Annotated in this window: 35 protein-coding genes, 1 tRNA gene and 3 pseudogenes (2 of these 39 running past the window's edge); 13 read left to right on the top strand and 26 right to left on the bottom strand. The window is 70.1% G+C overall.

Annotated elements, in window-relative coordinates:
- From ABZ818_RS02995 to ABZ818_RS02980, 4 genes are all read left to right on the top strand, one after another.
- A protein-coding gene (locus ABZ818_RS02995) for an AAA family ATPase (RefSeq protein WP_361409848.1) crosses the window boundary here: on the top strand, nucleotides 1-1,054 show its 3' portion. The gene continues 182 nt to the left of window position 1, outside the view; the window shows 1,054 of its 1,236 coding nt (coding positions 183-1,236); its start codon lies beyond the left edge, outside the window; its stop codon occupies nucleotides 1,052-1,054.
- A gap of 59 nt (nucleotides 1,055-1,113) precedes the next feature.
- Nucleotides 1,114-1,722 (top strand): hypothetical protein, encoded by a 609-nt coding sequence (locus tag ABZ818_RS02990; RefSeq protein WP_361409845.1) that lies wholly within the window; start codon nucleotides 1,114-1,116, stop codon nucleotides 1,720-1,722.
- 243 nt (nucleotides 1,723-1,965) lie between these two features.
- Complete coding sequence (locus ABZ818_RS02985; protein WP_361409842.1) at nucleotides 1,966-8,880, top strand: DEAD/DEAH box helicase; 6,915 nt, start codon at nucleotides 1,966-1,968, stop codon at nucleotides 8,878-8,880.
- Nucleotides 8,877-11,135, top strand: a complete 2,259-nt coding sequence (locus tag ABZ818_RS02980; protein WP_361409839.1) for a UvrD-helicase domain-containing protein — start codon at nucleotides 8,877-8,879, stop codon at nucleotides 11,133-11,135. The genes ABZ818_RS02985 and ABZ818_RS02980 overlap by 4 nt, the downstream gene beginning before the upstream one ends.
- A gap of 34 nt (nucleotides 11,136-11,169) precedes the next feature.
- On the opposite strand, the gene ABZ818_RS02975 is transcribed toward ABZ818_RS02980, so the two are convergent.
- Nucleotides 11,170-12,114, bottom strand: a complete 945-nt coding sequence (locus tag ABZ818_RS02975; protein WP_361409836.1) for a serine/threonine-protein kinase — start codon at nucleotides 12,112-12,114, stop codon at nucleotides 11,170-11,172.
- A gap of 710 nt (nucleotides 12,115-12,824) precedes the next feature.
- On the opposite strand from ABZ818_RS02975, the gene ABZ818_RS02970 reads away from it, so the two are divergent.
- Nucleotides 12,825-14,711 carry an AAA family ATPase gene (locus tag ABZ818_RS02970; protein WP_361409833.1) on the top strand — a complete coding sequence of 629 codons (1,887 nt, stop codon included), beginning with the start codon at nucleotides 12,825-12,827 and terminating at the stop codon, nucleotides 14,709-14,711.
- Between the two features lie 590 nt (nucleotides 14,712-15,301).
- Here the strand turns inward: ABZ818_RS02970 and ABZ818_RS02965 are convergent.
- The 5 genes from ABZ818_RS02965 to ABZ818_RS02945 all read right to left on the bottom strand — a co-directional run bounded on the left by ABZ818_RS02965 (nucleotide 15,302) and on the right by ABZ818_RS02945 (nucleotide 21,912).
- Nucleotides 15,302-16,222 carry an ROK family protein gene (locus ABZ818_RS02965; RefSeq protein WP_361410477.1) on the bottom strand — a complete coding sequence of 307 codons (921 nt, stop codon included), beginning with the start codon at nucleotides 16,220-16,222 and terminating at the stop codon, nucleotides 15,302-15,304.
- 62 nt (nucleotides 16,223-16,284) lie between these two features.
- Nucleotides 16,285-18,063, bottom strand: a complete 1,779-nt coding sequence (locus ABZ818_RS02960) for an ABC transporter ATP-binding protein (RefSeq protein WP_361409830.1) — start codon at nucleotides 18,061-18,063, stop codon at nucleotides 16,285-16,287.
- Entirely contained in the window at nucleotides 18,060-18,959 is a 900-nt protein-coding gene (locus ABZ818_RS02955) for an ABC transporter permease (RefSeq protein WP_361409827.1), read from the bottom strand. The genes ABZ818_RS02960 and ABZ818_RS02955 overlap by 4 nt, the downstream gene beginning before the upstream one ends.
- A complete protein-coding gene (locus ABZ818_RS02950; RefSeq protein ID WP_361409824.1) occupies nucleotides 18,956-19,915 on the bottom strand; it encodes an ABC transporter permease in 960 nt (319 codons plus the stop codon). The genes ABZ818_RS02955 and ABZ818_RS02950 overlap by 4 nt, the downstream gene beginning before the upstream one ends.
- Nucleotides 19,916-20,094: 179 nt before the next feature.
- On the bottom strand, nucleotides 20,095-21,912 hold the full coding sequence (locus ABZ818_RS02945; RefSeq protein WP_361409821.1) for a peptide ABC transporter substrate-binding protein: 1,818 nt from the start codon (nucleotides 21,910-21,912) through the stop codon (nucleotides 20,095-20,097).
- A 311-nt stretch (nucleotides 21,913-22,223) separates the two neighbouring features.
- Here ABZ818_RS02945 and ABZ818_RS02940 point away from each other — a divergent pair, with 311 nt between their 5' ends.
- The 4 genes and pseudogenes from ABZ818_RS02940 to ABZ818_RS02925 all read left to right on the top strand — a co-directional run.
- Nucleotides 22,224-23,474, top strand: coding sequence for an ROK family transcriptional regulator (locus tag ABZ818_RS02940; protein ID WP_361409818.1), 1,251 nt, complete (start codon nucleotides 22,224-22,226; stop codon nucleotides 23,472-23,474).
- A 250-nt stretch (nucleotides 23,475-23,724) separates the two neighbouring features.
- Nucleotides 23,725-25,248 carry a M81 family metallopeptidase gene (locus ABZ818_RS02935; RefSeq protein ID WP_361409815.1) on the top strand — a complete coding sequence of 508 codons (1,524 nt, stop codon included), beginning with the start codon at nucleotides 23,725-23,727 and terminating at the stop codon, nucleotides 25,246-25,248.
- Nucleotides 25,245-26,123, top strand: a complete 879-nt coding sequence (locus tag ABZ818_RS02930) for a copper homeostasis protein CutC (RefSeq protein WP_361409812.1) — start codon at nucleotides 25,245-25,247, stop codon at nucleotides 26,121-26,123. Before ABZ818_RS02935 ends, ABZ818_RS02930 begins: the two co-directional genes overlap by 4 nt.
- A 139-nt stretch (nucleotides 26,124-26,262) precedes the next feature.
- Nucleotides 26,263-26,507 (top strand): annotated as a pseudogene (locus ABZ818_RS02925) (integrase); the annotation flags it as partial.
- Between the two features lie 357 nt (nucleotides 26,508-26,864).
- Here ABZ818_RS02925 and ABZ818_RS02920 read toward each other — a convergent pair.
- Nucleotides 26,865-27,542 carry a DUF429 domain-containing protein gene (locus ABZ818_RS02920; RefSeq protein ID WP_361409809.1) on the bottom strand — a complete coding sequence of 226 codons (678 nt, stop codon included), beginning with the start codon at nucleotides 27,540-27,542 and terminating at the stop codon, nucleotides 26,865-26,867.
- A 183-nt stretch (nucleotides 27,543-27,725) separates the two neighbouring features.
- On the opposite strand from ABZ818_RS02920, the pseudogene ABZ818_RS02915 reads away from it, so the two are divergent.
- A pseudogene (locus ABZ818_RS02915) lies at nucleotides 27,726-27,887 on the top strand (alpha-amylase family glycosyl hydrolase); the annotation flags it as partial.
- A gap of 222 nt (nucleotides 27,888-28,109) precedes the next feature.
- On the opposite strand, the gene ABZ818_RS02910 reads toward ABZ818_RS02915, so the two are convergent.
- The 4 genes and pseudogenes from ABZ818_RS02910 to ABZ818_RS02895 all read right to left on the bottom strand — a co-directional run.
- Nucleotides 28,110-31,499, bottom strand: a complete 3,390-nt coding sequence (locus ABZ818_RS02910; RefSeq protein ID WP_361409807.1) for a S8 family serine peptidase — start codon at nucleotides 31,497-31,499, stop codon at nucleotides 28,110-28,112.
- A 349-nt stretch (nucleotides 31,500-31,848) separates the two neighbouring features.
- Nucleotides 31,849-32,868 (bottom strand): helix-turn-helix domain-containing protein, encoded by a 1,020-nt coding sequence (locus ABZ818_RS02905; RefSeq protein ID WP_361409804.1) that lies wholly within the window; start codon nucleotides 32,866-32,868, stop codon nucleotides 31,849-31,851.
- A gap of 207 nt (nucleotides 32,869-33,075) precedes the next feature.
- A complete protein-coding gene (locus ABZ818_RS02900) occupies nucleotides 33,076-33,447 on the bottom strand; it encodes a transposase domain-containing protein (protein ID WP_361409801.1) in 372 nt (123 codons plus the stop codon).
- 172 nt (nucleotides 33,448-33,619) lie between these two features.
- Nucleotides 33,620-34,023: pseudogene (locus ABZ818_RS02895) on the bottom strand (IS1634 family transposase); the annotation flags it as partial.
- 555 nt (nucleotides 34,024-34,578) lie between these two features.
- On the opposite strand from ABZ818_RS02895, the gene ABZ818_RS02890 reads away from it, so the two are divergent.
- Together ABZ818_RS02890 and ABZ818_RS02885 are read left to right on the top strand one after the other, a co-directional pair.
- The gene (locus ABZ818_RS02890) at nucleotides 34,579-34,797 is read left to right on the top strand and encodes a MauE/DoxX family redox-associated membrane protein (RefSeq protein WP_361409798.1); all 219 of its coding nucleotides are present in this window, start codon (nucleotides 34,579-34,581) and stop codon (nucleotides 34,795-34,797) included.
- Between the two features lie 70 nt (nucleotides 34,798-34,867).
- Nucleotides 34,868-37,393 (top strand): S8 family serine peptidase, encoded by a 2,526-nt coding sequence (locus tag ABZ818_RS02885; RefSeq protein WP_361409795.1) that lies wholly within the window; start codon nucleotides 34,868-34,870, stop codon nucleotides 37,391-37,393.
- Nucleotides 37,394-37,481: 88 nt separating this feature from the next.
- Here the strand turns inward: ABZ818_RS02885 and ABZ818_RS02880 are convergent, their stop codons facing one another.
- From ABZ818_RS02880 to sucC, 3 genes are all read right to left on the bottom strand, one after another.
- The gene (locus tag ABZ818_RS02880) at nucleotides 37,482-38,084 is read right to left on the bottom strand and encodes a transposase (protein WP_361409792.1); all 603 of its coding nucleotides are present in this window, start codon (nucleotides 38,082-38,084) and stop codon (nucleotides 37,482-37,484) included.
- Between the two features lie 313 nt (nucleotides 38,085-38,397).
- Nucleotides 38,398-38,482 (bottom strand) — tRNA-Leu (locus tag ABZ818_RS02875).
- A gap of 144 nt (nucleotides 38,483-38,626) precedes the next feature.
- Nucleotides 38,627-39,757: an ADP-forming succinate--CoA ligase subunit beta gene (gene sucC / locus ABZ818_RS02870; RefSeq protein ID WP_361409789.1), complete on the bottom strand. Its 1,131-nt coding sequence runs from the start codon at nucleotides 39,755-39,757 to the stop codon at nucleotides 38,627-38,629.
- Nucleotides 39,758-40,067: 310 nt separating this feature from the next.
- Between sucC and ABZ818_RS02865 the strand changes: the two genes are divergently transcribed.
- Nucleotides 40,068-41,489, top strand: a complete 1,422-nt coding sequence (locus ABZ818_RS02865) for an OFA family MFS transporter (RefSeq protein ID WP_361409786.1) — start codon at nucleotides 40,068-40,070, stop codon at nucleotides 41,487-41,489.
- A 64-nt stretch (nucleotides 41,490-41,553) separates the two neighbouring features.
- Here ABZ818_RS02865 and ABZ818_RS02860 read toward each other — a convergent pair whose 3' ends face one another.
- The 12 genes from ABZ818_RS02860 to ABZ818_RS02805 all read right to left on the bottom strand — a co-directional run.
- On the bottom strand, nucleotides 41,554-42,705 hold the full coding sequence (locus tag ABZ818_RS02860; protein ID WP_361410474.1) for a sugar phosphate isomerase/epimerase family protein: 1,152 nt from the start codon (nucleotides 42,703-42,705) through the stop codon (nucleotides 41,554-41,556).
- 5 nt (nucleotides 42,706-42,710) lie between these two features.
- Nucleotides 42,711-44,132, bottom strand: coding sequence for a nucleotide pyrophosphatase/phosphodiesterase family protein (locus ABZ818_RS02855; protein WP_361409783.1), 1,422 nt, complete (start codon nucleotides 44,130-44,132; stop codon nucleotides 42,711-42,713).
- Complete coding sequence (eboE, locus tag ABZ818_RS02850; RefSeq protein WP_361409780.1) at nucleotides 44,129-45,298, bottom strand: metabolite traffic protein EboE; 1,170 nt, start codon at nucleotides 45,296-45,298, stop codon at nucleotides 44,129-44,131. The genes ABZ818_RS02855 and eboE overlap by 4 nt, the downstream gene beginning before the upstream one ends.
- 3 nt (nucleotides 45,299-45,301) lie before the next feature.
- Entirely contained in the window at nucleotides 45,302-46,150 is an 849-nt protein-coding gene (locus tag ABZ818_RS02845; RefSeq protein WP_361409777.1) for a TatD family hydrolase, read from the bottom strand.
- A complete protein-coding gene (locus ABZ818_RS02840) occupies nucleotides 46,150-46,854 on the bottom strand; it encodes an EboA domain-containing protein (RefSeq protein ID WP_361409774.1) in 705 nt (234 codons plus the stop codon). Before ABZ818_RS02840 ends, ABZ818_RS02845 begins: the two co-directional genes overlap by 1 nt.
- Nucleotides 46,851-47,813 carry a sugar phosphate isomerase/epimerase family protein gene (locus ABZ818_RS02835; RefSeq protein WP_361409772.1) on the bottom strand — a complete coding sequence of 321 codons (963 nt, stop codon included), beginning with the start codon at nucleotides 47,811-47,813 and terminating at the stop codon, nucleotides 46,851-46,853. The genes ABZ818_RS02840 and ABZ818_RS02835 overlap by 4 nt, the downstream gene beginning before the upstream one ends.
- A complete protein-coding gene (locus ABZ818_RS02830) occupies nucleotides 47,810-49,027 on the bottom strand; it encodes an SCO3242 family prenyltransferase (RefSeq protein ID WP_361409770.1) in 1,218 nt (405 codons plus the stop codon). Before ABZ818_RS02830 ends, ABZ818_RS02835 begins: the two co-directional genes overlap by 4 nt.
- Nucleotides 49,027-50,151: an inositol-3-phosphate synthase gene (locus tag ABZ818_RS02825; protein ID WP_361409767.1), complete on the bottom strand. Its 1,125-nt coding sequence runs from the start codon at nucleotides 50,149-50,151 to the stop codon at nucleotides 49,027-49,029. The genes ABZ818_RS02830 and ABZ818_RS02825 overlap by 1 nt, the downstream gene beginning before the upstream one ends.
- A gap of 784 nt (nucleotides 50,152-50,935) precedes the next feature.
- Nucleotides 50,936-54,094 carry a ThuA domain-containing protein gene (locus ABZ818_RS02820; protein WP_361409764.1) on the bottom strand — a complete coding sequence of 1,053 codons (3,159 nt, stop codon included), beginning with the start codon at nucleotides 54,092-54,094 and terminating at the stop codon, nucleotides 50,936-50,938.
- A gap of 320 nt (nucleotides 54,095-54,414) precedes the next feature.
- A complete protein-coding gene (locus tag ABZ818_RS02815) occupies nucleotides 54,415-55,416 on the bottom strand; it encodes a sugar phosphate isomerase/epimerase family protein (protein WP_361409761.1) in 1,002 nt (333 codons plus the stop codon).
- A gap of 12 nt (nucleotides 55,417-55,428) precedes the next feature.
- Nucleotides 55,429-56,649, bottom strand: a complete 1,221-nt coding sequence (locus tag ABZ818_RS02810) for a Gfo/Idh/MocA family oxidoreductase (RefSeq protein ID WP_361409758.1) — start codon at nucleotides 56,647-56,649, stop codon at nucleotides 55,429-55,431.
- A gap of 79 nt (nucleotides 56,650-56,728) precedes the next feature.
- Nucleotides 56,729-57,671, bottom strand: partial view of a substrate-binding domain-containing protein gene (locus ABZ818_RS02805; protein ID WP_361409755.1) — the 3' portion only. The gene runs 101 nt beyond the window's last position; the window shows 943 of its 1,044 coding nt (coding positions 102-1,044); the start codon falls outside the window, past its right edge; it ends in the stop codon at nucleotides 56,729-56,731.

Genomic DNA, 57,671 nt, shown 5'->3' with positions numbered 1-57,671 from the left:
GCGCGGCGGATTCGACGAAGTGGCCTTCTGGGGCGGGAACAAACCACCGACGTCCATGCGCATCCAGCTCAAGGCGACCTGGACCAGCAACTCCACCCGCAACCAACCGGACGAGTACAACCTCACGATCCGACGCCGCTCGCTGCCGTCGAACCGGGACGGCAAGAGGTTGACCTACGCCCTCTCCCGCGAGGAGAGCTTCGCGTTCAAACGCAAGCAGGGGCGCGGCCGGCGCATCACCATCTCCGGTGAGGAAGCGCGCGTGGTCGACGAGCGAGCCGGGCAGACCAAGGACAGCGGCAGCTTCGGCATCAGGAGGTTGAGCAGCGGACTGTCCACGCTTCCCCGGCTCGGCCCCGCCGACGGCGGCGACGAGGTGACGCGGGTCGCCGACCGGCTGTCGTCGTTCCGGGTGTTCGACGTCGACGTGGCGGCGGCCAGGCAGCCGACACGCCTGCGCGGTGCGGACTTCGCCACCCTCTCGCCCCACGCCGAGAACCTGGCCGGATTCCTGATCCACCTCAGTGGTCGCGAGGAGACCTGGAACGACCTGGTCGCCGACGCCCGTACGGTCCTTCCGCAGTTGGAGAACATCGAGTTCGAGGAGGTCGGCGGGGCGACCGACCAACTGACCGTCGTGCTGCGCGAGCGTGGCCTGCGCCGCCTGACCCCTCTCGCCGATGCCTCCTACGGGACGGTCCGGCTGCTCGGACTGCTCGCGCTGCTCTACGACCCCAACCCCCCGGCGTTCACCTGCATCGAGGAGATCGACCATGGTCTGCATCCGCAGGCCCTGGAACTCGTCGTGCAGCGGCTGCGCGAAGCTGCCGAGCGGACGCAGTTCATCGTGGCCACCCACTCGCCCGCCCTCGTGAACCGGCTGTATCCGGAGGAGTTCGTCGTGTGCGACCGCGACGAGAACGGCGCGTCGATCATCCCGGCTCTCACGGTCGACGAGGTGAAGGACATCGTCGAGGTGTCCGGTGAACAGCCGCTCGGGGAGTTGTGGTTCTCCGGGGTGCTGGGCGGCGACCTCACCGGCGGTGAGCTGTGACCCCGAAGGGGCGGCAGAGCAGCGGGCGGGCGTCCCGGGCTCAGGATCGGGGCGTCATCGTGCTGGCCGGTGAGGATCAAAACGACTGCGAGATCCTGGCCGCCCTCATACGCGCTCACCGGCCCGACCTCGACGCGGCGGCCAAGCTGGTCCGCATCAACGACCCCGTGCGGCTGCGCAGGAAGTCCGGTCCGGACCTCACCTCCGCCGTCAAGGCACTGGCCGGCAAGGCACGGGCCAAGGCGCGCCAACAGCGCGCCGAGCTGCTCGGGTTCGTCGCCCACGAGGACCTGGACGGCTACACCGACGGCCAGTACGACCGGATTCGCAAGACGCTGACCGACGAGTTCGCGCGCCAGTGCCAGGAGTTCCGGACGGCCGTGGCGCTCGCCGCGTGGGAGAGCGAGGGCTGGCTGCTGCTCTTCCCGGAAGCCTTCCCGCATGTCCGTCCACGCTGGAAGGTCCCCGCTCAGCTGCTCGACAGGGACACCGGCCGCATCAAGGACGCCAAGGAGGAGCTCAAGCGAGGGCTCGGCCTGCCGGCCTTCCGGGAGAGCGACGGCCCCGCAGTCGCCCGCGAGGCGCTCAAGCACCGCCTGATCCCTTCCCCGCGCGGCACCAACCGCTCGTACGCCGACTTCGTCGGGGACCTCGCGGACTGGACCTGACCACCGGACCACGTGCCGCCGCAGGGGCGGTCGGAAACTGGCCGCGTATGTACGGCCATCACCGCAACCATCTGCCGCATTTGCCCTGTTGGGACTGTTTACCGAGGTGCGGGTTTCGACCAGGTGGGTACCGATGTCCGAGGTGGGCGTTATTTTTGGTACTGATCGTCATGGTGCCGACAACCGACTGCCACGGTGGTGCGCACCGGCGGTCCCGGTAACCGACTTGCCCGAAAGGTCCTCGTGAAGCCCACCCTGGCCGCCGCGCAACTCCGCGGCAGTCTGACGCAGTACCTCACGACGACGTACGCGCTGGCCGACGAGGACACACGGCTTGCGCTGGAGCGGTTCCTCGGGGATCCGGAGACGGGGATCTTCCGGGGGCCGTACCTGCGGATCAGGACGCCGTTCCACCCCGCCGACGACGGGTGGCGGTCGGCGCTGGAGTGGCAGCCGTCGTTCACGCCGTGGCGGCATCAGGCGAAGGCGTGGGAGCGGCTGAGCACGTTTAGGGGGGCTGCCGAGCCGACGCTCGTGACGACCGGCACCGGATCCGGCAAGACCGAGTCGTTCCTGATCCCCGTGCTCGACCACTGCCGGCGGCAGAAGGCACTGGGCCGGCGCGGGGTGAAGGCCGTGCTGCTGTACCCGATGAACGCGCTCGCCACCGACCAGGCCGGCCGAATCGGCGACTACCTGGCGCAGCCGGAACTGGCCCAGGTGACGGCCGGTCTCTACATCGGCGACAAACCGGACACGGACTTCCGGCGGGTGATGACACGGCGCGAGGAGATGCGCCAGTCGCCTCCGGACGTACTGATCACCAACTACAAGATGCTGGACCTGCTGCTGCAGCGGGCGGAGGACCGGCCGCTGTGGGACGGCGCGGACCCGGCGTACGTCGTGCTGGACGAGTTCCACACCTACGACGGCGCGCAGGGCACCGACGTGGCGATGCTGCTGCGGCGGCTGGCGTCCGCCGTGGGCGCCTCGAAGCCGGAGCGGCCGCTCGGTTCGATCTGCCCGGTGGCGACCTCGGCGACCCTCGGTGAGGGCGGGGGCGACACCGGTGGCATCCTCACCGTCGCCGAGCAGGTGTTCGGTGTGCCGTTCGGTCCGGATTCCGTGATCGGTGAGGAGCGGCTGAACGCCGACGACTTCGTCGGCGACATCGACTACGAACTGCCCGAGCCTCCCGGTCCCCAGGAAGTCATCCAGGTCTCGGGCGGGCCGGGCGTGGAGTCCGATCCGGACCGGCTGGACCTGGACGGGCTCACCGAGCGGTTGCTGGGGCGGCGCGGCCTGGACGCCTTCCAGATCGGGCGGCTGCTGAAGAAACACGACTTCACCCACGGTGTGCTCGCGCTGCTGAACGGTGAGCCGCTCGACGAGTGGGGGCTGCGGGACCGCATGGCCCGTTTCGGATACGCCTGGGCGCGCACCGCGCGGGAGAACCCGCGGCTCGCGCTGGAGGCGCTGTCGCGGTTCGTGGCGCTGCTGTCGTCCGCGCGGGACCCGGAGTCCGACGAGCGCCGGCCGCGTCCGCTGCTGCACATCGAGGCGCACCTGTGGGTGCGGCCGGTGGGCCGGGTACTGAGCGGGGTGGGCACCCGGCCGGAGTTCCGCTGGTACGAGGACGAGCGGGCCGTCGCGCGGCGCTCCGCGCTCACCGCGGCGTCCGCGTCCGAGGAGCCGTCCGACAGCGACGAATGGCCGACGGCGGACTCGCGGCGACCGCAGGCGCTGCCGGGTTCGGACACCGTGCAGCGGCCGGCCCAGGCGCATCTGCCGGCGATCTACTGCCGCGTGTGCGGCCGCTCGGGCTGGGCGGCCCTGTCCCCCGAGGCCGACCCGCAGAAGTTGGAGACCAGCCCGCTGCGGATCTGGCAGGCCGCCGTCGGGCGCGACAAGCGGCGGCTGCGGTACTTCATCTCCGCGACGCCGGCCGAGGCGCGGGACGCCCTCGCGGCGCTCACCGGCACCGCGCCGAAGCAGGCGGGCGGCGTCGACCCGCAGTCGGTGGTGGTGCTGGACGGCGCGCAGAGCACCTACCGCATGCCCGTCGCCGAGGACGGGGACGGACTGCAGGACGCCTGGTTCGCGCGGGCCATCCTCGACAAGAAGACCGCCGACCAGGCCGCCAAGGACGACACCTGCCCGGCGTGCAACACCGACAACGGCATCAGGTTCCTCGGTACCGCGCTCGCCGCGCTGGCCTCCGCCACGGTCACCCAACTGTTCACCGGCGGCCAGGAGATCGCGCTGGCGCCGGAGGAGCGCAAGACGCTGCTGTTCAACGACTCCACCCAGGACGCGGCGCACCGGGCCGGGTACGTCGCCAACGCCTCGTACAAGTTCTCGCTGCGCTCGCTGCTGGCGCACCAGTTGGACGACACCGGTGCGCCGCTGCCGCTCAACGACCTCATCGGCGACGTCCTGGACTCCGTGGACGACGCGCAGACGCTGGCCGCGGTCGTCCCGCCGGACCTCCACGACGAACCGGGCGTGGACCGGCTCCTGTCGGGACACGGCACCGGGGACGCACGGACGTGGAAGCTCATCGGGGAACGGCTCGCGTTCGCGACCGTCATGGAGTTCGGGCTGCGCTCGCGCCTCGGGCGCACCCTGGAGCTGACCCGGACCACAGCCGCGGAGGTGATGATCGCCGACCCGGACCGGATCGTCGCGCTCGCCCGCGACCTGCACCTCATGCTGCCGGGACAGCTGGGGTTCGACGGCGGCCTGCCCACGCCCGACCGGTACCTGGCGTACGTGCGGGGGCTGCTGGAGCGGCTGCGGTTGCGCGGCGGCGTCCGGCACCGGTGGCTGGACACCTGGCTCAAGGAAGCGGGCGTCAACCAGTACCTCATCTCCGGGCAGCGGCCGGAGGGAATGCCCGCCTTCCCCGAGGGGTACGTGGCACCGCCGAGGTTCCTGCTCGCCGGCCCCAAGGAGAAGACGAAGTTCGACACGATCACCGGTCGCGGCAACTGGTACCAGGACTGGACCCGGCGCTGCCTCGGCCTGGACGCGCCGCAGGCGACCGAGTATCTGCGCAGGCTGCTGCCCGTCCTCGCGGACGAGGGCGTGCTGTCGGTGCGCACCGCCAAGGACCGCACCACCCGCGTGTATGGGTTGCAGCCGGGCCACATCCACGTGCGTCTCCTGTCGGACGACCTGGTCAACAAGGCGTTCGTGTCCTGCGAGGAGTGCGGCTGGCAGCAGGTGGTGCCGCCCGAACGGCGCACCCGCTGGTACGGGCACCCCTGCCCGCGCTGGCGCTGCACCGGCGTCCTCACCCCGCCCCAGTACGGCATGTCCTCGACCGGGGCGGGCAGCGGCGGCTTCGGCGGGAAACTGGAGCGCGACTACCGGGCCGACTACTACCGCCGCCTGTATCTGACCGGAGGCACCTACCGGGTCGTCACGGCCGAGCACACCGGCATGCTGACCCGGCCCGAACGGGAGCGTGTGGAGCGGACGTTCCGGCAGGGCGTCCACTACACCGACCCCAACGTGCTGTCCTGCACGCCCACCCTGGAACTGGGCATCGACATCGGCGACCTGTCGGCCGTACTGCTCGGCTCACTGCCGGGCGGCCCGGCGAACTACGTGCAGCGTGCCGGACGCGCCGGACGCAGGACCGGCAACGCCCTGGTGGTCGCCTTCGGCGGGCGCCGGGCCCGCGACCGCTACTACCTGGACGACCCGACCGAGATGATCGCCGGTGACATCGTGCCGCCGGGCTGCTATCTGTCGGCCGTCGAGATCCTGCGCCGCCAGTACACGGCGCATCTGCTGGATCGGGCGGCGCGCCGCGAACTGACCACGGCGGACGGCGAACCGCTCATGCCGGTGCCGCGCCTGTCGTCGGCGCTGTTCGGCACGACCGGCTGGTGCCAGGACCTGTCCGACGCGGCGCTCACCCACGGGGCGCGGCTGGTGGAGGAGTTCCTGGCGCTGTTCCCGCAGGCGCCCGGCGGCCCGGACGACGACCGGGGGGTGTCCGCGCACGCCGCGGACGAGCTGCGCGCGTACGCCACCGGCGGCATCGCGCGGACCCTGCAGGAGGCCGAGGAGGGGTGGACGGCGCGCCGTGAGGAGCTGCGCCGGCGCATCGCCGCCATCGACACCGCGGTGGACGGGCTGCTCGCCGAGGACCGTGAGCAGGGCGCGGAGCGGCGTGAGCTGCTCGCGGAACGGCGCGCCACGGGCGAGTTGCTGCGCGAACTGAGCCAGGCCAGTGCGCACGGTGCTCTCGTGGAGCTGGGTCTGCTGCCTAACTACAGCCTCACCGACACGACTACGTCGCTGGAGGCCACGCTCTACTGGAAGGAGGCGTCCGAGGACGACAAGGGCACGGAGGCCCCGGAGGGCGACGACGAGCGCCGGGAGTGGGTGTACCGCAGCGAGGTCCGCGACTACGAGCGGTCCCGCAAGCTGGCCCTGACCGAACTCGCGCCCGGCAACAGCTTCTACGTCAACGGCTACCGGCACGTCGTGCGCGCCCTCGACATCGGCAGCCCCGAACGTCGCGCGTGGGCGCTGTGGCGCCTGTGCCCGGCCTGCGGTTACACGCGCACGCACGGCGACCCGAAGAACGACACCTCGCCGTGCCCGCGGTGCGGTTCGCGGGAGATAGCCGACGCGGGCTGTGTGCACCACGTACTGGAACCCCGGCGCGTGATGTCCCGGGACAAGCGGGACGACGCCCGGGTGCGGGACGACCGCGACGAGAGGGACCGCAGACGGTACGCGGTGCTCACTACGGTCGACATCGACCCTGCGCATCTGGCGGCCGGGTCGTGGCGGCACGACACCGCGGTCTTCGGCGCCGACTTCACGCGCAAGGCCGTCGTCCGCACCCTGAACCTCGGGGTGGACCGGCAGGACGGCAGCAGCACGGTTCCGCTGGCCGGGGACGACGTGCGCCTGAACCCGTTCTACGTGTGCACGAGTTGCGGTGGGGCGACGGCCGACGGGCGGCCGGTCGTCGACCAGTCGCAGCACGCGCTCACCGCCTCGCTTGCCCGCTCCACCCGCGCGAGCGCCCACCACCAGCTGTGGTGCCCGCGCCGACGGCTGCGCGGCAGCGGGGAGGAGCAGGGCGCCGGACTGGACGTGCCGCTGCTGCTGGCGCACGAGCTGACGACGGAGGCCGTCCGCATCCTGCTGCCGGCGTCCGTGGCGCGAGCCAAGGAGCGGCTCGCCTCATTCACCGCCGCGCTGTTCGCGGGCATAGCCGCCCGCTACGGCGGCGACCCCGACCACATCGACATCACCTCCGCCTCCATGCCGGACGGCGAGGACCGCGACTGGCCGCGCCGGTTCCTCGTGGTGTACGACAGGCTGCCCGGCGGCACCGGTTACCTGCACCGCCTGGCGACCTCGGAAGGATTCCGCGAGGTCCTGCTGAAGGCTCGCGAGGTGATCGAGAGCTGCGGCTGCCTGGAGAAGGGCCTCGACGGCTGCCACCGCTGCCTGCTGCGCCGGGTGCCACCGGCCGACTACGACAAGGTCAGCCGCAACGAGGTCCGGCAGATGCTCGACGAACTGCTCGGCGCGGACGGCGAGCGCTGGTCCAGCTCACCCGTCACCACCACCCAGCACATCCCCATGCACCGGCAGGCCGAAAGCGACCTCGAAGTCCTGTTCATCGACACGCTGCGGGAATGGGCCGGGCTGCCCGAGAGCCGTGCCAGCGGCGACGCCTACATCACGCCGGCCGGCACCCACGCGCTGGACCTGCGGCTGACCGCGGCCGACGGCACCACTCTGAGCTGGCGGGTGTCACAGCAGCGGGCCCTCGACGGCACCCGCCCCGACGTCCTCTTCGAACGGGTCGACGCGCCCGGCCCGCGCGTGGCGGTCTACCTGGACGGCTACGAGTTCCACGCCGGCCGCGAGCACAACCGGGTCGGTGACGACGCCGACAAGCGCACACGGCTGCGCGCGGAAGGGCTCAGGGTCTTCCAGCTCACCTACGGCGACGTGAAGGACTGGCAGCGCCGCGTCCGGGACATCGGCCACGCGGGCGCTGGACCGGCCGACCCGGTGTGGGAGCCGTACGGTGACCAGGCCCGCGGCAAGGCCCGCGACTACTACGCCAAGGTGCGGGGCGGGCTGCCCGGGGAGCTCGCGGAGACGGTGTGGGTCAATCCGGCCGTGCAGCTCGTGAAGTATCTGCGCCGGCCAGACGCGGAGCGCTGGCAGTGGCGCGCGGAGGCCGCCCTGGCGGGCTTCATGGGCGCCGGGACCCGTCCGGTCGCGTTGCCGCCGAACGTGCTCGGCAAGCAGATCACGGCGGCGCTTCGCGGCGGAACCCCCGCGGGACCACGCGGCCCCGTGCAGCTGTTCAGCGTGACCGACCGCTCGGGGCTGCCGCTGGTCTTCGCCGCGGACGGCCGGGCGAAACCCCCCGCCTGGACCGGCATCGTCCTCCTCGACGACGCACCCGGCGTCCACGCCCAGGAGGAAACGCACAAGCGCCGCTGGCGGGCCTGGCTGTACTGGTCCAACCTGCTGCAGTTCCTGGACACCGGCGGCGGTGACGCCGTCCAGCTGACGACCAGCCGCCTCGACGGATTCCCTGTCGAGACCCTGGCAGTCACGGGCGGCAGCGGCGTCCTGAAAAGCGTCCGCGCCACGCTCGCCACCACCGCGACCGCCGTGGGCTCACCTGCGCCGGCCCGGACCGCCGTACCGACACCGCAGGCCCGGGCCGCCGCGGAGGTCTCCGCCGCGGGCAGCGCCCCGCAGGTCAGGGACGCGGCATGGGATCAGGTCATCGAATACCTCGACCCGGACGAGCCCGGTCTGCTCGCACTCGCCGAGGCTCTCGCCGCGCGCGGTGTCCCGGTTCCCGAGGACGGTTACGAGCTCGACGAGAACGGCTGGCTGGCCGAGTTGGCCTGGCCCGCCGCACGCGTCGGTGTCGTCCTCGCCCCGCGCCCGCCGGAGGGCGAGGACGAGGACCCGGAGGCCGCCGACCGCGACCGCGCGTTCGCCGCGGCCGGCTGGGAGGTGCGGCCCGCCGGCGACTGGACCGCCGACGACATCGCAGTCCGCCTCGACGGCGCACAACCATCCGGCGACCAGAAGGGTCGTAACCAGCCGGACGGCACCACCACGGAGAACGGGGAGAACGAACAGCCGTGACCGGCAAGAACGTGACGCTGCGCCTGCTCGACAAGGCGGACCGGGAGATCCTGAAGCTCCCCCGCCCGGTCAAGGGGGCCATCTACGACTTCCAGCACAAGTTCAAGACCAACCCCGACTCCGCGGGACTGCGTCTCAAACAGTTGCAGGGCCACGACAAGCTGTACTCGGCGCGCGTCAACGACGAGTACCGGGCCCTGCTGCTCCGCCTGGCCGACGACAACTGGCTGATCGTCTCGGTCAAGCACCGCAAGGACGTGTACGCACATCTGGACCGGCTCACGTACTCGGTCAACCGCGTCACCGGTGGCATCGAGTACGTAGACCTGCAGGTCGTGCAGGAGGAAGTGCTCAGTCCCGCGCCGCCGCGGAGCACCGCACCCGCCGAGTCGGCCCGTCCCGCCGAGCCGGCCGCTCCCGAGCCGCTGTTCGCGAACTGGTCGGAGCAGCAGCTCACCGACCTGGGTGTGGCGCCGTCTCTGATCCCGGTCGTCGCCGCCTTGACCACCGAGGACCAGCTCCTCGGACTCGTCGAGTACGCGCCGCAGCTCTCCGGGGAGGTGCTGCTCGCGCTGTACGACGGCAAGGAGTACGACGACGTCCTGGAGCAGGTCACCGCCCCCGTGGCGGCGCCTGAACCCGTGGACCCCGAAGACTTCCGGGCTGCCGTCGAACGTCCCGCCACCATCGTCACCACGACCGACGACGCGCTGCGCGAGGCGCTGGAGGGCGAGGACTTCGGGCGCTGGAAGGTGTTCCTGCACCCCACCCAGGCCAAGCTGGTCACGCGGGACTACAGCGGCCCAGCACGTGTGGGAGGCGGGCCGGGCACCGGCAAGACGATCGTGGCGCTGCACCGCGTCAAGCACCTGGTCGAGCAGCTCCCGGCCGGCCGGAACAAGCCCATCCTGCTGACCACCTACAACAAGAACCTCGCGGCCGACCTGCGGTCCCGGCTGCTGGCTCTCGGCGGTGAGGCACTGCTGTCCCGCGTCGAGATCAGTCATGTCGACCAGCTCGCGCTGCGTACCGTCCGGGAGGCGGAACCGGGCAACCGCAAGCGGATCGTCGACGAGGCGCAGGCGGTCCGCGAATGGCGCTCACTCCTCGACGAACTCGGCGAGGACGGATGGGACGCGGAGTTCCTGCACGACGAGTGGACGCAGGTGATCCTCGGCCAAGCCGTGACCTCCCGCACGGACTACTTCCGTGCCCGCCGCGCCGGACGTGGACGCACGGTCAGCCGTGCCGAACGCGCCGAGATCTGGCAGCTCGCCGAGCGGTTCACCCAGCGCCTGGACCGGCTCGGCATCCAGACGTGGGATCAGGTCGCGGAGCGGGCAGCCCAGCTGGAGGCGGAACGCGCCCGACGCATTCAGGCCATCGACCGTCAGCGGGAGGAAGCGGGCGGCTTCGACAACGTCCACGTGGCCGACGGTTCGGGAGGCTGGCTGCGCTACCGGTACCGGCACATCGTGGTCGACGAGGCTCAGGACCTGCGGCCCGCGCACTGGAAGATGCTGCGTGCGATGACCGCTCCGGACCGCAACGACCTCTTCCTGGTCGGTGACACCCACCAGCGCATCTACAAGAACCAGGTGACCCTCGGCAGTCTCGGCATCAACATCCGCGGCCGGTCGTCGAAGCTGTCACTGAGCTACCGCACCACCCGGCAGATCCTGCGCTCCGCGCTGAACGTGCTCGGCGACGAGACGTACGACGACCTCGACGGCAGCACCGAGACATTGGCCGGGTACCGGTCCGTGCTCAGTGGCGCCGTTCCGGATCTGCACCGGCTGAGCGACTGGCAGGACGAGCGTGAGGCGATCGCCGTGCTGATCGAGTCCTGGGGCCAAGTGCCGCACGAACAGATCGCGATCGCCGTACCGACCAACCAGATGGCGAGCGAGGTCGCGTACGCGTTGGCCCAGCACGGCATCCGGGCGCTGGAGATCGGCCCGGACGGGCCCCGCGGCGACAGTGGCGTCCACATCGGCACGATGTTCCGGTTCAAGGGTCTCGAATACCAGCGCATGATCATCGCTGGTGTGACCGACGGACTGATGCCGCGTGCGAGCGTCCAGCAGCGGCGGACCACGGACCCGGCGCGCTACCGGCTGGAGATGCAGCGCGCCCGCTCCTTGCTCTTCGTGGCGGCCACGCGCGCCCGGGACAGCCTGGACGTCTTCTGGCACGGGGAACCGAGCCCGTTCCTCAAGGAACTGATCAAGGTTCGGCCGCCCGTCGCGGCATGACCGACGCCTGGGCTAGTGCCGCGGTTCGCTCCGGCTAACGCAGCACGACCGGTCCATGGGGTACGAGGAACGGCCGCCGGGGATCCTCCGGCGGCATCATGCGGATCGCGAGTGCCGGATCAGGAACCGGCAGGTACGGGGCAAGGGCCGCGTACACTTCCGCCGCACCGCCGGGACGACCCTCGGGACGCTTGGCGAGCAGTGCTTGCAGCAGGTCCTGCAGCGCGGCCGGGGCCTCGGCACCGCAGTCGGCCAACCGGGGCGGGGACGCGGTGAGGTGCTGGGTCACCAGCTCGGCGGGACCCTTGCCATGGAAGGGAGGCCGGCCGGTGAGCATGTGGTGCAGCAGGCACCCCACCGCGTACAAGTCGCTGCGACCGTCCAATGGTTTCTCGCCGGCCAAGAGCTCGGGCGACGCGTAGGACACATTGCCGAGCGTTTCGCCCGTCATGGTGAGCCGCGGGTCGGTGTCGGAGAGGACCTTCACGAGACCGAAGTCAAGAATCTTCACCAGACCGCTCGTGCGGACCATCACGTTCTGGGGCTTGAGGTCGCGGTGGACCAGGCCGGCCGCATGCGCGGCGGACAGCCCCGAGCACGTTTGCGCGGCCACGGAGACGGCCGCGGGCACGGACAGGCGCCCACCGTCGGCGCCGTCGATGACGTTGTCGAGGGTCGTCCCGTCGACGAGCTGCATCACCAGGCAGCAGATGTCCTCTGTGACGGCGGCGTCGTACACGGTGGTGATGTTGGCATGGTCCAGACGAGCGGCGGCCTTGGCCTCCCTCTCGAAGCGCGCCAGGGCGGTGGGGCGCCAGTCCGGTAGGGCCAGAAGATCCGCAGCAACGGTCTTGACCGCCACCGGCCGCTCCAGATACACGTCGGTCCCCTGCCAGACATGCCCCATCGCTCCTCTGCCCAGAATCCGGTCCAGCCGGTACCTGCTGCGCAGAATCTTGCCCGCGGCGAACTGCTCCACGTTCACTTCCCTCGGTGAGCTCCAGTGGCATGTCGATGCGCGGAAAGCCTGGCAGAGGCCGCCGTCTACAGCCCGCACAGAGGAACGCGACCAGTCTCGCGCGCACCAGGAAGATTCTCCTGGAGAGCGGAGACCAGCCCTCACGGGGGTGATGCCTGGTCACCCGAGTGGTGAAGCGGCAGGTTACGCGCTACCGAGCGCTCTGCAAGAGATTCCCTGTGACAGTGACGGTCCAGAACGTAGATCGCCCGCTGTCTGCTGTTCGTCGCCTGCACACGGACGCGGGACAGCCTTTCCGTCTCACGGTCGGGCGAGCCGAGCACCTTCCTGGCCAAGGCGGGCGTCACCGCCGCCTGAGTCCTCAAAGCCCCGTCACCACGCCGAAGAGCACGGTCGTTTCGGCCAGCACGGCGCCCTCCTCTGCGTCCCCATGCACGCCGCACCCCATGGACGCCCTCCCTGACGGACCTCGGTAATCACCACCCCAATAAAGACAGGAGATTGACACTGCTTTCACTGACGTGGTTAGGTATTCATGCTTCCGATGGTGGCTACGGGACGCCTGAGCACTCGTCAACACATGCCCGAGGGGATCCCCAGCGCCAACGCGTTGCCCCTGTCGACGCCCCGCCACCGGACTCCATGACCTCTGGTCCAAAACCCGTTCCCACAGAGCCGGGCATTCGGTTCTGTCACACGTCAGGAAAACCGTGAAGATCAAGCGCGTCCTCATCGAGAACTTCTGCTGCCTTCGCAGCCTCGACGTCTCCTTCGACCCCATCACCTCGCTCATCGGCCCGACGGGTGTCGGTAAGTCCACCGTGCTGCGCGCCCTGGACTGGTTCTTCAACGGCGAGAAGGGCCGCAACCTCGGTGAGGAGGACGTCCATTCGGCGGCGGAGACCAAGCGGATCCGCGTGGAGGTCGAGTTCGACGGTCTCACCGCGTCCGACCGTGCCGCGCTCGGCCACTACGCGCCGGGAGGCGTGGAGAGCCTGCGTATCTGGCGCACCTGGGAGAACGGGGAGGACCGGATCACGGGCAAGGCCCTCGCCTATCCCCCCTTCGAGCAGATCCGGCAGAGCGCCGGCAACCGGGAGAAGACGGCCGCGTACAAGGCTTTACGTGACCAGGACCCGGCACTCGGCCTGCCCGCCGTCCGCAGCTGGGACGCCGCCGAGGCGGAGATGCGGGCCTGGGAGGCGGCGCACCGGGAGCGGCTCACCGAAGCCGAGGTCGAAGGCACGCACTTCTTCGGCTTCGCCGGCCAGGGACTGCTCGGCAAGCTGATCGACTTCGCCTTCATCTCCGCCGACCTGCGCGCCTATGAGGAGACCGACGACAACAAGGCCTCCGTGGTGGGCCGGATCCTCGAGCACGCGGTCGACCGCTCAGAGGCGGAAGCCCAGTTCACGGCCATCGACGAGGGCGCCCAGGTGGCCCGCGAGAAGGTGCACGAGGAGATTTACGGCCCGGTGCTCGCGAAGTTGTCCGGCGCCCTCTCCCAGGAGGTCGGCCGGTTCACCACCGGGCGGCACGTTGTCGTCACGCCGACGGCCCACGTCCCGAAGCGGGCGAGGACCGCTTTCGCTGTCAACATCCGCGACGGCGCGGCCCTCACGCCGGTACGGCGACAGGGGCACGGATTCCAGCGCGCGCTGATCATCGCCGCGCTCAGGTACCTCTCGGAGTGCCGCCGTCCCGAGAGCGGCACACGTTCCCTGTGCCTGGCGATCGAGGAGCCTGAGCTTTTCCAGCACCCGGCACAGACCAGGGTTTTCGCGCAGGTACTGCGTAGCCTGGTCGAGTCGGCCGAGGACCAGACCCAGGTGATGTACGCGACGCACAGCCCGGTGTTCATCGACCCGAGCGACTACCAGCAGGTCCGCAGGCTGTACCGCGCCGTTGGCGGCGACCACCCCGATGTGTGCCTGCGCGGGCTCACCGAGGAGGAGCTGCGGCAGTCGCTTGACGGCCATGTGAAGGAAAAGTCGATCGCCCGACGGGGGACTACCCGCTACGTGAAGAATCTTGCCGAGGCACTGTTCGCCAACGTCGCCGTCGTGGTCGAGGGCGCGACGGACGAGAGCGTGCTCGTCGCCTTCGCGGAGCGTCAGGGATTCCACCTCGGAGCCGAAGGCATCTGCGTAATGAATGCGGAAGGCAAGGACAACATGATCCTCTGCCACGCCATCCTCTCGGGCTTCGGTGTCCGCTGCTACCTCGTCTTCGACGCGGACACCGGGCCGAAGAATCTCACCGATCCTCAGAAGGAGGACAGGGTGCGGGAATCGGCAGGAAAGAACACGAAGATCCTCGGCTACTTGGGAGTTCCGGCCGAGGCACGTCCCACTACCAGGTGTGAAGCGACCCACACTGTCTTCGAGGACGACCTCGACACGTACCTCAAGGACCACTGGCCTGCATGGAACGCGCACCGCCAGGAGTTGATCGCGCAGGGCATCGGGTACGTTGACGGCAAGCACGTGCCGACGTACGCGGAGGCCGCGCGCTCCGCCGACGGCGAACCGAAGCTGCTTCACGCGCTGCTGGAGAACGTGAGGGACATGGCCGCGCAGCCGACGCCCCGGACGTAGCCCCACTTGGCCGCCCTGGTCGCGGTCTCCTTGGGGCCGACACCGTACGTCCCGCGGATCAGCCGGACCCCGGGCGCTCCCGCCCTCGAATCCGCCGCCGAAGCCGGGCGGGCCGGCCAGGCCGGCGATTTCGCCGCACTCACCCCACGGCGCGCCAGCCGCACAGTCCGCCGCCCAGGCAGCCGTGATCGTCCACCACTGCCTCACCGGCACTCCACCGGATCATGACTGCACGACCCGAGTCACACTGGATTTCGCCGCCGCCGCGCCGGACGGTGACTTGTGTCGGTGGACCAGTTCCACGGCCGCACCAGCGCCCCGGCGACACACGCGACAAGACGAGACCACGACCGTAACGTCGAGGCCCTCGCCACCGTATCGTCAGTGATTGTGTCCGAGGGCGGAGTTGACCGCTGACGATACGCTCGCGGTGGTGCAAGGACGGCTCTGGTAAACACGGTCCACCCGCCCGGCCACGTGGCGCGAGGCGAGGACAATGCTCACACGCCGGCTCCACGCGTACCCGGGCCGCCATGCCGGTGTGGTCCGCGGGTCGGGCCCGCGGACTTCGGGGGCCGGTGGTCCAGTCCCTACGCCGTCGCTCTCACCTCCGTGCCCAGTTCGCGTCGGGCGCGGGCGGCGGCACCGACCGGGACGGCGTCGGAGGCCAGGGCGGCCCGCACCAGGCGGACGGGGTGGCCGCTGACCGGGGGGTCGACGGCGAGGGCGGACAGGATGACGGGCTCCAGCAGGGGCCAGGCACGGCTGACGCCGCCGCCGACGACCACCGTGGTGATGTCGACGACGCCCGCCGTGATGACGATCGCGCGGGCGATGCCCGCTCCCGCGGCGCGGTACACCGCGAGAGCGTCCTCATCGCCGTGGGCAGCGGCCTCGGCGACTTCGCGGGCGGTGAGGCGGTGGCCGGTGCGGTCGGCGTAACGAGCCCCGATGGAGCGGCCGGAGGCCAACGTCTCCAGGTGGCCCCGGCCGCCGCAGGAGCAGTGCAGGTCACCGAAGCCGGGGATGTGCCCGATCTCGCCGGCCGCGCCGTGCGGACCCGCGTACAGGGCGCCGTTGGTCCACAGAGCGCCGCCGACGCCGGTCCCCAGGGTCATGCCGAGGACGTCGGCCTCGCCGCGCACCGCTCCGCCGCAGACCTCCCCGTAGAGGAAGGCGTTGACGTCGTTGTCCAGGAAGGCCGGAACGCCGAGGGCCTCCTCGACGGCAGCGGTGACGGCGAAGCCGGCCCAGCCGCGGAAGGAGTCGCTTGCGACCAGGATGCGGCCGTTCGCGGAGTCCACCACCCCGGCGGCGCCGATTCCGGCGCCCACCAGGCGGCCCGGGGTGCGGGCCAGCAGCGGGGCGAGCGCGTCGAGCGCGGCGCCGACCATGGCCCGGCCGCCCTCGAGCGCCGGGGTGGCGGCCTCCGCGCGGTCGAGGACGGTCAGGTCGTCCGAGCAGACCATCACCTGGGTGGTGGTGCCGCCGATGTCGATGCCGGCGAACAGCGGCCGGAGGGTGGTGGGAATGGCAGGGTCCTGCGGGGTGTAGGGAAAGAGAAGAGGTCCGGTCACGCCTGGGCCTCCGTACGGCCGGCCGCGAGGGTGGCCAGGCGTTCGGCCCTGCGGCCCCGCTGCACCACCGGGTCGGGCACCGGCACGGCGGCCAGCAGTCGGCGTGTGTAGTCGGTCTCCGGATGCAGCAGGGTCGTCCCGGTGGAGCCCTGCTCCTCGATGCGGCCGGCGCGCATCACGACGACGCGCTGCGCGAAGTGCTGCACGACGGCGAGGTCATGGGAGACGAACAGGCAGGCGAAGCCGAGTTCGCCCTGGAGTTCGGTGATGACCTCCAGGACCGCTTCCTGCACGCTCACGTCGAGCGCGCTGGTGGGTTCGTCGGCGACCAGCAGCCGGGGTTCCAGGATCAGGGCCCGGGCCAAGCTGACCCGCTGGCGTTGTCCGCCGGAGAGTTCGCGGGGCGCGCGCCGGGCGAGTTCGCGTGGCAGCCGGACCCGGTCGAGGACGGCGGCGACCTTGGCCTGCCGGTCCTTGGCGGACAGGTCGCGACGGTGCACCCGGAGGGGTTCGGCGATGCACTCGCCGACGGTCATCCGAGCGTCGAGGGAGGCCACTGGGTCCTGGAGGACGACACCGACACCGGCCCGCAGGGCGCGGCGGGCACGGGCGCGGGTGCGGCCGAGGTCGGCGCCGAACAGGGAGACGGTGCCGGAGGTGGGCGGGATCAGGCCGAGCGCGACCCGGGCGGCGGTGGACTTGCCGGAGCCGGACTCGCCGACCAGGCCCAGGGTCTCCGCCGGCCCGACCCGGAACGACACTCCGTCGAGGGCGCGTACGGCGGCCTTGCCGCGGCCGAACACCACGTTGATGTCACGCAGTTCGACCACCGCTTCGCCCTCGGGGCCGCCGGGCCCGGCAGGCGAGGCCGACGGCTCGGCCGCGGAACGGTTCGTCTGGGCCGGCACGGACGCGGCAGGCCGGCCGGTGCCGTCTGCGGCCTCGGCGACGGACAGCCGGGGCACGGCGGCCAACAGGCGCCGGGTGTAGTCGTGGGCGGGGCGCAGCAGGACGTCCTCGACCGGTCCGGTCTCCACGATCTCGCCGTGGTACATGACGGCGACCCGGTCCGCGAAGTCGGCGACGACGCCCATGTTGTGGGTGACGAGCAGCACGCCGGTGCCGGTCTCGACGGCGAGCCGGCGCAGCAGGTCGAGGATCTCGGCCTGCACGGTCACGTCGAGGGCGGTGGTCGGCTCGTCGGCGATGAGCAGGCCTGGCTCGTTGGCGATGGCCATGGCGATCACGACCCGCTGGCGCTGTCCGCCGGAGAGCTGGAACGGGTAGGCGTGGGCGCGCTTCTCCGGTTCGGGGATACCGACCCGGCGCAGCAGTTCGACGGCCTCGGCGGCGGCGTCCTTGGCGGACATCTCGCGGTGGTTGCGGATCACCTCGGTGATCTGCTTCCCGATCCGGGTGAGCGGGTCGAGCGCAGTGGCCGGCTCCTGGAACACCATGGAGACGGTCTTGCCGCGCAGCGCCGCGAGGCCGTTCTCCGAGGCGCCGACGATCTGGGTGCCGGCGATGACGGCGCTGCCGGTGGCGCGGGCGTTCCCGGCGAGCAAGCCCATCGCGGCGAGCGCGATGGTCGACTTGCCGGAGCCGGACTCGCCGACCAGGGCCAGCGTCTCGCCCGGCTGGACCTGCAGGGACACCCTCCTGACCGCGGGTACGTCGCCGGTCTCGGTGGTGAAGACGACGCCGAGGTCGTCGACTTCGAGGATCGGGCCGGACGCCGCGGTGCGGGCGGCGGAGCCCTTGGTGGTGGCGGTCATCCGCGTCCCCTCACATCGAATGCGTCGCGGAGTCCGTCCCCGATCGCGTTGAACGCCCACACCACCAGGATGATGGCCAGGCCGGGCGGCAGGATGAGCCACCAGTAGCCGGAGTAGGCGGCGGTGAGACCGGCGGAGAGCATGCCGCCCCAGTCGGTCTGCGGCGGCCGGACTCCCATGCCCAGATAGGAGACGTAGGCGACCAGCAGGATGGCGTCGGCGACCTGGAAGGTCGCGGCGACGATGATGGTGGAGACCGAGTTCGGCAGGATGTGACGCAGGATCGCCCGGGCGTGCGTGCCGCCGATGGCGCGCAGGGTCAGGACGTAGTCCCGGTTCTTCAGGGTCAGCGTCTCGGCGCGGACCAGCCGGGACGGCACCAGCCAGGACACCAGGCCCAGGATGACGACGAGACCGGTCAGGCCCGGCGTGGTGATGGCGGAGACCACCAGCAGGATGAACAGCGCGGGGATGGCGATGCCGGCGTCGACGATCCGCATCATCACGGCGTCGATCCAGCCGCCCGCGTAACCGGCGGCGGCGCCCCACAGCGTGCCGATGACGGTGGCGAGGACGCCCGCGGCGACGCCGACGATCAGGGAGACCTTGCCGCCGTACATCAGCCGGCCCAGCTCGTCGTGGCCGACGGCGTCGGTGCCGAGCCAGTGCGCGCCGCTGGGGGCGAGGTTGACCTGCTGGAGCATGGTGTGGGTCTGGTCGGTGGAGTACACCAGCGGACCGGCGAAGCAGAACAGGAAGAAGAGGACCACGACGGCGAGTCCGACGACGGCCAGCTTGTTGCGCAGGAAGCGGCGGACGGCGAGTCGTGCGCCGGAGGCCTCGCGCGGCTCGGCGGCCTTCGTCGGGGCCATGTCCGGCTGGATGACGGCGCTCATGCCCGGCCTGCCTTCACTCGGGGGTCGATGATCCGCTGGACGATGTCGGCGAGCAGGGTGCCGACGACGGTGGCGACGGCGATCACCAGGACGCAGCCCAGCAGGACCGGGTAGTCGGAGGACTGCGCCGCGGTCCAGAACAGCAACCCCATGCCGGGGTAGTTGAAGAGCTGCTCGACGACCAGGGCACCGCCGAAGAGCACCGGCACGTAGTAGCCGAGCATGGCGACCACGGGTGTCAGCGAGTTGCGGAACACGTGCCGCCACAGGATGGCGCGGGCGCGGGAGCCGCCCGCCCTGGCCGTGCGGACATAGTCCTCGGAGAGGTTCTCCAGGGTGGCCGCCCGCATGTAGCGGCTGAACACCGCGACCATGGAGGCCGCGCCCGCGACCACCGGCAGTACCAGGGCCTGCGGTTCGGAGAACACCTGGCCCAGCGTCTCGCCCTGCGGAGCCTGCGACGGGAACCACGCCAGCCCCTGGCTGAAGACCAGCACCAGGATCAGCCCGAGGAAGTACACGGGCGTGGAGTAGGCGATGAAGCTCAGCGTGGTGATGACGTAGTCCACCGGCTTGTTGCGGCGCACGGCCTGCCACATGCCCATCGGGATGGCGAGGACGAGGCCGACGAGAGCCGACAGCACGGTGAGGACCAAGGTCTTCGGCAGCCGCTCGATGATGAGCTGGGAGACCGGCTCGTTGAGGGTGTACGAGGTCCCGAGGTCCCCGTGCAGCAGTTGGCCGAGGTAGTAGAAGTACTGCACGGGCAGGGGCTTGTCGAGGCCCTGTTCGTGGTTGAAGTGGGCGATCTGCTGTGCGGTGGCCTGCGGCCCGAGGATCCCGCGTGCGGGGCCTCCGGGCAACGCGTGCAGCAGGCCGAAGACGACGATCGTCACGATGACGATCACCGCGACGGCCTGGAGGACGCGTCTGATCAGGTACGAGGAAGTGCTCATGTGCTTTCCGGTCGCTTCGTCTCTGTGGTGCGCGCGGGTGTCACCTGGACATGGACGTCACTGCGACGTGGGTGTCGGTGTGGCGGGTGCCAAAGTGGCGGATGCCAAAGTGGCGCGGACGCGCGCGGGCCCCGGGCAGCCGGCCGGGTGCCGTCGGCCCGCGCGGGCACCGATCGGGCCTACTTGGTCCACTTCCACATGGCGGGGTGGAAGTTGGCGAGGGAGTCCTGGGCGAAGCCGCCGAGGCCGTCCTTGACCACGGAGATCTGGTAGTCGGGCTCCGGCAGCCAGATCACGGGGAGGTCCTTGGCGAGCGCTGCGCTGTACTTCTGCACCGCCTCGTTCGAGGAGGACGTGGTGGTCTGGGTGATCAGCTTGTCGACCTCGGCGTTGGAGTAGCTGCCGAAGTTGGAGCCGCCGCCGGTGGCGAACAGCGAGTCACCGCTCGGGTAGGCGGGGAAGTACCAGCTGCCCGCGGTGCCGAAGAAGGACAGCTGCCACTTGCAGCTCGACTCGTCGGCGGTGCACTGGCCGGACTGCGACAGGACGGAGTTGACCGGGGCGGTCTTGATGCCGAACTTGATGCCGGTCTTCGCGAACGACGACTGCAGCGCGCTCATCATGTTGTCGGTCACGGTCGAGCCGGACTGGGACAGCACCTGCATCTCGAACTTGGTGCCCTTGTCGACGTCCGCGCCGCACTGGTTGTCGCCGGTGCCAGGGCTGTTGCACACCATGGTGCCGCCCTGTTCGGTCCAACCGTGGTCGGTGAGCAGCTTCTTCGCCTTGGCCGTGTCGAACGGGTACGGGTTGGTCTTCTGCTCCGGGGAGACGAAGGACGAGTCCTGGCCCTGCGGGATCGGGCCGTAGGTGGAGACGGCGGTGCCGTTGAAGACCACCTTGGAGAGGGTGGTCTGGTCCACCGACATCTGGATCGCCTGGCGGGCGTACAGCTGCTTGAACACCGGGCCCATGGCCGGGTTGTTGAAGTTGTACGGCATGTAGGTGATCGCCCAGCCGGTCCACGGCTTCACCGAGTAGCCCTTGGCCTTGAAGGAGGACTCCTGGCTCAGGTCGGTGGCGTTGATGTAGCCGTAGTCGACGGTGCCGGCGCGGAGGGCGTTCTCCTCGGCGTCGGTCGTGGTGAACGGCAGCAGGTTGACGTTCTTGATGTTGGCCTTGCCGCCGCCGTCGTACTTCGCGTTGGCGGTCAGTTCGACCTTGCCCGCGGTGGAGAACGACTTGATGGTGTACGGGCCGCTGACCGTCTTCCACAGCGGGTCGGTCGCGTAGCCGGAGATCTTCTTGGCGGCGTTGTTGAGGTACGTCCAGACCTTCTTGGCGCCGGCGGCGGTGCGGTCCAGGTCGGAGACGGTGCCGGAGTCGCTGGTCTTGTCCCAGACGTGCTGCGGCATCGTGCGGATCATGCTCAGCTCGTTGGCGAGCATCCACTCCTGGTTGTACGCCTTGTCGAAGGTGATCGTGAAGTGCGTGTCGTCGATCGTCTTGAAGGAGGTCCAGTTGTCCGGTGCCTTGCCCGGGCTGTAGCTTGCCCAGTCCGCCTTGTTGGCCTTGACCAGGTTGAACCAGAACTCCACGTCGCGCGAGGTGATCTGCTTGCCGTCGCTCCAGTGACGATCGCCGAGGGTGATCGTCACGCTCTTGCTGTCCGCGGCGAACTTCGCGTCGGTGGCCAGCGAGTTGTCCTTGTTCCAGCCGACCTTGCCGGTGGAGCCGTCGTACGCGATCAGCGGCTCCCAGACGGCCTGGGATATGGAGGAGTTGTTGGTGTTCAGGTGCGAGGCGGTGCCGACCGGGAGGATCCAGTTCGGCGTGAAGTTCGCCGGGAGGGCGTAGTTGATGGTGTCCGACGACGCCGAGCCGGAGGACGACGAGGTACCGCCGCCGGAACAGCCGGTGAGCAGCGCGCCGGTGGTGACGGCGGCACCCGCGACGAGGGCCCAGCGGCGGCCCGCCGCCGTGTGAGCAAGGAACATGGCTCTCCTCAGAGTGAAAGGACCCGTCCCGGAAGACCGGGTCGGCGCCGCGGGGTCGGCGCTGTGTACGGCCGACAGTCAACGACGGACTCGCCGAACAAACAAACAAGAATTAGTAAAAAGTAAGTTTCTGCAGTCTCGACAAAAGTCACATCGATTCACTCCAGGCGCCTCAGGCGGTGTCTATGCGTCAATTTGAGGCGATTTCGCTTGCATCGGCACTCTCCACTTTCTTCATGAAGCTGTTCCCCGCCCGCCTGGACGGGCGTACTGTCTCCGTCACACCCACCGTTGCGGAAGTTACTTCGTACATGACTGAAATAAGTGCACGGGACCGCAAGACCACCAAGGGCGTGTCCTCGAAGGGCACGGCCACCCTCGCCACGCGGGTCCTCGAACTCGTCGCCTCGGGCCAGGCGTCGTCCCGCGCCGAACTCGCGGAACTCCTCGGCACGGCCGCCTCCACCATCTCCCTCACCGTGGCTCAGTTGGTCGAGCGCGGGCTCATCGCCGAGGAGGGCACCCAGTCCTCCACCGGCGGCCGCCCCCGCAGGGTCCTCAGGGCGGGCAGCAACGACGAGTACGCCGTCGCCGCCGACGTCGGCGGCCGCCATGCCCGGATCGGTGTGGTGCTCCCGGGCGGCGGTGTCCGTGACGTCGCCAACGTCCCGTTCGAGGTCGCCGACGGTCCCGAGGCCGCCCTGCCGAGGCTCGTCGAGCACCTGGAGTCCCTCGCCGAGCAGCGTGGACGCGACCGGCTCCGGGGCGTCGGGCTCTCACTGCCCGGGCCGGTGGACGTCGCCTCCGGCGCCGTCGTCCTGCCGTCCCGGATGCTCGGCTGGAACCGCTTCCCGGTCGCCGCTTGGCTGGAGGAGCGCTTCGGGGTCCCGGCTGCCGTCGACAACGACGCCAACTGCATGGCGGTCGGCGAGCAGAGCGTCAGGCCCGCCGAGCACCGACAGTCGATCATGGTGAAGATCGGCTCGGCAATCGGTGCCGGCGTCATCGCCGACGGTCGCCTCTACCGGGGCGCCACCGGAGCCGCCGGCGACATCACCCACATCCGCATCGACGGCGGCGCCGACATCCCCTGCTCCTGCGGCAACACCGGCTGCCTGGAGACGGTGGCGTCCGGCGCCGCGCTCGTCCGCATCCTGCGCGAACGCGGTCTCGACGTCGCCAGCCCCGAGGACGTGGTGCGGCTCGCCACCGACGCCGACCCGGAAGCCACCCGCGCCGTCCGCAGGGCAGGCGACCACCTCGGCCAGGTGCTCGCCGCCAACGTCAACTTCTTCAACCCGGACGCCGTCTACCTCGGCGGCATCCTCTCCACCCTCGAACCGTTCGTCGCCGCGGTGCGCAGCAAGCTCTACGAGAGCTGCCACCCGCTGGTGACCCAACACCTCACCATCGAGCGGGCCAGTCTCGGCGCCGACGCCGGCCTGGTCGGCGCCGGACTCTTCGCCCTGCAGCGTGCGCTGACCCGCGCCCTCGGCGACATCGGCCGCACCACCCCCGGCGCCGACCGGCAGCACACCGCCGCAGGCCGCGGAGGGATCTGACGCCGCTGCAAAAAGCCTGGCAGTCACGGAAATTACTCCGTCCGCACGGCGACGTACCCGCTCGGGAACCGCGGCCCGTACCCCGGCTCCCGGACGATCCCCCGGTCCCGGCCCCCGAGCCCTGAACCCAGGGGCCTGTCCAGGGGCCACTCCCGAAGTCCCCGCACCCGCCCAGATAGCGAAGTCCGCGGCACGCCCCCTCGTGACGCCGCGGAACGAGCCTCACGCACCACACCCCGTCCGAGGAGTTATGTCGCACACCCGCACCCCCGCCGCCCGCCCGGTCATCGCCGTCGCCGGGCTCGGCATCGAGTCCTCCACCTTCTCCCCGGCCCGCACCGAAGCCCCCGCCTTCCACCCCTCGCGCGGCGCCGAGATCTTCGACCGGTACCCCTTCCTCGCCCCGGGCGAGGAACTGCGTGAGGCCGCCGAATGGCACGGCGCTCTGGTCGGAAAGTCGCTGCCCGGAGGCACCGTCACCGCCGCCGCCTGGACCGCGCTCACCGACGAGCTCATCGAGCGCCTCGCCGCGCTGCCCCGGTTGGACGGCCTCTGGTACGACATCCACGGCGCCATGACCGTGGAGGGGATCGACGACGCCGAGGCCGTGCTGCTGGAGCGGATCCGCGCCACCGTCGGCCCCGACGTGATCATCTCCACCTCGATGGACCTGCACGGCAACGTCTCCCGCGAACTCACCCACCGCAGCGACCTGATCACCTGCTACCGGATGGCCCCGCACGAGGACCACATGGAGACCAAGGAGCGTGCCGTCCGCAACCTGGTCGACCTGCTGGCGTCCGGCGCCCCCCGCCCGGTCAAGGCGTGGGTCCCGGTCCCGGTGCTGCTGGCCGGCGAGCAGACCTCCACCCGGATCGAACCCGCGAAGAGCGTGTACGCGGCGGTCGACGAGGTCGAGGCCGCCGACGGCGTGACGGACGCCGCCATCTGGGTCGGCTACGCCTGGGCCGACGAACCCCGCAACCGTGCCGTCGTGGTCGTCACCGGCGACGACACGGCGGCGGTCTCGGCCGGGGCCGAACGACTCGCCCGGGGCTTCTGGAACGCCCGCCACGACTTCGACTTCGTCGCCCCGACCGGCACCTACGACGAACTCCTCGACGAGGCCCTCGCCTCCGACCAGCGGCCGTACTTCATCAGCGACACCGGCGACAACCCCACTGCGGGCGGCGCCGGTGACGTCACCTGGGGCCTGACCCGGCTGCTGGAGCGCCCCGAGTTCCAGAAGGAGGACGGGCCGACCGTCATCTACGCCTCGGTACCCGGCCCCGCCGCGATCGAGACCGCCGTCGCCGCCGGGGTCGGCGCCACCGTCACCGTCAGCGCCGGCGCCGAGGTCGACGACCGGCACGCCGGCCCCGTCACCCTCACCGGCGTGGTCCACGCGATCCGGCACGGCGACCGGGACGCCGGGACCGAGGTCGTCATCCGGGTCGGCAGCGTGTACGCGATCCTCACCGGGCTGCGCAAGCCGTACCACCACGAGCACGACTTCACCGACCTCGACCTCGACCCGCGCTCCGCCGACATCGTGATCGTCAAGATCGGCTACCTGGAGCCCGAGCTGTTCGACATGTCGGTCGGCTGGAAGATGGCCCTCACTCCCGGCGGTGTCGACCAGGACCTGGTACGCCTCGGCCACCGCCGCATCCGCCGCCCGATGTTCCCCTTCGACCGCGACATGGCCGACCCGGACCTGACAGCCCGTATCATCCCGGCCTCCGACCAGCCGCTCACCGGGGACGACGAATGACCGACCACACCACCCGGCCCCTCGGCCCGCCCCGGCCCGGCAGTGCGGGCCGGGCCCCGGCACCGGTGGCGGCCGACGAGGTTCCCGGACTCGGGCGGCCCGACCCAGCCGGGCCGGTCCGCCGGCCCACACTGGAGATCGCCGTCACCTCACCGGCCGGTGCCCGTGTCGCCCTCGACCACGGAGCCGATCGCGTCGAACTCTGCACCGGCCTGGAACTGGGCGGTCTGACTCCGTCGGCCGCCCTCGTCGAGGCGGTCGCCGCCGTAGGCCTGCCGGTGCAGGCCCTGGTCCGCTGCCGACCGGGCGACTTCGTCCACGACGCCGAGGAGATCGCCCTGATGGTCGCCGAGGTACGGTCCGTGATCGCTTCCGGCGCCGCCGGCGTGGTCGTCGGCGCGCTCACCGCCGACGGCGGCCTCGACGCCGACGCCGTCACGCGCCTCGCCGCAGCGGCTCATGACGCGGGCCGCCCCGTCGAGGTGACCCTGCACCGCGCGATCGACCTGTCCGCGGACCCGGTCGCCACCGCCGCGCTGTTGCCCGCCCTGGGGCTCACCCGGGTGCTCACCTCCGGCGGCGCCCCGGCCGCCGGAGAGGGACTCGCCGCGCTCGCCGCCATGGTCGAGGCCGCGCCCGGCGTACAGGTGATGGCGGGCGGCGGGGTGCGCCCCGCCGACATCCCGGCCCTGACCGCCGCCGGTGTCGCCGCCGTCCACCTCTCCGCGAAGCGCCGCGCCGAACCCCGGCGCGGGGGTGCGTGGGTCCCCCTCGGCGCCTCCAGCGCCTCCGCCGAGCAGGACACGTACTTCGTCACCGACCCAGCGGTGGTCGCCGAGGCCAGGAGAATGCTGGAATCGCGCGCAACCGGCTGACCGGCCGTGCGCTCCCTGACGGAGCGCGCCGCCCCGAGAGCCCGCGGTTCGCGTCGGACCGCGGACTCTCGGGGCGGGAGGGTGTACCGGAACCGATCACCGAAGCGGGGGAGATCAGCAATCCAGTACTGAGAACGCGGTGCTGCGCCGTCAGATCGCTGGCCCGGTCCGCTACGAGCCTGCGGACCGATTCTGGCTCACCGCCCTCTCCGGCCTGATACCCCGCCGCCGCTGGCACGAAATCTTTCCGGTCACGCCGGGACACTGCTGGCCTGGCATCGCAGGTTCATATCGGCACAGTGGGACTACAGCGTCCGACGCGCCCGTACCGGACGCCCATCGACCAAGGCAGCGCTCAAGAAGCTGGTCCTGCAGCTCGCGCGCTGGAAGGCAACAGATGCGAGAGATCGCTGAGAGTCTTGGCGATATCGCACAGCGCATTCCACGCAGCTGACGCTGACAGGAAGGGCCCACTCTACGAGGCCCTAGGCATCACAATCAGTTACGAACACGCAACGAGGGCCGCGACCGTAAGGGCGAGGCCCTCATTTCCGTATCGTCAACCGTTGTGTCCGAGGGGGGAGTTGACCACTAACGATACGGTCGTGGTCGCACAAGGATGACTCCAGCCGCAAATTTCACCGGGCCCGACCTGAGACGCTGTGATCTTTCCGGAATCGGGACCTGGCCACAAACGGAAGGTCAGGGTCCGCGCACATGACCTGTTACTTGATGCATCAGTCAGTATCGAATCTCGATGAGGCGGCCCTCCACGTCCGGCTCGGGCACCATGGGAACCCGCTCGGCGATCCCGAGCGCGATCCGGTGCGCCGACCAGGCGGCGGCAGCGGCGTCGAGTACATCGTCGACGGCGACCCGATCGGCCTCTCCGAGTTCGTCCGGGAGCACGAGTCCCGCCTCGGCCAAAAGTGCGCGGCGCAGATTTTGACCGCGCCAGGTCTTCTTGGCGTACGCCAGTGGCACCCCGCCGGCCAAGGCATAGAAGGACACCTCGGGGTGCACCTCGTGAATGCGCTCATCGGCAAGCCAGCACGCCCGAGCCTCTAGAAGTTTCGGTGCCAGCGCCCACGCCTGTTGGCTCAGTCGACTCCCGGTGAGCTCCTGGCACCGGTTTGCGGCTGCCGGATATTCAATCTCCTGCCATGCGGGCCTTGGCGCGATGAGGAAAACGCTGCTACGTCGGGTTCCCAGCAGCGCCTTGGCCGCGAGATCAGCGGCACGCCATCCCTTCTCACCAAGACCCAGCGGCATGTCCACCGCGATCGCCGCTACCGCACCGGCACGCTCGATCAGCGTATCGAGGGATACGGCCACCAGACTTCCCGCGTACGCGCCGTCCGTGAGCCGGATACCCACCCACCCCCGCTTACCGCAGGCGTCGATTCCCAGGACGTCCATCCCATCCCCAGACACTCGGACTGAAAGGTACTGGCCCGTCCACCGTCGGCAGCGGACGGGACGGCAACCGTGAGAGGTCGAACACGTTGACAGCACCGTCCAACCGACCAGACCAGCGACGGACCCGTCCCGACCGCGGCACGGGCTCCCCTGCCGTTACCTGCACACCCATGGGCATAGTCTGCACCGGAGCAGCCGGATCTGAACTGGCACGACCCCGAGGTCGTGGCCGACTTCGAGCGGGTCCTCAAGCATTGGCTGGACCGTGGCGTCGACGGCTTCCAGGTCGACGTCGCCCACACCTTGTTCAAGGCGGAACACCTGCCCGACGCCGACTCGGGCCAAGGGGAAGCTTCAGCTCTGGGCTCGGGCTGCACGTCGCACCCCCACCCCGCGCCGCCGCTCCGGATCGAATGAGCGGCCGGCATACGATGACGCGATCGCCTTGGCGGCGTCCTCCACGAGTACGAACAAGCCACACAAGCCGCACGGACCGGATTGTTGGCAACGGCAAGCCGACCGGGCGGGCCGTCCTGTGGTGGGAGACCGCCCGGCCGGACTGTGTGGTTATCGCACGTCGTAGGCGCGCTTGATGGTCTGGGTGACCGCGTTGCCGTTGGCGTCGGTGAAGGTGGCCTTCATCGTGACCTGCTTGCCGGAGGCGCCGGTGTGGTCGAGGACGGCCGTCCACTTGCCGTCCTGCTGCTCGGTCGGCGCCTGGGTCCAGGTGGTGCCGTCGTCGTAGGAGTAGGACAGCGAGGCTTCCTTGATCGCGCCCGGGGTGTACCCCGCGTGGCCCTCGACCGACAGACCCACCCTGATGCCGTTCTCCGCCGGCAGGGTGTTCAGGCCGTCCACCGGCATGTCGTACGCAGGGAAGAGGATCGGCAGGCCGCGCGAGTAGACGTCCGGCTCCCGGTGGGAGCGGAAGCTCCAGGTGGTGGTGACGGCGGTGGAGCGCAGCCAGTTCCGGTCCGAGGTCGGAATCTTCTCCAGGTTCTGCGTGAGCTCGTACGCGGAGTCCTCGTCCGGCACCGTGAACACGCCGTCCGGCCAGGCGCTGGTGGCGATCTGCTCACCGTTGCGCTTCAGCCTCAGGTTGCCGAGGTCGCCGAACGAGCCGCCGTAGGACCAGTGGTCGCCGGAACTGTCGAGCCAGAGTGCGGTCTGGATGCCGATCAGGTCGCCCTGCCGCTCGGCGGCCAGCATCAGGTTGCCGTCGGCGTCGCGTGGCGCGGCCGGCCGCAGGGGGCCGCCGTACCACTCCTCGGCGCTGCGCTGTCCGGCCTGGTAGGTGCGCTCGTGGTCACTCATGAACGCGGCAAACGGGAAGCTGGTCATCGCGCCGTGGTACCAGGCGCCGTCGCCGGTCGTGTAGTAGGCCGCGCGGGTACCCGGCACATGGACCGTGCCGAACGGGCTCACGGCGACGTAGGTGTTGCCGCTCCAGGAGGGGCGGATGAACAACGCGTCGATGTAGTCGCCCTCCTTGCCCATGCCCTTCCACGTCTCGGTGACCTGGGCCAGTTCGGAGTCCTTGGGCTTGTAGACCTGGTCTGACTGCAGCGGACCCTGGGTCGGGAACGACAGGTTGTAGACGTAGGACGAGCCGTTCTCGGAGCCGGTCGCACGCCAGGTGGGCCGGAACTCGAAGGTGCCGTTCTTGGCACGTCCCTCGACGTCCGCGTAGAACTTCTGGACGGTGTTGGCGGCCGTGACCGATCCAGAGATCTGCCAGGTGTCGTCCCACGTGCGGGCGTAGCTGAACGTGGTGTTGTTCACCGTCGAGGGGCGGTCGGTGTGCAGGCTCAGCCGGTGGGCCTTGCGGGCGTCGAGGACGACGGTGGTGTCACGGGTGATCCGAAGCTGCGGGTGCGCGAGGTAGCTGACCGATTCGGCTGCCTTGTTCGCGTCGTACGTCGCCACGAAGCTGCTGAGGGCGTAGTTGCCCGGTCGCACCCGGTACGTCTGGTCGGCAGCACCCGAGTTGCTGCGGCGCTCGCCCTTGTTGATGTCGAGGCTGACGAGGTCCAGGGAGGAGGCGCCGGTCGCGGGCTTGCCGTTGCGGTCGATGGCCTCGACCCGGAGGGTGACCGTCTCCGGCTGGACGTAGAGCGTGACGGGCACGGAGACGTGCTCATCGCCGCCGGTGGCCAGGATCCGGCCGGTGACCGCACCGTACTGGGCGTCCTTCAGAGGGACGGTGGGATCGATCCGCAGCGGCACCTGAGCGGTGGCCCCCGCAGGGATCCTCACCTTGCCCTCGTCCAACTTGACGGTGCCGGAGGGGACATCGCTGCCGTCGTTGCCGTGCACGCCGCTGACCTTGAGGTCCAGGGTGAGCTCGCTGCCACTGGTGTTGGTGAAGGGCACCTGCACGGTGGTGCGGTCCGAGGCATCCTGCGGCCAGTTGTAGCCGCCGGCCTGGACGGCGGGCGCGGAGAGCACCTTCTGGTTCACCGCGCCGAACACATCGAGGACCCCACCGCCGGTCTGGTCGGCGCCGGCGACCTTGCCACCGGTGCGGGCTGACGAGACCAGGGCGGCCTTGATCTGCTGCGCGGTCCAGTCCGGGTGGGCCTGGCGCACGACGGCCGCGGCGCCCGCGACATGCGGGGTGGCCATGGAGGTGCCGGACATCGTCCGGTAGGCGTAGATGCCGCGGCCGCCGGCGTTGGCCGCCGAGATGCCGACGCCGGGGGCGGCGATCTCGGGCTTGAGGGTGTGGGTGACGGCCACGGGACCACGGCTGGAGAACCACGCGGTGGTGTCGTCGCGGTCGACGGCACCGACGGTCAGCACGCCGGGCACGCAGCCGGGCGAGGAGACCGTCTCGGTGTTCGAGCCGGCGTTGCCGGCGGCGACGACGAACAGGGTGTGGGTGTTCTGCGAGAGCTGCTTCGTGGCCTGGGCCATCGGGTCGTTGCAGTCGCCGATCGTGGGGTTGCCCAGGCTCATCGAGACGACGTCGGCCTGCTGGTCGACGGCCCACTGCATACCCGCGATGATCCAGGAATCCAGGCCGTAGCCTCGGTCGTTGAGGACCTTGCCGATGAGCAGGGAGCTACCGGGGGCGACCCCCTTCTTGCGGCCGTCACTGGCCGCTCCGGACCCCCCGACGGTGGAGGCGGTGTGGGTGCCGTGCCCCTGCCGGTCGTCGGTGGTCTGGGAGTCCGTGAAGTTCTTGGACTCGGCGACCCGGCCCACCAGGTCGGGGTGCTCGGCGTCCACCCCGGTGTCCAGCACGGCGACCTTGGTGCCCTTGCCGTCGTAGCCGGCCGCCCAGGCCTCCGGCGCGTGCACCTGCGCGGTGGACCGGTCCAGCGTGGCCTTGACCTTGCCGTCCAGCCACAGCTTCTTCACCGTGGAGCCGGAACGTGAGCGGGTGTTGGTGATGTCCTGCCAGAAGGCGGCGGCAGTGTCCTTGCCTGCCCTGAGCGCGACGCCGTCCACAGCCGGGAGGCTCAGGCCCCGCTCGGCCCCGCGAGGAGCCGCCGGCGCACTGGCCGCAACGTTCACACTGTTCTGGTAGGTCGCGATGAGCGGCAGCGTGTCGGTGTGTGCGTCGTCGTATCCCTGGCGGATGAGCCCAGTGACGTTGAACAACTGCTCGTCGACCTTGCCCTCGGCGATCGCCTGGGAGGCGTCCTCCGGGTAGACGTAGAGGTCCTTGCCCATCTGATAGGTCTGGGCCATCGGTTGCGTACCGTCCTCGCGGGGCAGCACCGCCGCCGAACTGCGACCCGACCTGTCCGTGGTCACCAGTACCTTGTCGCCGGTGACGAGCGTGACCGTCACCTGACTGCCGCCCGTTGCTGCGGTCCCGCTGCCGATGACGGGTCTCTTCCCTGAGGTCCCGTCAGGCTGCGTATCCACCGCCCCGGAAGGCACGACCGCGGTGACGGCCAGGACGCCGGCGGTCGCCGAGCCCAAGGCCATACGCGTTATGAGGCGCATGAATCTCCCTACTTGACGCCGTGAACATGCCATGCTGCGGCTGCAGCCTGGCAGACAGGCGGATTGCGTGGGGGCGGCGCGCGTGGCGGGTTTCCCGCATGACGGATGTCCGTCACGCGGTCACATCAGTTGGCACGTCGGCTCGGTGAGGCTTCGGGCCTGGACGGTGGGGATCCGCCCGGCCGACCCGACGTTCGCCCGGATGATCTCGCTGAAGAGGGCGCGAGCGCATTCAGGCTCGGACCACGGGCCCGCCGGCGGTGAAGCTGGAGCCCGCCAGGAGTTGGCGACAACTCTCGCAGGGTGACCACCAACGGACGAAGGCTCCTCGACCCTCGGGCCGAGGAGGTCAAAGCCAGCCGGCTCGGGCCGCGTGCCACCCGAGTTGCAGGCGCGAGTCCGCTCCGGCAAGGTCCATCAGACGGCGTGTCCGCCGCTCCACGGTGCGTATGGAGAGGTCGAGTTGGGAGGCCACCCGCCGGTCCGAGAATCCTGCCAGCAGCAAGGAGAGCACTTCCAGTTCGCCCTCGGTCGGCTGCTGATCAACTGTCGGCTCCGCGTGCACACCCGTGTCGGTGGTGTGCAGCGGCCGGGCCTCGGCCCATTCCTTTTCGAAGAGATGGACCAGGGCCGTCAACAGGCCGCTGCGGTGCACCACGATCGCGCTCGGCTCGCCGGAGTCCATGTCCAGTGGCACCATGGCACGCTCCCGGTCCGAGACGACCATCTTCAGCGGCAGCGAGTCGACCAGGCGGAGCTCGACGCCTGCCGTGACGGCTGCCCGCACATCCCTCGCCACATCGGGACCATCGAGGTAGTCCTTGGCCGCCACGACCCGGAAGTCGACTCCGCGATCCAGCGCGAAACTCTCCGACATGTCGGCGTCGTCGCGCGGCACCGCGACGGGCGCGCCGACGAGGAAGACGAGCAGCTCCCGCTGGGCCCCCCGCTCCAGTTGATGGAACCGGTGGGCGACCTGCTCCACGCCTACGACGACCTCCACGACACCGCCCGCGGAGTGCACAGCGGTACTGCGGTACTGCTCGACGAGCATCGAAAACGCGCTCTCGGCCTGGTGCAGCGCATTGCGCTGCTCGACCAGGAACGGGGCCAGGGCCACCGAGGGCGGTGTGAGCCGGTAGCGGGCGGGCTGAAGGCCGGCCCCACATTCAGCCGAGTCAGATGCCCCCCTCTCGGCTTCGGTGGCGACCGCCACCAGGCCGCGTGTCTCCAGGTCAAGCAGGATGCGGGCGGTTTCGGCCTCCTCGAGTCCGGTCTGCCGGGCGAGTTCCTGCGAGGCTGCCGGTCGGGCCAGCAGCGCCATGTAGATGACCTCTTCGGCCGGCCTCAATCCCAGTGCCTGCAGCATCCAGCTCCTCCTCGGGCGAACACCATGTCCGGCCCTGGCGCCGCTCGCATGGACCAAGCGGATTTCCCTCGGTCGAACCCTAACCCGCTGTCGTGATGTCACCATTGGATGTAGGCCCCTGCAGCGCTCCACCCGGGACGCGCCGACATCAGCGACACCCGTGTCGAGCTGACCCTGGTGTGCGGCCGGGCCGTTCACGACACGCACTCATCGGCAGGCCGGGCCGCGATCGCGCGACTCGACCGGGCCGTGGCCGCCCTCAACGGCCGTCCACAGACAGCCGTGCGCAGCGGCGGAGCCGACGCGCACGGGACAGATGGCCGCCCGATCCCCGAGGCCGCCGCGCCGTCCACACCCCAGGTCCACGGCGAGCGGGCCGAGCCCTGCCGTGAGCTTCTCCCACACCGCCAGGTCGGACGAACGCTCGAAGAAGGCGAGGGCAAGGACGAAATACACCACAACGCGCGTCGGCAGCAGGTGCCTTCTGCGTTCCCGTGCGCCGGTGCCCTCCACGACCGCATCAACCAGCTCAGGGTCGATGATCTGCGTCAACTCACCAAGATGACCGGGCGCGTACACGTCCGGGACTACCGCACGGGACTGGACGCTGACAGACTTCCACGACAACGGGACCTCCGGTTGCTCGTCCCTGGCTCGACACCATGGGAACTACCAGAGGCCCCGCCCTCTTGACAGGGCGCACGGCCGGCAAACGCAATGGTGTTGCACCTGGCGGGACGCCATCCGCGTCCTTGGCGAAGACCGGCAGCCGCCGCTTCAGGGTGCAGTAGGCCGGTGGGTTGATGCCGGCTTCTTCCAGCACCCGCAACGAATCCAGCTTGCTGGTCGGCTCGATGATCCGTGCGAGCACCAACTGCCGGAACACGTCATCTCCGCGTGCGGCGTCGCGCAGGCCCAGTACGTCGTAGGCATCCGTCAAGGCGTCCCACAGTGATTCGTCCTCGACGACATGATCGGCAGCGGCCCGCCACCGGCGTCGCCGGCTGGCACCAGATCGAGGTCCAGCTCACCCTGCCCGGCAGCCAGGCGCTGCCGGGCGACTTCTTTGAGCACCCCCAGTTCAGCGTCGTCGTGCGCCGAACCGATGTGCTCGATATCGCGCGAGCCGCGCCGCGACGAGTGCACGATCTGCACCGCCCGCGCGCCCGAGGCGGTCTTCACTATGCGCAGGTACGGAGACACCGACTCACCCTACGAGCCCCGGATTTAGTGCGCAGATTACGCACAGAACCGCAGGTCAACGCTACCCGCATCCTCCGAGATCCACGATCACGGCCCAAGTCGGGTCATACCCAAGCTGCTTCGCGGCCACGTGCTGCAGACCTCTATCGAGCACTACAACACCGGCCGAAGCCACCAAGACCATGGGATCGGTCTGCGAGCTCCGACCGACGACCGCAACGTCCCACTCCCCACCCCAACCGACCGCATACATCGCCGCAGACGTCTCGGAGGACTCCCCAACGAGCACCAACCAAGCCACCACATGAAACCCCAGCTCAACACCGACCGAGTTTCGACCAGGACCGTCACTCATCCGGCCCGCGAGGAGCCCATGGCCCGGTCCATGACAGTTATGTGCATCGATGTTGACGGCCGCTCAAACCGCTTCTGGTGGACAGATGTTGCCCCCTTGACGAGGGACTTCTGTCGCAGTCTAATTTGATGACCATATGGAGAGGCCCACTCGTGGGAGAGTTCCAGTTCGCCGTTCTGACGTGGCAGGGCTTCCTTCTGATCGCGGCTGCCGCCGCAAAGGTGCGCGCACCGCGTCTGTTCGCAATGGCCGTTGCTGGTTACCGGCTTGCGCCGTCTGCCTTGGTCGAGCCACTGGCATGGAGCGTTCCCGGCGTCGAAGTCATCCTCGGCGCCGGCGGCACATCATTTTGTCTCGACCAGCGCGTGTAGATCATGGGGCTGGGACGCAACAGGCCGCCCCGGTCCGTTAGAGATATCGACCCATCGGAAGGAGTCGGAGATGAGCAAGAGGTCCGTAAGTCGGCGGCAGTTCCTGCGGCCGCTGGGAGGCACCCTTGCTGCCGGAGTAGGCATCGCGTTGTTTCCGGCCGGATTCGCCTCGGCATCGTCCAAGTCCGGTCCGACATCGACCCCTGGCCATAAGGGCGGCGGGTCGGCGTACCCGAGAGACCCCGGCCAGTATTCGTACCCGGGAGACCCCGGCTTTGTCGCCACGAGTCCGGGGGAACTAGAGGCCGCTAAAGCCAGTTGGGAAACGCCGGAATATGGTTACTTTACCGGCCATAATCCTTCTACTCCTGGCACAGCGGTCGATTCCCCATGGCAGCTCGTCGCGGTAAACGCGTCCACCGCCTACGCCCTAGGGTACTTCGGGCAGGGCGTCACGCTGGGCATAATGGATTCGGGCTACAGGGCTACACACGAAGCATTTCAGACCGAGCTGATCAGTTCGGTGAGTGCGGAGGGTGTCTACGCCACGTCCGGCTTCTCTTATCGCACCTCGGCAACCCCGTCGAACCCGTTCACTGCGGGCGATCCGTTCACTGTGGCCGGTGATCAGGCGAGAACAAGTGACTACTCGCACGGGACCGGTATGCTTGGGGTTATCTCCGGCAAGCGCGATGGTATAGAACAGCACGGCATCGCCTTTGGATCGAACATACATGCTGCCAAGACCGGCGGCTCCGATAGCATGTCCCACGGTCCCTTCCATGATTACGTGTACTTTCATACAGGCCATAAGGCCCTGGTCGACGCAGGTGCCGAGGTCATCAACGAAAGTTGGGGCCAATATGTCTACACTCTTGACAGAACCCGCTTCGATGGTCTCGGGAACGATCTTGGAGTCAACGGCAACCTCGCCAACGCTTATCAAGTGCGCGGCAAAGACAGCGCCAGCGCCACGGCAAACGCGGCTGCGATTCCCAACGAGTCCCTGAAGGATCTGGAGTACCAGTTTTTCATCTTCAAGAAATTCTATTCGGTAGGCGGCGAACAATACAATCCGAAGCACCCCGGGCTTTCCTTTATGGACGCCATCTGGGACGCCATCAAGGACAGCGGTGCCGTCGACGTAAGGTCGGCCGGCAACAACGACTGGAGCAACCCGTATTATCGCCCGGCGTATCCCTTCTTCAATCCTTGGGCGGAAAATCAGTGGGTAGCCGTCGGCGGGGTGCAACCGCCCACTGCGGCCAATCCCGAATACACAAAGCAGTACGGGTATAACGAGGCGGGGCTCGCAAAGTGGTGGGTCGTGTCCACCCCGTCAAACAACGTTCGTACCACGAGCAGCGCTGGTGATATTAGCTATTCAAACTCAAGCGGCACGTCACCGGCAACGCCCGTTGCGACAGCAGTGATGGGGGTTCTGCTCTCCCGCTATCCGAACATGGACGCCAGGCAGGTGCGTCAGGTGATGTTTACCACGGCGAACAACAAGATGTCGGACGGCGTGAGATTCCTCGGCACCGGGCAAACCTCCCCCTCCGGGGCATCCATCGCCTGGACCGCTCCCGATGGTCTTCCGGACGATCGCTGGGGCTGGGGGATTCCCGATCTGGCCAAGGGCATGTACGGCCCCGGCCAGTTCCTGAGCCCGATGACCTACAACATGGATAAAGCGCCCCTTGACGTCTGGTCGAACGACATCAGCCAGATCGCGATCAAGGAAAGGGAAAAGGAAGATCTGCAGTGGCTGGCCGGCTACAAGCAGCAAGGCATTGCCTACGCCGGTGAATTCGGCCCCAACGTGCTGAATCCGGACGGCGCGCTTAACGAACACGCCTTCATGCTTCAGGGCATTTTGGCTGATCCTTACATCCAAGCTATTACTGACGGCCATCCCGAGGTGTACGACAAGATCACCTATGCGGACGCCGTCAAGTGGCGCAAGGAATGGATGGATGCGCGCGCGGCCCACATTCAGCACAAGATCGACAACGGCCTCTACACGGCTTCTCTGGTCAAGCAGGGCTCCGGGACGCTGTTCATGACGGGGAACAACACCTACGAGGGCGGCACGACGGTTGAAGGCGGTAAGCTTTCGATCACCGGCTCGCACGCAAGCTCGATCCACGTCAAGGGCGGCACGCTCGGCGGCAACGGTTTCGTGGCAGGCAGCATCGACGTCGACAGCGGCGTGCTGCAGCCCGGTCTGTCGTCCGGGGAAGCGGCGTCCGCGTTGTCCGTCACCCTCGTCGATGTTCCGCCCGGCAACGTCCTGAACGTCGGCGGCGACGTGACCGTCAGCCGAGCGGGTCGCGTCGCCATCACCATCTCCGGCGACCACGACTACACGAGCGTGCGGGCCGAGGGTGACTTGGTGCTGGACGGCGAACTCGACCTGGACATTCGCGCGACCCTCACTCCGGGCACGGTATTGACGATCATGAGCGGCGACTCGATCAAGGGCAACTTCCGTTCCCTGCCGGAACGGCGGGTCCTGAACGCGGGCCACCACATGTTCAGGGTGTCCTACCAGGACGGCGATGTGACGCTGGCCGTCGTGCGGACGCTGCCCTAGGCAGGGTCCGGCGGCGTCCAGCCGCACGTGGCCTGGCCAGCCAGGCTCAGGTTCGCCTGAGCCTGGCTGGCCAGGCCTACACCCAGGTTCAGCCGCCCTGACCGCCACGGTCGACGAACCTGCCGAACCAGTCCAGAACCCGGTCGTAGGCCTGCGCCGCGGCGTTGGGCGTTGTGGTTCGGGCCGGGCCGTCGAGCCGGAGGCGTCCCGGAGCGGTGAAGTAGCTGCCGGAACGCTCGCAGCTGTAGTCCGCCAGGACGGCATGGACACGGTTGCGCAGCAGCGTGCGCAGACGCACCAGCTGGCAGCGGTGGCGCAGCAGAGCCCGTTGCTGGCGCACCTGAAGCGGGGCGATCCACGCCTCCGGCAGCAGATCCGCACGGAGCAGCTGGGCGAGGGTCGCCGCGTCGACCTTGTCGTTCTTCAGCCGCGCGGAGGCGATGGCCTTGCACCGCAGCGGGTGCACCAGGTGCGGCTCGAAGCCGTAGTCCTCCAGCAGTTCCACCAGCCAGCCCCAGCCGTAGGCGGCCTCGAAGGCGACCGGGGCTCCGATCGGAAGATCCCCGATCACCGAGAGCACCGTCTCGACCCCGTTGGGCACGTTCCGATTCACCTGCACCGCACCGTCGTGATCAACGACCGCGATCTGCGAGCGCTTGCGGTGCACGTCGATGCCGACGTAGACCGACATTGAGGGCCTCCTCTCCGAGCACGTACGGGACCCGGAACCAGAATCCACCGGGCTGTGCAGGGGAGGGGGCCCGGCCCTCATGGGTGGTCGGATGAGGTTTTCGGCAGGCGCAGAGTCCGCACTCGACGCGCAACAGATCCGAAAGATGACTGAAAGCCTTGGAGATATTGCACAGCGTATCCATACGGCAGACGCCGACAAAAAGGCCTACTCTATGAAGCCCTGGGCATCACAATCAGTTACGAATACGACACAAAGACCGCGACCGTAAGGTCGAGGTCCTCGTCACCGTATCGTCAATAGTCGTTAGTCGTGTCCGAGGGGGGACTTGAACCCCCACGCCCGATAAAGGGCACTAGCACCTCAAGCTAGCGCGTCTGCCATTCCGCCACCCGGACCAGGCGTCTGCCGCCTGACCGGGGGTGTTCCCCGCGGCGACATGGACAACAATACCAAGGTTTCGGGGTGCGTTTCACCTGCGTATCCGCCCCGGGAGGGCCTCCGGGGCGGTGGACACGGATCGTGATCGGAGCGCGACGGACTCATCCCCCTCGGGCGAGTTCCGCGGCGCGGCTCGCGGCCGTCTCCATGGTGGCGGCCTGTTCGAGCAGGGGGTGGGCGCGCTCGTCGAGGATCGCGCGGCCGCGGGCCGCGTTCGTGCCGTCGAGGCGTACGACCAGCGGTCGGGTGAGCCGGACGGTGTCCAGGGCCTGAATGATCCCCTCGGCGACGGTGTCGCAGGCGGTGATCCCGCCGAAGACGTTGACGAGGACCGACCGCACGGACGGATCGGAGAGGATGACGGACAGCCCGTCGGCCATGAGCCGCGCGGAGGCTCCGCCGCCGATGTCCAGGAAGTTGGCGGGGCGGGCGCCGCGGCCGGCGACCATGTCCAGTGTGGACATGACCAGGCCGGCGCCGTTGCCGATGACGCCGACCTCGCCGTCCAGCCTGACGTAGGTGAGGCCGCGGGCCGCGGCCGCCGCCTCCAGCGGGTCGTCGTGCTCGGTGTGCTCGACCCCCCAGCGGGCCTGACGGAACCGGGCGTTGCCGTCGAGGGTGATCCTGCCGTCGAGTGCGACGATCCGGCCCTGCCTCGTCCGCACCAGCGGATCGACCTCCACCAGCAGGGCGTCCTCGCGGACCAGGACCTGCCAGAGCCGGACCAGGGTGTCCACGGACTGCGCAGGCAGGCCCGCCGCCGCGGCGATCCCGGCCGCCTTCGACGAGGTGACACCCTCGGCCGGGTCGACGGGGACGCGCGCTACCCGCCCGGGACGGCGCACGGCCGCCGCCTCGACCTCCGTGCCGCCCCGAGCCGAGGCGACGGCGAGGAAGCCGCCCGTCGCGCGGTCGAGGACGTAGGAGACGGAGAACTCCTCGGCGGCGTCGACCGGTTCGGCCACCATTACCTTGCGGACCCGGTGGCCCTTGATGTCCCTGCCGAGGATATGACGAGCCGTCAGCTCGGTGGCCGCGGGGTCTGCGGCGAGTTTGACTCCGCCCGCCCTACCCCGCCCGCCCGTCTTCACCTGGGCCTTGACGACGACCCGGCCGCCGAGCCTGCGGGCGATCTCGCGGGCCTTCTTGGAGGAGTCGGTGACCTCGGCCCGTGGCACCAAGATGCCGTACTCCTCGAAGAGTTGCCTTGCCTGGTGTTCGTAGAGGTCCATTCCGGCTCCCGTGCGGGACGGCTCCTGGCTGAAAAGTACTGCGCAACCCCTGGACACCTTTGGCGGGATGCGGGATAACAAACTTCATACAGTATTCGTCGACTGTATGCAATGACTGGTCGGCGAGTAGATCGAGTCCGGGAGCGGCCGGCTGTGAGCGCGGGCCGTCCCCGGACCGTACGCGCGACCGCACAGGCTGCACCGGACCCGCCCCGCGCCGCAACGGCGCTGTTCCGCAAGACTCCGGGCCGATCGAACGCCCGGCGCATCGTCCCCGATCCCCACCGACACGGCGAGGAGATGGCCAGACATGACCGCGGATCCCCTATCGACCAGAAGTACGCCGCGCGACGCCCGCTCGGCGCACGGCTCGTATCGCGAAGTGACCGACTCCCGGGGGCGGGTCTACCGCATCGGTGAGACCGACATCGACATCATGGGGCGTCGCCGCAGGTGGATGGTCATCCTCCCCTGGGTGGGCATGATGGGCATCAGCTCCGCCGAATACGCGTTCACATCGGCGGAGGAGACCCTCCACAAGGCCCACCTGTGGAGCAGTGGGCACATCTTCTGGCTGATGGGCGTCTGGGTGTTCTTCCAGGCGGCCGTGGCCTTCCCGGCCGGACAGCTGCGGGAGAGCGGCAGGCTGCCCGCCCGTTCGGCCATGCTGCTCGGCGCTGTCGGCACCCTGCTGGGCTATCTGTCGCTGGCCTACGCGCCGCACGTGATCGTGGCGTACTTCGGCTTCGGCATGTGCAGCGGCATCGGCGCCGGTCTCGTGTACGCGACCTGCGTGAACATGGTCGGCAAGTGGTATCCGGAGCGCAAGGGCGGCAAGACGGGCTTCGTCAACGGCGGATTCGCCTACGGCTCCGTTCCGTTCGTGTTCCTGTTCACCTCGTTCATGGACCTGAGCAACTACCGGACGGTGCTCGCCTGCGTCGGTGTCGGACTGTGTCTCATGGTGGCGACGGCCGGCTGGTTCTTCCGGGACCCGCCGAAGAACTGGTGGCCCGCTCACGTCGACCCGCTGAAGCTGACCGACGACCCGAAGATCCGCAGGGCGCTGGCGAAGAACCCGCCGGCGGTCAAGCAGTACACCCCGGGCGAGGCCGCCCGTACGCCCGTCATGTGGCTGATGTGGTTCTGCCTGCTGTGCACGGCCGGCATCAACATCTTCGGCATCGCCTTCCAGGTGCCGTTCGGCAAGGACATGGGGTTCGCGGGCGGGATCGTGGCGACCGCGATGTCCCTGAAGGCGATCGTCAACGGCACCGGGCGCGGCGTCATCGGCTGGATCTCCGACCAGTGCGGGCGGCGCAACACCCTGATCATCGTGTGTCTGGTGCTCGGCACGGCGCAGTTCGGTGTGCTGGTGTCCGGGCAGATGGGCAGCATGCCGTTCTTCCTGTTCTGCTCCATGGTGTCCGGGTTCGGCGGCGGAGCGATCTTCCCGCTGTTCGCGGCCATGACGGCCGACTACTTCGGGGAGAACCACAACGCCGCCAACTACGGCATCGTCTACAGCTCGAAGCTGATCTCCGGGCTCGTCGGTTCGGGTCTCGGCGCGGTCGTCGTCGCGGCCTGGGACTACCAGGGCGCGTTCGTCCTGGCGGGTTCGATCGGGCTGGCCTCGGCGGTACTGGCGCTGTTCCTGAAGGCTCCGGGCAGGCCGCAGTCCCGGCGCGGCATCGCCGCCAACCCCCGGCCCCTGGGCGAGGACATGGCGTGACCGCGTGAACCGCGCGCGGAGGGCCTCCCCAAGGATTTCCGGGGAGGCCCTCCGCGGGTGTGCGTTACTTGCGGCGCAGCGCGGCCATGTTCTCGTAACCGATCCGCGCGTATTCCATCGACTGGCCCGGGTTGGAGGAGCTCGGGGCGTTGTCCTGCTCGACCATCGGGTTGTGGTAATTGGGGTGGCCGACCCGGGAGAAGAAGGTCGTGTAGTCGATGACGCCGGTGCCGAACGGGACCATGTCGTAGCCCTGTCCGTTGGTCGTGTTGATGACGCCGTCCTTGGCATGGAACAGCGGGTAGCGCTTGTTGTTGGCGGCGACCAGGGCCGCCGGGTCGAAGATGTTCTGCCGGACGGCACCGTCGTGGTCGGTGTAGGTGCGGAACTTGTACTGGGCCACGTGGGCCCAGTAGATGTCCATCTCCAGCCAGATCAGCTTGGGGTCGGTGATGGACAGGAAGTACTCCAGCTTGCGGATGCCGGAGCTGCGGGTCGGCCGGCCCTGGGCGTCGAGCGGGCCGCCGTCGAGCAGGAAGCCGTAGGCCGTGTCGTGGTTGTGGGTGTAGAGCTTGATCCCGGCGCTGCGGGCGATCTCGCCGAGGGCGTGCCACTTCTCGGCGGCGACGTCCCAGTCGGCCTTGTAGGAGCTGCCGGTGGGGTCACCGCCGGTGCCCATGTGCTGCATGCCGAGGATGTTGGCGATCTCCAGGTGCTTCTTGAAGGTGTCCAGGTCCCCGGTGGTCAGCGGCCAGGAGCCCGGGATGAAGCCGTGGTTGCCCTGCGCCCGCAGCCCGAACTCGTCCAGCCAGCCGCGCAGCAGCCGGGCGCCCTCGACGCTCTCCAGGCTGGCGCCGCCGGGGGCGTTGCGGTGCTGGCCGTAGCCCGCGAACTCGACCTGCCGGTAGCCGTAGCGGGCCAGTTGCTCGAACACGGCGCGGAAGCCGGAGGGCAGGCTGGTGGAGAACGGGTCGCGGCCGGTGGCGTCGCGCACCGTGTAGAGGATGATGCCGCGCCTGTCCTCGGGGACGAGCAGGTGTCCCTTGGCCTTGCCGTTCGACTCGGCGGGGGTCGCCGCGTGCACGGGGGCCGCGCCGAACACGGGAGCGGCGATCGCCCCGGCCGCGACGGCGGTGCAGGTGCTGAGGAAGCTGCGGCGGCCGATGCCGAGGCTGCGGCGCAGCAGTTCGTCGGTGCCGTGGTCGGTTGCGTGGATGTCGTTCACGGGTGCCTCTCTTCGGACTTGTTGTCTGCTTGGCCGAGACCGGCGAGGTGGAGCAGGAGTGACTTCACGTCGGTGGCCGCGATGCGGTCGCCGACGGCGCGGGGGGTGGAGCACAGGAGGAGCGGACCGTCGTCGTCGCTCGCGGGCAGGCGGCCGTGGCTGCCGCGGATGGGTGAGGCGTCGAGGGGCACGACCGCCATGCGGTAGCGCAGCCCGAGTTTCTTGCGGGCCACCGCGGTCGCCGCCTTGACCTTCACATAGGGGTCATGCGGGTCCATGAAGAGCTCGACCGGGTCGTAACCGGGTTTGCGGTGGATCTCGACCAGCTGAGCGAAGTCGGGCGCGCGCGCGTCGTCGAGCCAGTAGTAGTACGTGAACCAGGCGTCCGGCTCGGCGACGGCGACGAGTTCCCCGGAGCGCGGGTGGTCGAGGTGGTGGGCCTTCTTGCCCTCGTCGTCGAGGAGTTTCTCGATGCCGGGCAGTCCGTCGAGGGCGGCCCTGGTCGCGTCCATGTCCTCGGGGCGGCGCACGTAGACGTGGGCGATCTGGTGGTCGGCGACGGCGAAGGCGCGCGAGGCCATCGGGTCGAGGTACTCCATGCCGTCCTGGGTGTGCACTTCGAGCAGGCCGGCCCGGCGCAGGGCGCGGTTGATGTCGACAGGCCGGTCGGCGCGGGTGATGCCGTACTCGGACAGCACGACGACGGTACGGCCCTCTGCGCGGGCGTCGTCCAGGAGCGGGGCCATGGCGGCGTCGAGGTCGGCTGCCGCTTGCAGGGAGCGCGGGTCGTCGGGGCCGTAGCGTTGCAGGTCGTAGTCGAGGTGGGGCAGGTAGCAGAGCGTCAGGTCGGGGTGGCGGGTGCGCAGGATGTGGCGCGTGGCGTCGATGATCCACTGGCTGGAGACAAGGTCGGCGCCGGGACCCCAGAAGTGGAACAGGGGAAACGTGCCGAGTTTCTCGGTGAGTTCGTCGTGCAGGGCCGGGGGGCGGGTGTAGCAGTCGGGTTCCTTGCGGCCGTCGGCGTAGTAGACGGGCCGTGGGGTGACGGTGATGTCGGTGTCGGCGCCCATGGCGTACCACCAGCAGATGTTGGCGACCGTGTAGCCGGGGTGGGCGCGGCGGGCGGCGTCCCACAGCTTGTCGCCGGAGACGAGGCCGTTGTGCTGCCGCCACAGCAGGACGTCGCCGAGTTCGCGGAAGTACCAGCCGTTGCCGACGATTCCGTGCTCGGAGGGCATGGTGCCGGTCAGGAAGGTGGACTGGGCGGCGCAGGTGACGGCGGGCAGTACGGTGCCGAGCGCGGCGCGGGAGCCCGACTGGCCGAGGGCCTTGAGGTGGGGCATGTGGTCGAGGATGCGCGGGGTGAGACCGACGACGTCCAGCACGAGCAGGGGTGTCGGTCCCTCGGGCCGGGTCATGGCAGTTCCTTCAGGCCGAGGTCGGTCAGCAGGTCACGGGTGAGGGCGAGTTCGGCGGCGATGCCGTCGGCGAGCCGGCCGCGGTCGCGGGGGCGCAGCTCGGACGGGAGCGCCTGCCAGGTGTAGGTCTCGACCTCCAGGTGGCGGGTGAGCGGCCGCGGGCCGCCGACGAGCCGGGTCAGGGCGGTCTTGAGGACCGGGAGGGTCGAGGTGAGGGGCTCGGCGGGGGCCGCGTGCAGGGGGACGTGGAAGTGGGCGCGCCAGGGCGCGGCGTCGGGCAGGACGTCTCCGCCGAGTGCTTCCCCGAGGTCGTCGGTGCCGCGCAGCCCGGCGGCGGTGACGGTACGGGTCTGGTGCAGGAAGCGGGGTTCGTCGAAGGCGGCGAGGGCCTCGCGGACGTCGGGCAAGTGGGGGTGCTCGGCGTGCAGGGCGGCCGACAGCTGGGACTTGACGATGGGGACGCCGGCCGCGGTGAGGGCGTCCAGGGCGGTGTGCGGGTCCTCGAAGGAGGTGGCGAGGTGGCACGTGTCCACGCAGATGCCGATACGGTCGTGGGCGATCGCGGTCAGCGGGGCGATGGCGTCGTGCGTGGTCTCGATGACGCAGCCGGGTTCGGGTTCCAGGCCGACCCGGATGGAGCGGCCCGTCAACTCCTCCAGCGCGTCGAGGCGTTCGGCGAGGATGCGCAGGGCGGTACGGGCCCGTTCGGCGCGGGTGTCGTCGTACGCGGTGCGCCAGGCCAGCGGCAGGGTGGAGACGCTGCCCTCGCCGACGTCGTCGGGGAGGAGGCCGGCGAGGATGCGGGCGAGCGCGGTGGTGTGGTCGAGGCGTTCGGCGTCGGCCCAGTCCGGCTTGTAGACGCGGTACTTGACCTCTTCGGCGCCGAAGCCCTGGTAGGGGAAGCCGTTGAGGGTGACCACCTCGAGGCCGTGCCGGTCGAGTTCGGCGCGCAGGGCGCGCAGTGCGGACGGGTCGGTGTCGAGGGTGCGGGCGGCGTCCCGGGCGAGCCACAGGCCGATGCCGAGGCGGTCGCGGCCCAGTCGGCGGCGGACGGGCTCGCAGTGGTCGCGCAGTTGGGCCACGACGCCGTCGAGGGTCTCGGCGGGGTGGACGTTGGTGCAGTAGGCGAGGTGGACGGTGGAGCCGTCGGGGTGCCGGAAGCGCATCGATCACTCCCCGCCGCGCAGGATGCTGTTGCCCTCGTGGGTGGCGCCGGTCGCGGCGACGTCGAGGCTCAGCCGGCCGCTGAGACCGTAGAACTCGACCGGATTGCGCCACAGCACGCGGTCCACCTCGTCCTCGGTGAAGCCCTCGGCGAGCATGAGGTCGCCCACCTTGCGGGTCTTGAGGGGGTCGCTTCTGCCCCAGTCGGCGGCGGAGTTGACCAGGACCCGTTCGGGGCCGTGGGCGCGCAGGATCGCGACCATCCGCTCCTCGTCCATCTTGGTGTCGGGGTAGACGGAGAAGCCGAGCCAGCAGCCGCTGTCCTTGGCCTCCTTGACGGTGGTCTCGTTGAGGTGGTCGACCAGGACGCGGTCCATGGCCAGCGCCGACTCCCGTACGACGTCGAGGGTGCGGCGCAGCCCGGCGAGCTTGTCGCGGTGCGGGGTGTGGACGAGGGCGGGCAGCCCGTGGTCGGCGGCGAGCTGCAACTGGGTGGAGAGGGCGGTGTCCTCTTCGGGGGTCATCGAGTCGTAGCCGATCTCGCCCACGGCGACGACCTGGTCCTTGACGAGGTAGCGGGGCAGTTCGTCGAGGACGGGCAGGCAACGCGGGTCGTTGGCCTCCTTGGGGTTCAGGGCGATGGTGCAGTGGTGGGCGATGCCGTACTGGGCGGCGCGGAAGGGTTCCCAGCCGATCAGGGAGTCGAAGTAGTCGAGGAAGGAGGCGGCCGAGGTGCGGGGCTGGCCGAGCCAGAAGGCCGGTTCCACGAGGGCGCGGACACCGGCGGCGTACATGGCCTCGTAGTCGTCGGTGGTCCTGGACGTCATGTGGATGTGGGGATCGAAGATGCGCATCAGGACTCCTTGCCGTCGGGGTCGACCGAGCCGTGCGGCGCGGTGTCGGGCTCAGTCAGGGCCAGGACGCGGTGCAGGTCCTCGGGGACCTGGCGGCCCGCGGCGGTGCGTTCGGCGGCGTAGTCGCCGAGCATGCGGGCGAGTTCGGCGTCGCCGCGGGCGCGGCGGCCCAGGTCCGCGACGCTGTCCACGGGCACGCCCGTGAACAGGCACTTCAGCACGGCGTGCCGCCATGCGTGGGGGGCCAGGTGCCCGGCGGCGTACGGGCCCACGGCGGCGGCGATCAGCCGGGTGTCGTTGGTGCGCAGCGCGTCCTCGACGAGCGGGAGGGCGTCGGGGCCGGCCACGAGGTGGGGCAGGGCGTGCAGGACGGCGCGGCGTTCGTCGGCGGTGCCCTGGCGGTAGACCCGGGTGAGGGCGCCGAGGCCCGCGCGGGCCGCGTGCAGGATGAGGACGCGGGCGGCGTCGGCGTGGGCGGGGCCGCAGCGGCGGCCCGCCTCGGCCAGGCGCAGTTCCCACACGGAGATCGGCCCATGGGTGCCGGGGTGGGCGGCGGCCTCGTCGAGCGCCTGGTCGAGCCAGGCCCGTGCGGCCGGTGCGAGGCCGCTGTCCGTACGGGCGCGCAGTTCGTCCGTCGGGGTCGGTGCGGGGGCGGTGCCGGCCGCGGGGGTGCCCTCGGTGCCGGTGCCGTGCGGGTGGGTCATCGGGTGCTCCCTTCCGGGGTGACCGGATGCTCGGAGGCTGGACGCGCGGGGGCGGGAAGCCCGGTGGCCGCGGGGGCCGGGGGCTCGCCCGTGGACGCGGCGGCGGTGGCCGCTCGGCGGAGGAAGGGCAGGGAGAGCTCGGCGTGGTGCGGGCCGGCGTGGGAGTGCCTGGGCAGTTCCACGACGGTCAGACCCTGGTAACCGGTGGCGGCCAGGGCCGCGAGGACGGGCGGGAAGTCGATCTCGCCGTCCCCGAACGGGAGGTGTTCGTGCACGCCGCGGCGCATGTCCTCGATCTGGACGTGCCGCAGCCAGGGCGCGGCGGCGCGGACGCACTCGGCCGGAGGGAGGGGTTCGAGGCACTGGCAGTGGCCGATGTCGAGGGTGAGACCCAGGTTCTCCGGGTCGCCGAGGGTGCGGCGCAGGTGGTGGAAGTCGGCGAGGGTGGCGAGGAGGTGACCGGGTTCGGGCTCCACGGCGAGGGGCACGCCGGCGGCGGTGGCGGTATCCAGGACGGGGCCCAGGGACTCGGCGAGCCGCTTCCACGCCGTGTCCCGGTCGGTGCCGGGCGGGGTGATGCCGCTGAAGCAGTGCACGGCGTGGGCGCCGAGGTCGGCGGCCACCCGTACGGCCCGCAGCAGCAGGTCGGCGCGCCGGGCGCGGTCCGCCGGGTCCGCGTCCAGGAGGGAGGGGCCGTGCTTGCGGCGCGGGTCGAGCACATAACGGGCGCCCGTCTCCACCGTCACCCCCAGGCCCAGCGCGTCCAGCCGGTGAGCGACCCGGCGGGTGCGGGCGGCCAGGTCGGGGGCGAGCGGGTCGAGGTGCATGTGGTCGAGGGTCAGTCCCACGCCGTCGTAGCCGAGGTCGGCGAGCAGGCCGAGGGCGTCGTCGAGGCGCAGGTCCGCGAGGCCGTTGGTGCCGTAGCCGAAGCGCGGGGCCGCGGCGGGGTCGGGGCTCATGTCACGCTCACCTTCCTCGCGAACCTTCGGGCCAGGGGGGCCAGGGCGGCCGTGCACAGGGCGGTGACCGGTGCGCCGGCGCGGGCGGACAGCGCGGCCTGGAGCGGGATCATGGCGCGGATGCCGCCGCCGACGGCCCTCTGGGTGAGCGGGGGCGAGGAGTTGAGGACGGCGTGGGCGAGGGGGCGGGCGACGGTGGCGGCGTAGCCGAGCGCGAGGGCCGCACGGAGCGCACCGCCCGGTGCGGGGGTGAGGCCCGGCGGACCGAGGGGGGCTGCTCCGCCTCGGTCCGCCGGGAGTCTGAGGGCCACGGCGGGCGGGGTCAGTGCGTACGCGACGCCGGAGGTGACCGCGAGGGCCGCGAGCGGGACGGCGGTGGAGCCGCCCTGGGTCTCGCGACGGGAGACGGCGGTGACGGCCAGGGTGTGGGCGCCGAGGGCGGCGGCGGACGGTACGGCGTCGCGGACCCGGCCGCCGCTCGCGGCGGCGCCGAGCACCAGGTCCAGGCTCCGGGCCGCCGCCATCACCGGCGGACCCGCCCAGTTCCGCTTGAGGCCGAGGTCGTACGCCCAGACCGAGGCGGCGAGCGGTACGGCGACGGTGAACGCGGGCCGGCCGGCGCGGGCGGCGAGCGCGAGGCCCAGGGCGGTGAGCGCGCCGGCCGCGGCGAGCGCGGCGCCGGGGGCGATCCGCCCGGACGGGAGCGGCCGGTGCGGGCGCTCCACGGCGTCCTCGGCGCGGTCCGCCCAGTCGTTGAGCGCCATGCCCGCCTGGTAGAGGCACAGGGACGAGCCGATGGCGAGGAGGGTACGGGTCCCGGGGGCCCGCCCGGCCACCGCGGCCCCGGCGAGGGCATCGCCGGGGACGGTGAACAGGGCGGGCAGCCGCAGCAGTTCGACCCAGTCGGCGGGGGTGCCGAGGGCGGGGCGGCGGAGTGGGAGCGGGGTGGAGGCGGGTCCGGGGGTCGGGCTCGTGACGGTGGGTGCGGCGGGGGCGGCCGTGGGTGTGGGGTTCTCCCCCGCCGGGTCGGTCGGATCCGCGGAACCGGTGGGTCTCGCGCCCGACCGCGGCTCCTGCTCCGCCTGTGGCGGTGGTGACGGGCGGCCGTGGTCCTCCTCCTGGCGCGGGCGACCGCGGGACGCGGATCCGCGCGCCCCGACGACGGCGGCGACGGTCACCGCCAGGGCGATGGCCACCAGACCGTGGCGGGTCATCACTGGTCCCCCAGCCGTCGGCCGAAGTCCAGGAGCGCCGCGTACTGCTCCCCCAGCGCGGCGGGGGCGCCCGGGTCGGGGTCCTTGAAGTAGAAGCCGAGTTCGGGGCGCGGACCGGTCAGTCCGCGTTCGTGGGCGCGGGCCAGCAACCGAGCCAGGTCGAGGACCAGGGGCGCGGCGAGCGCCGAGTCGCAGCCCTGCCAGGTGGTCTGGAGGGTCATCCGGGACCCGAGGAAGCCGCCGAAGGCGATGTGATCCCAGGCGGTCTTCCAGTCGCCGAGCGCGGGCACGTCGTCGATGTGCACCTCTCCCTGGGGGACCGTGCCCAGGGTGTCCGCGAGGACCCGTTCCTTGCCGGAGTTCTTCGCCGCGGCGGCGGCCGGGTCGGCGAGTGCGGCGCCGTCGCCGCCGCCGAGGAGGTTCGTTCCCGACCAGGCGAGCACGTGCAGCGCCCGCTGCGCGAACATCGGGCCGAGCACGGACCGGAGCAGGGTCTGCCCGGTCTTGCCGTCGCGGCCCGCGTAGGGCAGGGCGGCGGCCTCGGCCTCGGCGGCGAGCGCGGGGTGGTGCAGCCCGGTCGACGGGGTGAAGTTGACGTACGGGCAGCCCGCGCGCAGGGCCGCTGCCGCGTACAGCGAACTGGCGGGCAGGGCGGTGCCCTCGGGGGCCGGTTCGGTGGAGGCGACGTTGACGACGACGGTGCGGGCGAGGTTGTGGCTGCGGGTGAAGTCACGGATGTCGCCGGCGAGGGCGTCGATGAGGGCGTCCTCGCTCCGGGTGTCTCCGGGCAGCGGGCCGCCGGGCCTGATCTCCCCGTCGGCGGCGGTCAGTTCAGCGCGGACGGCGGAGGGCAGCCCGTGCGGCAGGACACCGCCGGCGGCGAGGCTCTCGGCGCGTTTGGGCAGCGGGCAGTCCACGGTGTCGTGCCCGCCGAAGACGAGGGAGGACAGAGCGGGCAGACCGCTCGCGGCGAAGGGCTCTGTCTCGGTGACGAGGCCGGCGGCGGGATGCAGTCCGGCGGCGACGGCGGCGCATCCGGTGACGGCGGTGGTGGCGACGGAACCTCTCGCGCCGATCAGCCAGACACCGGTGCGGGAGGGGGAAGCGGAAGGTTCGGCGGACATGGGCAGCCTCCTTGTCGTACGCGAACCGGAAGCCGGACGGGGTGGTGGGGCGCCGGGCGGCCTCCGGGGCGCCGCCGACACCAGGCACCGGCCTGAATCCGGAGCCGGGAGCAGAGTTGGGACCGGAACCGAGAACGAGACCGGAACCGAGATCCGGACCAGAGCCGATGCCGGGACCGGAGCCGGATTCCCGGTCGGGCAAGGCCTCGGCCTGGGCCGGGACCGGAGCCAAGGCCGGGACCCACAACCGGGACCCGGACCAGAACCCGGACCGAGGTCCGGGACCGGTCTCGGGCCGGGGACCGATGTAGGAGCCCTGCACCGGGTTTCCGGCCGGGCAAGGTCTCGACCTGAGCCGAAACCGAGCCCGGAACCCGATCCAGGACCTGAACCCAGACCCCGGACCCGGAACACCGGGCCGGAACCTGGATCCAGAACCAGCGTCGGAATCCCGGCCGGGCAAGGTCTCAGCCTCAACCGAAACCAAGCCCACGACCGGATCCAGGACCGGACCCGGAGCCCGGACCCGACTCGGGGCCGGAACCGGGATCCGGAACCGGAACCGGATTTGGAACAGGGGCCCGGTGCCGGCTCTGCCATTCCGGCCAGGTCGGGTTTCGGCCTGGCCGGGGGCGGGGTGCCGGGTTCGGGGGTGGGCCGGCCCGACCCGCCCCCGGTCGGGGGGCGCGGGCCGGGCCGGTTGGGTTGGGGACGGCGGGCGGGAGTCCGGCGTCTCCCGCCCGCCGCCGTTTCAGGCGCCCTTGACGGGCGGCTGTTCCTTGGTTCAGGCGGTGCGCGGCTTGCAGTCGGCCTTCTCCTGGCCGGTGGCGTACTTCATTCCACCGAGCAGGTGACTGCGGAAGCCGTCCTCGGCGTAGGACTCCTTGGTGTGGCCGAGGCCGGTGTAGAAGGCGCGTCCGCCCTGGTAGGCCTGGCACCAGGCGATCGGGTGGTCGCCCTTCATGTTGCCGCCCTGGTAGGAGGTCTCGTCCAGAGAGGCCAGGACGCGGACGCTGTCACGCGGGTTGGAGCGGTAGTTGTACCACTCGTCGGTGCGCTCCCACTTGTCGTCGAGGCCCTTGGTGGCCGGGTGGTCGTGCTCGGGGACCAGGACGGTGGCCTTCTGGATCTGCGGGTGCGAGTGGAAGTAGGCGCCGACCAGGCCGCCGTAGAACGGCCAGTCGTACTCGGTGTCGGCGGCCGCGTGGATACCCATGTAGCCGCCGCCTCCGGCGACGTACTTCTCGAACGCCTGCTTCTGGTCGGTGTTGAGAACGTTGCCGGTGGTGGAGAGGAACACGACGGCGTCGTAGCGGGCGAGGTTCTCGGCGGTGAACTGCTTGGCCTCCTCGGTGGAGTCGACGGTGATGCTGCTGTCCTTCCCGAGGTCCTTCAGAGCCTGCACACCGGTGCCGATGGAGTCGTGGCGGAAGCCGGCGGTCTTGGAGAAGACGAGGACGCGCTTGGCGTTCTTCTCGGGCTTCTTGTCGGAGATCACGAAGTCGTCGAGGTCGTAGAGCGCTCCGGTGCCGCTGCCCTTGAACACCAGGTACAGCTCGGTGGTCTTGTTCGGGAGCTTGCTGAGCGGGATGTCGATGTCCTGGAAGGTCTCCCAGCCACCGGTCACCGGGACGATCCCGGTGCCGTGCAGGGGGCCGTCCGGTCCTCCGCTGCGGACCTCGAGGTAGCCTCCGGCGCCGCCGGAGGAGATCCGGGCGGTGAGCGTCTGGGCACCCTTGAGGTCGTAGGGCTTGAAGGAGATCCAGTCGCCGTTGTTGATGTCACCGACGGTCTTGCCGCCGTGGGCCGGGGTCTTGTCGTACGTGCGGATGCCGCTCTGGTCGCTGAAGTGCTCGGCCTGCCGGTGCCGGGGCTGGAGCTGGACCTGGTCGTGGGTGGTCAGCGCAGCCTGACCGCCGCCGCCGTTGTCGGTGTACTCGGCGTCGAGGACGCCGAAGATGTTGGCGTTGGGGTCGTGCTCACCGTCGGCCGGCACGGTGATGGTGCCCTCACAGCCGTTGGCCGAGGTGATCGGGTGGCCGTGGCTGTCGTGGCCGAGGATGTAGCGGACGGTGACCTTCGAGCAGTCGATCACTTCGTCCTCGGGGTCGGTGACCTTCACCTTGAACGGGATGGTGTCACCGAACTCGAACAGCGCGCCGTTGGTCGGGGTCTTGAACTCGACGGTGGGCGCGGTGTTGCCGACGACCACGTGGACGTTGGCGGTGGCCGTGTAGCCGCTCGTGTCCGTCACGGTGACGGTGGCGGTGTACGTGCCGTTCGTGCGGTAGACGTGCTGGGGCGACTCGCCGGTGCCGGTGGTGCCGTCACCGAAGTCCCAGCTGTAGGTGAGCGCGTCGCCGTCGGCGTCCTTGCCGGTCGCGGAGAAGGACGCCTTCAGGGGCGCCGTGCCGGAGGTCTTGTCCGCACTGGCGGTCACGGTCGGCGCGTGTCCGTTGGTGACGTTCTCGATGCGGTAGAGCGCGGAGTTCGCGTCACCGCCGAACCAGGCCAGGCCGTAGTCCAGGACGTAGAGGGCGCCGTCCGGGCCGAAGGCCATGTCCATCACCTGGGTCCCGGACCAGGGGAAGGGGTTGATGGACTTGACGGTGCCATCGCTGTCGTGCTTGATCCGCTTGATCCACCGGCGGCCGAACTCACCGGCGAAGAAGTCCCCGTCATAGGCCTCCGGGAACTTGGCGGCGGACTTCAGGTCGGGGTCGTAGCGGTAGACCGGGCCGCCCATCGGGGACTCGGAGCCGGTGCCGAACTCGGGGACGGAGCCGCCGTCGTAGTCGATCCAGGCCGGCTGGGCCGGCGGGAGGTCGACCAGGCCGGTGTTGTTCGGCGAGGTGTTCTTCGGCGCCGCACAGTCGAAGGCCGCGCCGGACTGCTTGGTGGCGAAGTCGTACTTGATGTACGCCTCGTTCTTGCCGACGCAGTAGGGCCAGCCGTAGTTGCCGGGCTTCGTCACGCGGTTGAACTCGACCATGCCGGAGGGGCCGCGGTTGGGGTTGGCGGAACCGGCGTCCGGGCCGTACTCGCCGATGTAAATGTTGCCGGTGGGCTTGTCGATGCTGAACCGGAACGGGTTGCGGAAGCCCATCGCATAGATCTCGGGACGGGTCTTCGCGGTGCCCGGGGCGAAGAGGTTGCCCTCGGGGATGTCGTAGGAGCCGTCCGGCTTGACCTTGATCCGCAGGATCTTGCCCCGCAGGTCGTTGGTGTTGCCCGAAGTGCGCTGGGCGTCGAACGCCGGGTTGCGGTTCGACCGCTCGTCAATGGGGGTGTAGCCGTCGGAGGCGAACGGGTTGGAGTCGTCGCCGGTCGACAGGTAGAGGTTGCCGTCCTTGTCGAAGTCGATGTCACCGCCGACGTGGCAGCAGATACCGCGGGACGCGGCGACCTCGAGGACGTTCTTCTCGCTGGCCAGGTCGAGAGTGCCGTCCTGCTTCAGGACGAAGCGGGAGAGCCGGTTGACGCCGTCGAAGGGCGCGAAGTCGGCGGCCGTGCCGTTCTCGGGAGCGTCGCCGGGCGGGGTGTTCAGCGGCGGCGCGTAGTAGAGGTAGACGAAGCGGTTCTTGGCGAAGTCGGGGTCGACGCCTATCCCCTGGAGCCCCTCCTCGTCATGGCTGTAAACGGCCAGCTTGCCCGCGATGGACGTGTTGCCCTGCGCGTCGGTCAGGCGCAGGGTGCCGTCGCGGGAGGTGTGCAGGACGCTGCGGTCCGGGAGGACTGCCAGCGACATCGGTTCACCGACCTCGGCCACGCCCTTGGCGAGGGTGACCTGCTGGAAGTCCTCGGCGGCCGCGGCGGCCGGCTTGGCGGTGTCGGGGTCGGTGGCGCTCGCCGGCGGCGCGGCGAGCGCGAGCGAGCTGCCCGCGAGGAGTGAACCGGTAAGAAGCGCTAGTGCCTTGTGGAATCTGGGACGTTTCCTGTGCACGAAGATCCCTCCGGGAGGGTGGGGGTCGTACGGGGCGGTTGCGATGTTCCGGGGTTCGCCGTCACCCCGGAGATGTACGTGTCCTGTACAACTCTGGGACCGTAGCTGGCTTTGTCGGAGTCGGATAGCCCTTACACAACAGAGAAGTTGAACTTTTTCCAGCATCAGGACAAAGCGGTTTCCGGGCAGGCTGGAGCGCCAGGTGGGCACCCCGCGCCCCAAAGGGGCGCGGGGAACTGCGCGACCAGCCGCAACAGACCCGCGGCCGCCGGCGGGCAACGCCCGGGACGGCACTCCGCGTCCGCGCCGAACCGGCGGAGCTACTCGCTGCCGAAGGCCGCGTCGAACGACGCGCTCGGCGGGTCGAAGTCGAACTCCTTGAGCCTCCGCAGCGCCTCGGGGGCACCCTGGAGCCGGTCCATGCCGGCGTCCTCCCACTCCACCGAGACGGGACCGGCGTAGTCGATGGACCGCAGCATGCGGAAGACGTCCTCCCACGGGACGTCACCGTGCCCGGCGGAGACGAAGTCCCAGCCACGCCGGGGGTCGCCCCACGGCAGATGGGAGCCGAGGCGGCCGTTGCGCCCGTCGAGGCGCTTGCGGGCCTCCTTGCAGTCCACGTGGTAGATCCGGTCCCGGAAGTCGTACAGGAAGCCGACCGGGTCGAGGTCCTGCCAGACGAAGTGGCTCGGGTCGAAGTTCAGCCCGAACGCGGGCCGGTTGTCCACCGCCTCCAGGGCCTGCCGGGTGGTCCAGTAGTCGTACGCGATCTCGCCGGGGTGCACCTCGTGCGCGAAGCGGACGCCCTCGGCGTCGAACACGTCGAGGATCGGGTTCCACCGCTCGGCGAAGTCCTGGTAGCCACGTTCGATCATGCCCGGCGGCACCGGCGGGAACATGGCGACCAGATGCCAGATCGAGGAGCCGGTGAACCCGATGACGGTGTCGACGCCGAACGCGGCCGCCGCCCGTGCCGTGTCCTTGAGCTCGGCGGCGGCCCGCTGCCGTACGCCCTCGGGCTCCCCGTCGCCCCAGATCCGGGCCGGCAGGATGCCCCGGTGGCGCTCGTCGATCGGGTGGTCGCAGACCCCCTGGCCGACCAAGTGGTTGGAGATCGCCCAGCACTTGAGGCCGTACTTGTCGAGCAGCGCGCGCCGCCCGTCGAGGTAGGCGGGGTCGGCCAGCGCCTTGTCGACCTCGAAGTGGTCTCCCCAACAGGCCAGTTCGAGCCCGTCGTAGCCGAAGTCGCGAGCCAGGCGGCAGACCTCCTCCAGCGGGAGGTCGGCCCACTGACCGGTGAACAGGGTGAACGAGCGTGACATGACCGGGCCTCCCTAGACCGGGACGGGCGTGTAGAGGGAATTCTTCGCCGCGCTCTCCTCGACGGCGGCCAGGACGCGCTGGACCTGGAGCCCGTCGGCGAAGGACGGTTGGGGCGCGGTGCCCGCGGCGATCGCGAGCACCAGGTCGCGGGCCTGGTGGACGAAGCTGTGCTCGTAGCCGAGTCCGTGGCCCGGCGGCCACCAGGCCTCGAGGTAGGGGTGGTCGGGTTCGGTGACGAGGATCCGCCGGAAACCGGCGCTGACCCCGGGTTCGGTGTGGTCGTGGTACGAGAGCTCGTTGAGCCGTTCCAGATCGAACGCGAGCGAGCCGTCGGCCCCGTTGAGCTCGATGCGCAGCGCGTTCTTGCGGCCGGAGGCGAACCGGGTCGCCTCGAACGAGGCGAGCGCGCCCGAGCCGAACCGGGCCGTGAACAGGGCCGCGTCGTCGACGGTGACCTCCCCCCGGCCGCTGCCGCCGATGCCGCTGAGCCCGGCCGCCGCCCCGGCCGGCAGCGGGCGCTCCCGGACGAAGGTCTCGGTGACCGCGGACACCCCGGTGATCGGCTCGCCCGCGAGGTACTGGGCGAGGTCGACGATGTGGGCGCCCAGGTCGCCGAGGGCCCCGGAGCCCGCCGAGTCCTTGCGCAGGCGCCAGGTCAGCGGGAACTCCGGGTCGACGAGCCAGTCCTGGAGGTAACTGACCCGTACGTGCCGCAGGGTGCCGAGGCGGCCCTCGGCGACCATGCGGCGGGCCAGGGCGGTCGCGGGCAGCCGCCGGTAGTTGAAGCCGACCATGGCGACCTGGCCGCGGGCCCGCGCCCGCTCGGCCGCCTCGGTCATCTCCCGCGCCTCCTCGACCGAGTTGGCGAGGGGCTTCTCGCACAGCACGTGCTTGCCCGCCTCCAGGGCGGCCACGGCGATCTCCGCGTGACTGTCGCCCGGGGTGCAGATGTCGACGATGTCGACGTCGTCGCGGGCGATCAGAGCGCGCCAGTCGGTCTCGGCGTCGGCCCAGCCGAGCCGGGCGGCCGCGCCCCGCACGGCCGCCCCGTCACGTCCGGCGACGACGGCCAGTACGGGCCGGTGCGGCAGGTCGAAGACGCGGCCCACGGTGCGCCATCCCTGGGAGTGGGCGGCGCCCATGAAGGCGTAGCCGACCATGCCGACACGCAGCGGAGGCTTCCCGGCCGCGGGCTCGCTCTCGGCCTGCTCCGACTGTCCCTTCAGGCCCATACCGATAACTCCTTCTCGTAAACGTTCGCAGCGGCGTTCCCGACGCCGTGATTGCGATGTGGGGGGTTGTCAGCGCCCATCACTTGAAGCCGGTGGGCATGTACTGGTCCACGTTGGTCTTGTCGACCACGGCCGAGTACAACGTGATGGACGCCGGGATCTCGAACTCCGCCATGCCGGACACGCCCTTGCCCTGGCCCAGTGCTCGGGCCAGGTCGATCGCGGACGCGGCCATCGTGGGCGGGTACAGCACGGTGGCCTTCAGAACGCCCTTGTCCTGCTTGATCTGCTCGAACGCGGAGAGCGCGCCGGCGCCGCCGACCATGAAGAACTCGTCGCGCCCGGCCTGCTCGATGGCACGCAGCGCGCCGACGCCCTGGTCGTCGTCGTGGTTCCACAGCGCGTCGATCTGCTTCTGCGCCTGGAGGAGTTGGGCCATCTTCGACTGGCCGGACTCGACGGTGAACTCGGCGGCCTGGCGGGCCACCTTGGTGATGTTGGAGTAGTTCTTCAGCGCGTCGTCGAAGCCCTGGGTGCGCTGCTTGGTCAGCTCCAGGTTGTCGAGGCCGGCGAGTTCGACGACCTTCGCGTTCGGCTTGCCCTTGAGCCTCTCGCCGATGTACTGCCCGGCGTTGAAGCCCATCCCGTAGTTGTCGCCGCCGATCCAGCAGCGGTACGCCTGCGGGGAGTTGAAGACCCGGTCGAGGTTGATCACGGGGATGCCCGCGCGCATCGCCTTCAGACCGACCTGGGTGAGTGCCTTGCCGTCGGCGGGCAGGATCACCAGGACGTCGACCTTCTTGTTGATGAGGGTCTCGATCTGCCCGATCTGCGCGGCGGTGTCGTTGGAGCCCTCGGTGATCTCCAGGGTGACGTCGGAGTACTTCTTGGCGCGGCTCTTGGCGTTGTCGTTGATCGCGTTGAGCCAGCCGTGGTCGGCCTGGGGGCCGGCGAAGCCGATGGTGACGGGCTTGCCGGGCTTGTCGTCGGCGGCGACGGGCTGGTCGTTCGCCGCGGGCTTC

It is taken from the genome of Streptomyces sp. NPDC047453, assembly GCF_040643155.1.
GTDB lineage: Bacteria > Actinomycetota > Actinomycetes > Streptomycetales > Streptomycetaceae > Streptomyces.
The sequence above is the reverse complement of the archived record's forward strand: the minus strand, read 5'-3'. Positions and strand labels throughout refer to the sequence as shown.

Coding starts and splice junctions, on each gene's coding strand:
- ABZ818_RS02830 (WP_361409770.1), bottom strand. CDS start 49,027: ATGACCCGCCACGGTCTGGTGGCCATCGCCCTGGCGGTGACCGTCGCC.
- ABZ818_RS02815 (WP_361409761.1), bottom strand. CDS start 55,416: ATGTCACGCTCGTTCACCCTGTTCACCGGTCAGTGGGCCGACCTCCCG.
- ABZ818_RS02835 (WP_361409772.1), bottom strand. CDS start 47,813: ATGAGCCCCGACCCCGCCGCGGCCCCGCGCTTCGGCTACGGCACCAAC.
- ABZ818_RS02845 (WP_361409777.1), bottom strand. CDS start 46,150: ATGCGCATCTTCGATCCCCACATCCACATGACGTCCAGGACCACCGAC.
- ABZ818_RS02855 (WP_361409783.1), bottom strand. CDS start 44,132: ATGACCCGGCCCGAGGGACCGACACCCCTGCTCGTGCTGGACGTCGTC.
- ABZ818_RS02865 (WP_361409786.1), top strand. CDS start 40,068: ATGACCGCGGATCCCCTATCGACCAGAAGTACGCCGCGCGACGCCCGC.
- ABZ818_RS02935 (WP_361409815.1), top strand. CDS start 23,725: ATGTCGCACACCCGCACCCCCGCCGCCCGCCCGGTCATCGCCGTCGCC.
- ABZ818_RS02905 (WP_361409804.1), bottom strand. CDS start 32,868: ATGCTGCAGGCACTGGGATTGAGGCCGGCCGAAGAGGTCATCTACATG.
- ABZ818_RS02930 (WP_361409812.1), top strand. CDS start 25,245: ATGACCGACCACACCACCCGGCCCCTCGGCCCGCCCCGGCCCGGCAGT.
- ABZ818_RS02960 (WP_361409830.1), bottom strand. CDS start 18,063: ATGACCGCCACCACCAAGGGCTCCGCCGCCCGCACCGCGGCGTCCGGC.
- ABZ818_RS02910 (WP_361409807.1), bottom strand. CDS start 31,499: ATGCGCCTCATAACGCGTATGGCCTTGGGCTCGGCGACCGCCGGCGTC.
- ABZ818_RS02920 (WP_361409809.1), bottom strand. CDS start 27,542: ATGGACGTCCTGGGAATCGACGCCTGCGGTAAGCGGGGGTGGGTGGGT.
- ABZ818_RS02955 (WP_361409827.1), bottom strand. CDS start 18,959: ATGAGCGCCGTCATCCAGCCGGACATGGCCCCGACGAAGGCCGCCGAG.
- eboE (WP_361409780.1), bottom strand. CDS start 45,298: ATGCGCTTCCGGCACCCCGACGGCTCCACCGTCCACCTCGCCTACTGC.
- ABZ818_RS02950 (WP_361409824.1), bottom strand. CDS start 19,915: ATGAGCACTTCCTCGTACCTGATCAGACGCGTCCTCCAGGCCGTCGCG.
- ABZ818_RS02825 (WP_361409767.1), bottom strand. CDS start 50,151: ATGTCCGCCGAACCTTCCGCTTCCCCCTCCCGCACCGGTGTCTGGCTG.
- ABZ818_RS02840 (WP_361409774.1), bottom strand. CDS start 46,854: ATGACCCACCCGCACGGCACCGGCACCGAGGGCACCCCCGCGGCCGGC.
- ABZ818_RS02810 (WP_361409758.1), bottom strand. CDS start 56,649: ATGGGCCTGAAGGGACAGTCGGAGCAGGCCGAGAGCGAGCCCGCGGCC.
- ABZ818_RS02940 (WP_361409818.1), top strand. CDS start 22,224: ATGACTGAAATAAGTGCACGGGACCGCAAGACCACCAAGGGCGTGTCC.
- ABZ818_RS02880 (WP_361409792.1), bottom strand. CDS start 38,084: ATGTCGGTCTACGTCGGCATCGACGTGCACCGCAAGCGCTCGCAGATC.
- sucC (WP_361409789.1), bottom strand. CDS start 39,757: ATGGACCTCTACGAACACCAGGCAAGGCAACTCTTCGAGGAGTACGGC.
- ABZ818_RS02885 (WP_361409795.1), top strand. CDS start 34,868: ATGAGCAAGAGGTCCGTAAGTCGGCGGCAGTTCCTGCGGCCGCTGGGA.
- ABZ818_RS02945 (WP_361409821.1), bottom strand. CDS start 21,912: ATGTTCCTTGCTCACACGGCGGCGGGCCGCCGCTGGGCCCTCGTCGCG.